Here is a 55,457-nt window from a genome sequence, read left to right as displayed (position 1 = left end):
TGGCGCGCCCGACGATGGTGATGTAGCCGTCGGTATCGCGGGTGGCCAGGTCGCCGGTCAGGAACCAGCCGTCGGGCGAAAGCTCCTCGGCGGTCTTTTCGGGCATCTGCCAGTAGCCCTGGAATACATTGGCGCCGCGCACCTGGATCGTGCCGATATCACCGTCCGGGACCTCGGCGCCGGTGTCGTCCACGATGCGCAGTTCGACCCCGGGCAGCGGCAGGCCGACAGTGCCGGGGCGGCGTTCGTGATCATAGGGGTTCGAGGTCGACATGTTGGTTTCGGTCATGCCATAGCGTTCCAGCACCGTGTGGCCCGTACGTTCCTGCCACTGGCGGTGGGTGTCGACCAGCATCGGGGCCGAGCCCGAGATGAACAGACGCATGTTGGCGGCAAGGTCCCGCGTCAGGTCGGGTTCGGCCAGCAGGCGGGTGTAGAAGGTCGGCACGCCCATCAGCGCGGTGGCGCGGGGCATCGCGCGAAGGATGGCGCGCGGATCGAAGCGCGGCAGGAACACGGTCGAGGCGCCCGACAGCAGCGCCACGTTGGTGGCGACGAACAGCCCGTGGGTGTGAAAGATCGGCAGCGCGTGAATCAGCACGTCCTCGCGGTCGAACCGCCAGTAATCGCGCAGCATTTCGGAGTTCGATGCAAGGTTGGCATGGCTGAGCATCGCGCCCTTGGATCGCCCCGTGGTGCCTGATGTATAGAGGATCGCCGCCAGGTCATCCGCGTCGCGCGGCACGGCGGCAAAATCGGCCTGTGCGGGCAGGGCGTCCATCAACGTGCCGCTGCCATCCTCGGCCAGGGTCAGTGTGGTGGTCTGCGTACCGGCGGGGGACAGGGGGGCGATCTCGTCCCGCCTTGCCGGGTCGCAGACGACGATACGCGGGGTGGCGTCATTCAGGAAATAGGCGACCTCGGGGCCGGTGTAGGCGGTGTTGAGCGGCAGGAAGATGCCCCCCGCCATCACCGTACCGAGGTAGAGGGCGATGGCCTCGGTGCTTTTTTCGACCTGTACGGCGACACGATCACCCGGGGTCAGGCCTGCGTCGGTCAGCGCGGTGGCGATGCGTTCGGCCAGGTCGAACAATCCGCCATAGCTGACACCGGCACGGCCGGGACGTTCGGCAAACAGGTGATCGGGGGTCAGGGCGGCATGGCGCGCCAGCCGTGTCAGCAGGTGGTTCTGATCGTACATGGTTCCTCCGGTCGCAGGGCGCGGCCCCGATGGGGCCAGCGGTGGGGCGATGTTTTCCCGCCTGTGGCCGGATTGCAAGCACGCCTGTGCAATTGACCTTCACGCCGGGCTGCCGGACTGTTACCCGGATTTGCGCGGCAGGCCCGGCCGGGCCTTGTCGTGGCGCACGTTCCACCAGGGAAAGAGACTTCATGCAGCCCGTCAAAGGTATCCTGATCAAGCTTGTCGCGGTCGTCTGTTTCATCTGCATGAACGCGCTGATCAAGGCGGCGTCGCCGCATGTGCCGCCGGGCGAGGCCGTGTTCTTTCGCGGTTTCTGCGCCTTGCCGATCATCATCGGCTGGCTGGCGATGCGGGGCGATCTGGCGACCGGGCTGAAGGTGAAGGCACCGATGGCGCATGTCTGGCGCGGTTTCATCGGCACCACCTCGATGGGGTGCCTGTTCGCCGGGCTGGCGTTCCTGCCGCTGCCCGAGGTGACGGTGCTGGGATACGCGATGCCGCTGCTGGTCGTGGTCTTTGCCGCGATGTTCCTGGACGAGCGGGTGGGGGTGTTCCGCCTGGGCGCGGTCGCGCTGGGGATGCTGGGCGTGCTGATCGTGCTGGCGCCGCGGGTGACGGCGCTGGATGGCGGCACCGTACAGGTCAGCGAGGCCGTGGGGGCGATGATCGTGCTGTTCGGGGCGACCTGCGGGGCGCTGGCGCAGGTGCATATCCGCAACATGGTGCGGGTCGAGCAGACCTCGGCCATCGTGTTCTGGTTCTCGATCACGTCGACCGTGCTGGCGTTGGCGACGATTCCGTTCGGCTGGGTGATCCCGACGGGGCGCGAGGTGGTGTACCTGGTGGTGGCGGGCCTTCTGGGGGGCACGGGGCAGATTTTCCTGACGTCGTGCTATCGCTATGCGGACGCCAGCGTGGTGGCGCCGTTCGACTATGCCTCGATCCTGTTCGCGCTGGTCATCGGCTATTTCGTCTTTGCCGAGGTGCCGACGGGGCAGATGCTGCTGGGGGCGCTGATCATCGTCACCGCCGGGGTGATCATCATCCTGCGCGAGCGCCACCTGGGGTTGGAGCGGGACAAGGCGCGGGCATCGCGGACGCCTGCCGGGTAGCGCGCTGCCGGCGCGGGCGAGAGGGGGCGCTGCCCCCGCCGCCCCTGCGGTGCGGCCCCCCGGGGTATTTTCGGCCAGATGACAGGGAGGCCCGGGAGAGAGGGTGGCGGGAGAGAGGCGTTGGGGATCGCGGTGTTGGGGCGGGAGGCGTCCGGGATCAGCGTTCCAGCAGGCGGGCCATGGTGTATTCGCTGGCGAGGATGGCGCGGCGAAAGCGCCCCAGCGGGAAGCGGGGCGGTGGTGCCGCAAAGGCCGTGGGCAGCAGGTAGCGCGAGGGCCGGTCCTGCGCGAGGTCGGCCAGGATCGTGCCGGTGTAGCTGGCCATGGCGACGCCGTTGCCGTGATAGCCGAAGCCCGCGTAGGCGCCCTCAAGTCCGGGGACGGGGCCGCAGTAGGGGGTGAGCGAGGCCGTCAGGCAGACCATGCCGGACCAGTGGAACGGCGTTTCGACGTGGCGCCAGGCGGGGAAGGCGGCGTCGAAATCGGCGCGGACCCCGGCGGTGACGCGGGCTTCGTTGCGCGGTGAGGACAGCAGGCCGCCGCGCTGGCCGAAGACCATGCGGCCATCGGGTGTCAGGTGGAAGTAGTGCAGCAGGCGGCGGTCCTCGTAGCTCATTTGCCGCGAGGTGAAGCCCTGGGCGGCGAGTTCATCGTCGCTCATCGGGCGGGTGGCGATGACCGAGCTTTGCGCGGGCAGGATACGCCCGCGGAGCCAGGGTATGAGGTTTTCCGCCGTGTAGCCGTTGGTGGCGAAGATCACGCGGTCGGCCTCGATCACCGCCGCGGGCGTGATGAGCGTGAAGGTTGCCCCGGTCTTTTGCACCGAGAGCACCGGGCTTTGCCCATGGATGCGCGCGCCCGCCGCCGTGGCGGCGCGCACCAGTCCGGCGAGGTACTTGCGCGGGTGCAGGGCGAAGCCGAGCGGGGTTTGCAGCGCGCCGTGCCAGTTCGGGCCGGAGAGGCCGTGGGCGGCGAGGTCGGATTTTTCGATCAGCGTCGCATCGGCGCCGAAGTCGCGGGCGAAATGGGGCGCCTTCCTGCGCAGGGCCTGCATCGCTTTTTCGGAATGGGCGAGGATGACTTCGCCGGTGGAATGGCGATCGACATCGATGTCGTGGGTGGTGAGCAGGGCGTCGACGTGGGCGATGGCGGCAGCTTCGGCGCGGCGCACCTGCGCCGGGGCATCGGGGCCGAAGCGGCGCAGCATCAGGTCGCTGGCGCGGTGGCTGCCCAGGCAGCAGAAGCCGCCGTTGCGGCCCGAGGCGCCGAAGCCGGGAAATTCGGCGTCGAGCAGGGTGACATCGACGCCCGCCTGCGCCAGTGCCAGCGTGGCGTTGAGGCCGGTGTAGCCAGCCCCGATGACCGCGACGCGGGTGCGTTGCGGACCGCTGACGGGGGGATGTTCAAGGGCCGCGGCAGGCACGGCATCGGCCCAGAAGCAGGACGCGATGACATCGCGGGAATAGGTGTAGTCGGGATAGAGGCGGCGGAGTTCCGGGGTATTCACGTCACAGGGCTTTCGTCACAACAGGGCTTTCGTCAAAATGACCGGCGCGCCCGCAAGGAGGGGCGCGCCGGTGAAACGTCTGGGGGGCGTCGTTCAGGTGCGCCCGTCGACCGCGTCGCGTTCCTCTTGCAGCTTGAGGGCGGTGTTGCGTTTGGACAGGATCGAGAAGATCACCACGCCAAAGGCGACCACGCCGATCATCAGGGTCGACAGCGCGTTGATTTCGGGGCTGACGCCGAGGCGGACCGCCGAGAAGATCTTCATCGGCAGGGTGGTCGAGGAGGGGCCGGCGGTGAAGGAGGCGATCACCAGGTCGTCCAGCGACAGGGTGAACGCCAGCAGCCAGCCCGAGATCACCGCGGGGGCGATGATCGGCAGGGTGACGAGGCGAAATGCGCTCCACGGGGTGCAGCCGAGGTCGAGGGCGGCTTCTTCCAGGGAGGTGTCGAAGCTGGACAGGCGCGACGAGACGACGACCGAGACATAACACATGGCGAAGGTGGTATGGGCCAGCACGATGGTGGTGACGCCGCGATCCATGTCGATGCCGATGAACAGCAGCAGAAGCGCCAGGCCGGTGATGACGTCGGGCATGACCAGCGGTGCGTAGATCATGCCGGAAAACAGCGTGCGCCCGGAAAACCGCCCCAGCCGCACCAGCAGGAAGGCGGCCATGGTGCCCAGCACCGTCGCCAGCGTCGAGGAAATCACGCCGACCTTGAGCGTGACGAGGGCGGCGTCGAGGAAGGCTTCGTTGCGCAGCAGTTCGCCGTACCACCTGGTCGAAAAGCCGGCCCAGACGGTCACCAGTTTCGAGGCGTTGAACGAATAGATCACCAGGATCAGCATCGGCAGGTAGAGGAAGGCCAGGCCGAATGTCAGCGAGACGATATTGAAGCCGGACATGCGTCTCATTATTGGCTGGCCTCGCGGTTTTTCTGTTCGTTGCGCTGGAACAGGATGATGGGCACGATCAGGATCACCAGCAGCACCACGGCGACGGCCGAGGCGACGGGCCAGTCGCGGTTGGAGAAGAACTCCTCGTACAGCACCTTGCCGATCATCAGGGTTTGCGAGCCCCCGAGCAGCGAGGGGATGACGAATTCACCGATGGCGGGGATGAAGACCAGGAAACAGCCCGCGATGATGCCGGATTTCGACAGCGGGATGGTCACCAGCCAGAAGGCGGAGGTGCGCGAGCAGCCGAGATCCTCGGCGGCCTCGATCAGCGCGCCGTCGAGTTTTTCCAGGTTGGCGTAGATCGGCAGGATCATGAAGGGCAGGTAGGTGTAGACGATGCCGATATAGACCGCGATTTCCGTGTTCAGGATCGTCAGCGGCTGGTCGATCACCCCGAGCCAGAGCAGGAATGTGTTGAGCAACCCGCCCTGGCTGAGGATGCCGATCCAGGAATAGACGCGGATCAGGAAGGAGGTCCAGAACGGCAGGATCACCAGCATCATCAGCGTGGCGCGCCATTCGGGACGGGCCGAGGCCATGCCATAGGCGATCGGGTAGCCGATCAGCAGGGTCAGTGCGGTCGAGATAGCGGCGATCTTGAGCGAGGAGAGGTAGGCCTTCCAGTAGAGGTCGTCGGTGGTGAGGAAGGTGAAATTCTCGAAATCCAGTTCGGAGAAGAAGGTGCGGATGCCTGCCCAGCCGGCCGTGAGGTCGAGTTGGGGGAAATAGGGGGGGCGGGCCAGCGCGACATCGGACAGCGAGATCTTGACGACGATCACGAAGGGGATGAGGAAAAGCGCGATCAGCCACAGGTAGGGCACGAGGATCAGGACGAGGCGGCGCATTCAGTGGCCTCCCTTTCCGGGGCGGGGAGAAGAGGGGGCGCTGCCCCCGTCGGCTGCGCCGACCCCCCGGGGGTATTTCGGGCCAGATGACAGGGAGCGGGGCGCGTCGGGGTGCGGATGCTGCATCCTAGCGCTCCAGCAGGATGGCGGCGGTGTCGGACCAGCTGAGCCAGACCTTGTCTTCCCAGGTGAAGGACCGGCGGGCGATGCGGCGGGTATTGGCGCTTTGGGCCTTGATGACGTGACCGCTGGGCAGCTTGACGTGGTAGGTCGAGATATTGCCGAGATAGCCGATATCGAGGATTTCGCCCTGGACGACATTGGCGGCGTCGGGTTGTTCGGCGGTGATGGCGATCTTTTCCGGGCGGATCGCGAGGTAGCAGGTCTGGTCCTTTTGCAGCACCGCCGCGGTGGTGGCGACGAGGGGAGAGTGGCCTTCGGCCCAGTTCACCAGCACCTTGTCGCCGGTCTGGTTGGCGCTGCCTTCGATGATGTTCACGTCACCGATGAAGTCGGCCACGTAGACGGAATTGGGGTTTTCGTAGATCCGGTCGGGGGTGGAGACCTGGACGAGGCGGCCTTCGTCCATGACCGCGACGCGGGAGGCGACGGTCATCGCCTCTTCCTGGTCGTGGGTGACGATGACGAAGGTGGTGCCGGTCTTTTCCTGGATGTCCATCAGTTCGAACTGGGTTTCCTCGCGCAGCTTGCGGTCGAGCGCGCCGAGCGGTTCGTCGAGCAGCAGCAGTTTCGGTGCCTTGGCGAGGGAGCGGGCGAGGGCGACCCGCTGGCGCTGGCCACCCGAGAGCTGGTGCGGCTTGCGGCGGGCGAATTTTTCCAGCCGGGTCAGGCGGATCATGTCCGAAACGCGGGTTTCGATCTCGGACTTGTCGCGCCCTTCGCGCTTGAGCCCGAAGGCGACATTGTCCCAGACGGAGAGGTGCGGAAACAGCGCATAGCTCTGGAACATCATGTTGACGGGGCGCTTGTTCGGCGGCACCGCGGCGATGTCTTCGCCGCCCAGCAGGATCTTGCCGGAGGTCGGCATCTCGAAGCCCGCGAGCATCCGCATCAGCGTGGTCTTGCCGCAGCCGGACGGGCCGAGGAGGGCAAAGAATTCCTGAGCGTAGATGTCGAGGTCGAGATTGGCGATGGCGGTGAAGTCACCGAATTTCTTGGTGACGTTCCTGAACTGGATCAGGGGCTTCTCGTCGGGGTTTTCCCACGGCGCGAAAACGGTTTGGGGCATCCGGCACTATCCGCAAATTCTGGGGGAGCGTTCCCTGCGCCACGGTCGCGGCGCAGGGTCTGGTGGGGCCGCAGGGGCGATGCGGGGCCGGTTCAGGCCCCGGTGCCCCCCGTATCGGTCAGGTGCCCGATTTGACCTTGGTCCACAGGCGGGTCAGCGTACGCTGTTCCTTGGGGCCGAAGGGCGTGACGGTGTAGAGTTTTTCCAGCGTTTCCTCGCTCGGATAGATCGCCGGATCGCCGATCACGTCCTCGGACAGGAACTCCTGGCTCGCCTTGTTGCCGTTGGCGTAATAGACGTAGTTCGACGCCGCCGCCATGTTTTCGGGGTCCATGATGAAGTTCAGGAAGGTATGCGCGGCCTCGGGGTTGGGCGCATCCACCGGGATCGCCATCATGTCGAACCACATCAGCGCGCCTTCCTTGGGCGCGTTATAGGCGATCTCGACACCATTTTCCGCCTCGGCCGCGCGGTCGCGCGCCTGAAGGATGTCACCGGACCAGCCGAAGGCGACGCAGATGTCGCCGTTGGCCAGGGCGTTGATGTATTCCGAGCTGTGGAATTTCTGGATGTAGGGACGCACGGCCATCAGCACTTCTTCGGCCTTGGCCAGCGCTTCTTCGTCCTTGCGATCAGGGTCGAGGCCGGCATAGGCCAGCGCCGCCGGGATCATCTCGGTCGGGGCATCGAGGAAATGCACCCCGCAGGATGCCAGTTTTTCCATGTTCGCGGGATCGAAGATCAGCGACAGGCTGTCGACGGGGGCATCCGCGCCCAGGGCGTCCTCGACCGCGGGCATGTTCACGCCGATGCCGGTGGTGCCCCACATGTAGTTGATCGAATACTCCCCACCCGGATCATAGGCGTCGGTGCGCTTTTCGATGACGTCCCACATGTTGTCGAGGTTCGGCAGCTTGGATTTGTCCAGCTTCTGGAAGGCGCCGGCCATGATCTGACGTTGCAGGAAGGTGCCCGTGGGGACCACCACGTCATAGCCCGATCCGCCCGCCAGCATCTTGGTTTCCAGCAGTTCGTTGGAATCGAACACGTCGTAGACCAGGTCGATGCCGGTCTCTTCCTCGAATTTGCTCAGCAGCGATTCGTCGATGTAGTCGGACCAGTTGTAGACGTGGACCTCTTCGGCCTGAACCGCGGCGGCGGTCAGGGCAAGGGTCGCAGTCAAGCTCAGCAGAGGTGTCTTCATCGTAATCTCCCGTTGAATGGCAGGGTCTCTTGTGCCCCTTGGTCCGGAATTTGATCAAACGCTGCCCGAAAAAGCAACAAGCAGATGTTTTCATGGGTGGCCGCGCCGTGCAAGATAAAGGCCTGAGCCGGATATCGGAGGGCGATGATGAATTTGCAGGCAGCACGTCAGGGGGGTGGCGGCGCGCGGCAGGGCGCAACGGGCGACGCGGGTGCCGCTGCGGGCCTGCCGGCGCACGAGGTCGTCTATCGTGATCTGCGCGCCCGCGTCCTGCACGGCGTGCTTGCGCCGGGGCAGGCGGTCACGATCCAGGGCCTGACGCAGGACCTGGGCGCGGGCATGACCCCGGTGAGAGAGGCGCTGCGTCGCCTGATGGCCGAAGGGGCGCTGGAATTTCGCGGAAATCGCCGCATTTCGGTGCCGGTTCTGACCGCGTCCGACGTCGAACAGCTGCGCCATGCCCGCCTGGCGCTGGAACCTGATCTGGCGCGCCGGGCCTGCCTGACCGCCCGCCCGCAGGACATCGCCGCGCTTCAGGCGATCGATGCCAAGCTGGACGAGGCCATCCGGCGCGGCAACGTGCATGGGTACCTGGTCGAGAATCACCACTTTCACGCGCATCTCAATGCGCTGGCCGGGGCGCCGATCCTCTGGGGTCTGGTCGAAGGGCTCTGGCTGCGCTTCGGCCCTTCGCTGCGCGTCGTCTGCGGCCAGTTCGGCACGCGCAACCTGCCGGACATGCACAAGGATCTGATAGATGCCATGAAAATGGGCAATGCCGAGGCTGCCGCGATGGCCATGGCGGGCGATGTCGAACAGGGAATGGAGATGATCGCCCAGGCCCTGTGATGCCCCTGTCCGGGGGGTGTGATTCGATTGACAGGGCATAATTTGATCATATTCTGCGCGCATCCGGTTTTCACCGTCCGTCAGAAAGGTTCCCTAATGCCCCAGATCAGCAACCACATGCCCACCGCCGAACTTCAATCGCTCGACAGTGCGCATCACATCCACCCTTTCTCCACCCAGGACGATTTGCTGAAGAAGGGCGCGCGCGTCATCACCAGCGCCAAGGGCGTCTGGCTCAAGGACAGTGAAGGCGAGGATGTGCTGGATGCCATGGCGGGGCTTTGGTGCGTCAACATCGGCTATGGCCGCGACGAACTGGCCGAAGCCGCCGCCCGCCAGATGAAGGAACTGCCCTATTACAACACCTTCTTCATGACGACCCACGTGCCGGTCATCGCGCTGGCCGCGAAACTGGCCGAACTGGCGCCCGGTGACCTGAACCACGTCTTCTTCGCCTCCTCCGGGTCCGAGGCGAACGACACCAATATCCGCCTGGTGCGCACCTACTGGCAGGAAAAGGGCAAGCCCGCGAAAAAGACCATCATCTCGCGCTGGAATGCCTACCACGGCTCCTCCGTCGCCTCCTCCTCGCTCGGCGGCATGAAGGGCATGCACGCCCAAAGCGGCTATATTCCCGACATGCACCACATCGACCAGCCCAACTGGTGGTCCGAAGGCGGCGAAAGCACCCCCGAAGACTTCGGATTGGAACGCGCGCAGCAACTCGAACAGGCGATCCTCGAAATTGGAGAGGAGAATGTCGCCGCCTTCATCGCCGAACCGGTCCAGGGCGCCGGCGGTGTCATCATCCCGCCTGCCACCTACTGGCCCGAAATCCAGCGCATCTGCGACAAGTACGAAATCCTGCTGATCGCGGACGAGGTGATCTGCGGCTTCGGGCGCACCGGCAACTGGTTCGGCTGCGAAACCATGGGCATCAGGCCCGACATCATGACGATCGCCAAGGGCCTGTCCTCCGGCTATCAGCCCATCGGCGGCTCGATCGTCAGCGACGAGGTGGCGGCGGTGATCGGCGCGACCGAATTCAACCACGGCTATACCTACTCGGGCCACCCGGTCGCCTGCGCCGTGGCGCTGGAAAACCTGCGCATCCTCGAAGAGGAAAAGATCGTCGACACCCTGCGCGACGACACCGGCCCCTACCTTCAGGAAAAATTCCGCAGCCTGGCCGAACACCCGATGGTGGGCGAGGCGCAGATCATCGGCGCCATGGGCTCCATCGCCCTGACGCCCAACAAGGCCACGCGCGCGCCCTTCAAGGCCGAGGCGGGCACCGTCGGCTACATGGTGCGCGAACGCTGCTTTGCCAACAACCTGGTGATGCGCCACGTCGGGGATCGCATGATCATCTCGCCACCGCTGGTGATCTCGAAGGCCGAAATCGACATCCTGATCGAGCGCGCCTGGACCTCTCTTGACGAGGCCATGGCCAATGTCCGGGCCGCCGGTCTCTTCGAATAACCCCGCCCCCACCACTGGCCCCTGACACTGGCCCCTGACACTGGCCCCTGTCACTGTGGCCCCCACCGCGCTGCCCCCGCTTGTTTCCCCCCCCCGGAGATGTTTCCCTGTTCGAAATATCCCGGGGGAGTCAGCGTCTCGCTGACGGGGGCAGCGCCCCCTTCCCGTTCACCGCTTGCGTCACACCCGTCCGGCAAATGCGGCGGACCCTCCCTCAGGGCAGCCGCTCCACCTCCAGCCCGATGGCGCGCACCCCGCCCTGTTGCGACCGGCTGACCGGCAGACGCGCACCGTCCACCATCTCGACCAGCAGCGCCCGATCCTGGCGCAATACCCGCCGGATCGCCTGCCGCGCCACCCAGTGCGACCGGTGAATGCGCAGTCCGCCGATGTCCTCCAGTTCCTCCAGCGCATCGGCGAACCGCATCAGCAACAGGGTGGTTCCGGCGCGCGTCTGCACCTCGACATAGTGATCCAGCGCCGACACCCGGATGATGTCGCGCCCCAGGTCCGGGGGCAGACGTTTCAGAAAGGCGTTGCCCGATATCGCGGGCGATCCGCCGGTCCCGGGCGTCGTCTGGTCCAGTGTCGCGGCCATTGCCTCGGGCGCGGGTTCCGGCGGGCGCCGGGCGATGAACACCCCGATGATCAGCGAAATCGACGGCACGGTCACGACCACGTTCAGCGTCACCGCCGTCAGGCTGGCCGCGTCCCAGTGGTCCTGCCCGCGCAACATCCCCAGGATCAGCACGATCCCCAGCACGGGCAGCGCCGCCGCAAGGCCCGACAACAGGTAACGCACCACAACCGGCAGCGCCGTGTCCCGCATCGCCCGGACACCCGTCAGGATCACCAGGCTCGCCGCCGCCGCAGTCAGCGCCGATGACGCCAGCTGCCAGGCAAACAGCGCCAGGATATCACCCGCCCCCGCATCTTCCGGCCCGAGGTAGATGGTGCACAGCAGGCTGACCACCGCCACGATGGTGACAAAGGGGGCCGAAACCAGCACCCCGTACCACTTGCGAAGCGTCAACTGTACCTCTGTGCCGTTCACGATCCGCCCGGTCCCATTTACGAATTCTTCGTTCTGCCACGCCCGCCGCTGCTGCAAAAGGCCGGCAGCGCCCCGCCGGGGCCTGTCCATTTGTTTCCAAAAACGGAGCCTTTCGCAATGCCCACGCCGTCTCTTCTCTCGCTTCCGATCGCCATCGTGCAACACACGCCGCTCTGGGTCTGGCCGCTGCTGGCCTTCGTGATCTTCATGGGATTGCGCGCGACCCGAGACCGGACCGTGCGCCTGTTTCAGCCGTTGATCGTGCCGCTGATATTCCTCGCGATCAGCCTCACCTCCGGGTCCATGCTGGGCGACGGGGTCTTTGCGCTGCTCTGGGTCATTGGGCTGGGCTGCGGTGCATTGGCGGGTCTGTGGCTGGCCAACAGGTTGGCGATGCAGGTGCTGCCCGACCGGCGCCTGCGTCTGGGGGGCCAATGGCTGTCGCTCTGCCTCAGCCTGACGATCTTCGTAAGCCATTTCGCGTTTTCGGTGCTTGCCGCCGTGGCACCGACCGTGCTCGACCTGCTTCAGGTCGGCGGCGCACTGTCGCTGCTGGTCGGCCTGTGCAGCGGTGTGTTCCTGGGTCGGGGGGTCGGCATCGTGCTGCGCGCTCTGCGCGCCGAGGGCCGATATGCACCCGAACTGCGCTGAGCGCGACGCGCGCTGAGGCGTTGCAGACCCGACCCGATGCGGACCTGCCGGAAAACCGTCAGGGTCCCGTCAAGATACCGACAGGATACCGACGTGCGAAATCGAAGGTTTTGCAGGCTCCGGGCACCTTCGCCGGGCATCTCGGGCGGGGCCGTTCCTGGCCCGGTCCTGCGCTGTTCCTGGCCCGGTCCGGGTGGCCCGGACCACCCCCTGATTACGGGAAAAGGGGCAGCGACCGACCGGCCCCTGCCCCCTCCCTGCGCAAGGCACTCGCCTCAGATCGTCGCGCCCTTGGGTTCCAGCGTGATCGACCAAAGCTCGGTATTGCCGCGATCCATCAGGCGCACCTTCATCTGCTGGGTCGCCCCGTCGATATCGACCAGACCAAAGAACTGCATCCCGTCCGAGGGCGGCAGGTTGACCTCGCCCGGTGCGGGCGCTTTGACAAAGCGTTCCTCGGGGCCAAAGGTCGGGTCCAGGTCGTTCGGGCCGAACGCCCCGGCGTGCAACGGGCCCGAGACGAACTCCCAGAACGGCTCAAACTCTTGAAATTGCGCCTTTTCCGGAGAGTAGTGGTGGGCGGCGGTATAATGCACATCAGCGGTCAGCCAGACGGTGTTCCTGACCTGCGCATCGCGGATAAAGCGCAGCAGGTCCGCGATTTCCAGCTCGCGTCCCTTCGGTGCCCCGCCATCGGCGTTGGCCACCGCCTCGAACTTTTCGCCGTCGCGCACCACCAGACCCAGCGGCATATCCGAGGCGATAACCTTCCACGTCGCTTTCGACGCGGCCAGCTCGGCCTGCAACCACTCGATCTGGTCGCGGCCCAGATAGGTCGAGGTCTCGTTGATTTCGCTCTCCAAATTCGCCCCGTTCGCCCCGCGATAGGACCGCATGTCCAGGAAGAAGATGTCCAGCATCGGACCATAGGCGATCTTGCGATAGACCCGGCCCGGCTCAGACGGGGTATAGCTGATCGGGGTCATCTCGTGAAACGCCCGCGCCGCCCGCGCCGCCAGCACATGGATCGACTTTTCCGAATAGCGGTCATCGGCGGTCAGATCCTTGGAGGCGGACCAGTTGTTGATCACCTCGTGGTCATCCCACTGAAAGAACGTCGGCACCTGCGCGTTCAGCGCCAACAGGTGTTCGTCCATCAGGTTGTATTTCCACTGGCCGCGATATTCATCCAGTGTTTCCGCGACCTTGGACTTTTCAGGTGTGACGATCAGGTTCTTCCACTGGGTGCCGTCGCCTGCGGTGATTTCGTCTGACAGCGCGCCATCGGCATAGATGGTGTCGCCCGAATGCAGAAAGAAATCCGGCTCATGCTGGGCCATCGTGGCGTAGGTGCGCATCCCGGCTTCGTCGATGCCATAGCCCTGACCAGCGGTATCGCCAGACCAGGCGAAACGCACCGACCGGCGCGACGCGGGCGCGGTGCGGAAGTGCCCGACAATCGGCTCGGACACGGCATTCACGTCGCTCAGGTCAGCAGCGGTGAAACGGTAGAAGATGTCCTGATCGGCCGGCAGCCCCTGGACCATGCGCTTGACGGTCAGATCGCTGGCGGGGTTGGTGTCGAGCGGGGCGAGGCGGCGCGCATCGTTAAAGCTTTCTGATGTCGCGACCTCCATCATCACCTTGGCGGGGCGATCCGTGCGCGTCCAGATCATGCCGGAGGAGGTCGTGACATCGCCCGACTGCACACCATGGGTGAACATCGGACGCGATGCCGCGCGGGAGATCGACGGCATGGCAAGGGTTGCGGTGGCAGCGGCGGTGCCGATCAACATGCTGCGGCGGGTCAGCCGGGGCTGGAAAAGCTTGGCCATAGGGCTTCCTTCAATGTCAGGGGTCAGACGATGGGCTGGACATGGAGGGAAAATGCAACAGCTCCCTGACGCTTGGGCGACAGAGCGGCGAAAGATTTGTAACTGAGTGGTAACTCGCTGAAATAAAATAAAAAACGGCGCGCCATCGGCACGCCGTCTTTCATCGTCTAATCAGGTTTGTCGCCTCAGGCGCGCACCATCTTTTCATAGCTTTCCGCGATATCGCGGGTCAGGGCGCCGACCTCGAAGGTATAGTCGCCGATCTGGCCAACGGGCGTCACCTCTGCCGCTGTCCCGGTCAGCCAGCATTGCTCAAAGCTCGCCAGTTCTTCGGGCATGATATGGCGCTCATGCACCGTGATGCCCTTTTCCTTCAGCATGGCGATGACCGTCTGGCGGGTGATCCCGTTCAGAAAGGCATCGGCCAGCGGCGTGTGCACTTCGCCGCCCTTGACGAAGAAGATGTTCGCGCCGGTGCATTCGGCCACGTAGCCCCGGTAGTCCATGAACAGCGCGTCCGAGCAACCCTTTGCTTCGGCAGCATGTTTCGACATGGTGCAGATCATGTAGAGGCCGGCGGCCTTTGCATGAACCGGAATCGTCTCGGGGCTGGGGCGCTTCCACTTGGAGATGTCCAGCTTGGCGCCCTTGAACTTGGCGTCGCCATAGTAGTTGCCCCATTCCCAGCCGGCCACGGCCAGACGGACGGGGTTGCGCGCTGCCGAAACGCCCATGTCTTCGCCCGCACCGCGCCAGGCAACGGCGCGCACATAGGCGTCGGTCCAGCCGTTCGCCTCAAGCATGGCGTATTTCGCCGCCTCGATTTCCTCGACCGAATAGGGGATCTCGAAATCCAGCATGCTGGCCGAGGCGCGCAGGCGCTTGGAATGCTCGATCCCCTTGAAGATCTTGCCGTTATAGCACCGCTCGCCTTCGAATACGGAGGAGGCATAGTGAAGCGCATGGGTCAGAAGGTGTACATTGGCATCGCGCCATTCCACCAGTTTGCCGTCCATCCAAATCTTGCCGTCGCGGTCATCATATGCGCTCATCGCGAACCTCCTGAAGTGCCGTGATTATTCCATAAGTTGCGTCAAAAGCCGGTCTCTCTGACATAAAGTTTCGCCGCAATGGGGTTTAGCTAGCGTTTGATTCTTGGAAAGTCAACAAGCCTGACGTATTCTTGGCCAAGCGGGAAATTCTTGGCTATGGTCACGTCAACGCGTAACGTCACAGCGAAATCCTGGCAGGAGGGCCAATGTCGGACACTCAACTCGGTGATAATCTTCTCTTCCTGACGGATGAACAGCTGCGTCAGGGCATCGAGGCGATGTTCTTCGCCTACCGCGGTTTCACCGCAGCGCCGGACCAGATCCTGGAAGGCATGGCCTACGGGCGCGCCCACCATCGTGCGCTGCATTTCATTTCCCGCAGCCAGGGGATGAAGGTGAATCGGCTGCTGACGATTCTGGGTGTCACGAAGCAAAGCCTGAACCGGGTGCTGCGCACCCTGATCGCAGACGGCCTTGTGGAAAGTCGCGTCGGGCGCGCGGACAAGCGTGAACGCCACCTTTATCTGACGGACAAGGGCGCGGCGCTGGAAACGCGATTGTCCGAGGGCCAGCGCAAATGGGTGCGCGACGCCTATCGCAAGGCGGGGCCGGACGCCGTGGCCGGCTTTCGGCAGGTGCTCGAGGCTATGATGGATGGCGAAATGCGCAAGAGCTACGCGTCGCTCAGGGATGGTGGTCAATGAGCGACCCTGATCCGCATCTGCTGATCGTGGATGACGATGAACGCATCCGCGACCTGCTGGCCAGGTTCCTGAAACGACACGGATTTCTGATCTCGACGGCGCGCGACGCGGCCCATGCCCGCCGGCTGCTGACCGGTCTGGAATTCGATCTGATTGTTCTCGATGTGATGATGCCCGGCGAAGACGGGATTTCCCTGACCGAAAGCCTGCGGGGCCAGCTCCTGACGCCGATCCTGCTGCTGACGGCGCGCGGGGAAATCGAAGACCGCATCCGCGGGCTTGAGGCCGGTGCCGACGATTACCTCGTCAAACCCTTCGAGCCCCGCGAATTGCTATTGCGGATCAATGCGATCCTCCGCCGCGTCCCTGAAACACCTGTTGCCAGCCTCATTCCCAAGGTGTTGCATTTGGGGGCCGTACGCTATGACATGGACCGCGCCGAATTGTGGCGGGGCGATGCCCCTGTCCGCCTGACCGCGACCGAAGTTCAGCTGATGCGGGTGTTTTCGGCGCATCCCGGCGAACCCCTGTCGCGCCTGCAACTGGTCGAGGAACTGGGCCGCGCCGGATCCCAGGAACAGCCCGGCGCCCAGGAACGCGCCGTCGATGTCCAGATCACCCGCCTGCGCCGCAAGATCGAAATCGACCCGAAACAACCCCGCTACCTGCAAACCGTGCGCGGAGCCGGCTATATGCTGGCCCCCGACTGATCGCTTGTCTTGTCGCTGGAGATCCCGCCGGACGCTGCCGCACCAGTCACAGACGCGTCAGCGGCAGCCGTTGCCACCTGTAGACCGCGATTTACGCAAAGCGGTGAGATGCCAGCGCGCAATTGAACCCGGCCCCTGCCGGGGATAAGGTGCCGGCAACCAGCCCTACGCCGAGGACCCCTGATGAGCGATACCCCCCTTTCCGAGATGTCCTTCGAGGCCGCAATGAAAGAGCTTGAGGCCGTCGTGACCCAGCTTGAACGCGGCGATGTCGAACTCGAAGCCTCGATCAAGTTGTATGAACGCGGCGCCGAGCTGAAGAAACATTGCGAAAAGAAACTGGCCGAGGCCGAGGAAAAGGTCGCGGCCATTACGCTGGACGGCGAGGGTAACCCCATTGGGACAAAGCCGGTCGAGGGTCTCTGACGTGTTCGATGCGGCGCTGGCCGACTCGGCACAGGCCGTTTCGGCCCACCTGGAACAGACGCTCGCCCCGTACGAGGGCGAGTTGGGGGCCGCGATGCGCTACGCCTGTAGCGGGGGCAAGCGGTTGCGCGCCTTTCTCGTGCTGGAGGGCGCGCGCCTGCACGACGTGCCGCTGGACCCCGCGCTCGACGCCGCTGCGGCCATCGAGGCTATCCACGCCTACAGCCTGGTGCATGACGACCTTCCCAGCATGGACGATGACGATCTGCGCCGGGGCCTGCCAACCGTGCACGTGAAATGGAACGAGGCAACCGGCATCCTGGTCGGGGATGCCTTGCAGAGCCATGCCTTCGCCCTGTTGGCCGGTGCCAATCTGGATGGCTCGCGCAGGCTGGCCCTGATTGCGGACCTGGCGCGCTGCGCCGGTGGTCAGGGTATGGTCTTGGGGCAAGCACTGGATATCGCAGCCGAAACGGCAGATGCGCCCTTATCGCTCGATCAGATCAAACGGCTTCAGGCGCACAAGACCGGGGCGCTTTTCGGATGGTCCGCGACCGCCGGGGCGGTGATGGCGGATGCAGATGCCGCGCCTCTTTCCGCTTACGCCAATGCGCTCGGGCTTGCCTTTCAGATCGCTGACGACATCCTGGATGTCGAAGGGGACGAGGCCCAGACAGGCAAGCGAGTGCAGAAGGACAGTCAAGCTGGCAAGGCGACCTTCGTCTCTCTCATGGGGCTGGAGGCGGCGCGGACTGCGGCCCAGCGTCTTGTCGAGGAGGCCTGCGACGCCTTGCGTCCTTATGGTACGGGCGCAGAGAACTTGCGGCAGGCCGCGCGCTTCGTTATCTCGCGGCAAGGCTGAGCCTGTCCGGCCTTTCGAGGCAGCAGGTCGACGGTGGATTTGGAGGCGGACATGACCCAGAAAACAGATACCCCGCTTCTCGACAAGGTGGTGACGCCTGCCGACATGAAGGGCCTGTCGGATCCACAGCTGCGCCAGCTTGCGAACGAGCTGCGCACCGAGACGATTGCCGCCGTGTCGGAAACCGGTGGGCATCTTGGTGCCGGGCTGGGCGTGGTCGAACTGACGGTCGCGCTGCATGCCGTCTTTGACGCCCCGCGCGACAAGATCATCTGGGACGTCAGCCACCAGAGCTATCCGCACAAGATCCTGACCGGGCGCCGCGACCGCATCCGCACCCTGCGTCAGAAAGGCGGCCTGTCAGGGTTCACCAAGCGCAGCGAAAGCCCGTTCGATCCTTTCGGTGCGGCCCACAGCTCTACCTCGATTTCCGCCGCGCTCGGGTTTTCCGTGGCGCGCGATCTGGGCGGCTCGGTTCCCGAGGGCCTTGGCGATGCGATTGCCGTGATCGGGGACGGCGCGATGAGCGCCGGCATGGCCTTTGAGGCGATGAACAATGCGGGCCACCTGAAAAAGCGCATGATCGTCATCCTGAACGACAACGAGATGTCGATCGCGCCCCCCGTCGGCGCGTTGTCGACCTATCTGACGCGGCTCTATACCGGCGATCCGTTCCACCAGTTCAAGGCCGCCGCCAAGGGGGCTGCCAGCTTTCTGCCGCCGCCCTTCAAGGAGGGGGCCAAGCGTGCCAAGGAGATCCTCAAGGGGATGGCCGTCGGCGGCACGCTGTTCGAAGAGCTGGGTTTTTCCTACATCGGTCCCCTGGATGGGCATGACATGGGCCAGTTGCTGCCGGTGTTGCGGACGGTCAAGGCCCGCGCGACAGGCCCGGTTCTGATCCATATCGTGACGAAAAAGGGCAAGGGTTATGCCCCGGCCGAACGGGCCAGCGACAAGGGACATGCGACAGCGAAATTCGATGTGCCGTCGGGCAAGCAGGTCAAGGCGCCGTCGAATGCACCCAGTTATACCAGCGTTTTCGGCAAGGAACTGGTGCGTCTGGCGGCAGAAGACAGCCGGATCTGCGCGGTAACGGCGGCGATGCCTGACGGTACAGGGCTGAACCTGATGGCAGAGCGGTTTCCGTCGCGCCTGTTCGATGTCGGGATCGCGGAGCAGCACGGCGTCACCTTCGCCGCGGCCCTAGCGGCGGGGGGGATGCGCCCCTTCTGCACGATGTATTCGACATTCCTGCAGCGCGGATACGATCAGGTTGTCCACGACGTGGCGATCCAGCGATTGCCGGTGCGCTTTGCCATCGACCGCGCCGGGCTGGTCGGCGCCGATGGCGCCACCCACGCGGGCAGCTACGACATTGCCTATATGGCGAACCTGCCCGGGATGGTCGTGATGGCGGCTGCCGATGAAGCCGAGCTGAAACACATGGTCGCCACCGCTGCCGCGCACGACGATGGCCCTATCGCCTTTCGCTACCCGCGGGGCGAGGGTGCTGGCGTCGAGATGCCGGAGGTTGGACAGCCGCTTGAAATCGGCAAGGGCCGCATGATCCGTGAGGGCGGCCGCATCGCCCTGTTGAGCTTTGGCACCCGCCTGTCCGAAGTCATGAAAGCCTGCGAGGCCCTGGAGGCGCGGGGCATCCACCCCACCGTCGCCGACGCGCGTTTTGCCAAGCCGCTGGACCGTGATCTGATCCTGAAGCTGGCGCGCGACCACGAGGCCTTGATCACCCTGGAAGAGGGCGCGATCGGGGGCTTTGGCAGCCACGTCGCGCAATTGCTGGCCGAAGAAGGTATGTTCGACACCGGTCTCAAGTACCGATCAATGGTTCTGCCGGACATCTTTATAGATCAGGCCAGCCCGGCCGACATGTACGCGGTAGCGGGGCTGAGCTGTCAGGACATCGAGGCAAAGGTTCTGGATGTGCTGGGTGTCGAACGGCTGGGCAAACGGGCCTGATCAGCCGCCGAACCCGCCAATTCCGCTGGAGATCATCCACCAGATGACGCCACAGCTGATCGCCGCCTGAATGTAACCCAGCAATGTGAACAGTCCGTCCCTTGCCAGCAGGCCAATCGCCAGAAACGATATTGCCGCTGCAAAGATCGACGTGACCATCGGCAGGATCTCAAGCGCCGGAATGATCAGGCATATTGCCAGGATCAGAAGCAGCGTGATGATGTTTGCCGGGCGGCTGACCAGTGCGGTCAGGCGTTTGTGGGTGCGTTGATCTATCCATCGGGTGGGTTTGCGCAGCCAGTCGACCGCCTTGTTCAACTTTTCTTCCTTGACGCGGCGCCGTTTCAGGATGCCGGGCATCCAGACCTGCGGACGCCCCAGCAATTTCTGGATGGTGATCAGAAAGATGAACGTCGCCCCGATGGTCGGCAAGCCGATGATGCCCGACAGGGGCGACACCAGGATCAGCGCAGGGACCAGAATGATGGGTGCAAAACTGCGCACCCCGACCTCGTCAAGCACATCGCCGACAGAGACGCTGCCATCGTGGCTGGAATTTTCCAGCGCATCGAGGATATCGCCGAGGCTGCGAAGTTCGTCGTGCTTGGCGGGTTTGGTGCGGGTTGCTGTCTGCATGAAGGAGGAACGCCCCAGCGTGCGCTTTGTTCAGTTGCCAGATGTGTTTTCCGCACCACGCTCTTGCGCCAGCAAGGCCGCAAGCCCCTGGCGATAGGTGGGGTAGATCAAGCGGATGCCGAGATCGTGTTTTATGCGGTCATTTCGCACGCGTTTGCTTTCGGCGTAAAAGCTGCGCGCCATGGGCGTCATCTCAGCCGCGGCGAAGTCTTCTTCGGGCGGTAGGGGAAGACCCAGAAGTTCGGCCGCGTGGCAGATGACGTCCTGTGGCGGGGCCGGATCGTCGTCGCACAGGTTGTAGATGGCACCCGGGTCTGGTCGCGCGACAGAGGCGGCGATCACCTGTGCGATGTCTTCGGCGTGAATGCGGCTGAAGACCTGGCCGGGTTTGATGATCCGCCGCGCAGTTCCCGCGCGAACCTTGCTGAACGGGCCGCGCCCGGGTCCGTAAATCCCTGCAAGGCGGAAAATATGCAGGGGCAGACCGGGAATGGCCTGCCAGGCGGCCTCGGCCTGGGCGCGCCACTGACCTCGTCGGGTGGACGGTGTCAGGGGGGTAGTCTCGTCTACCCATCCGCCATCGTGGTCGCCATAAACGCCAGTGGTTGAAAGATACCCGACCCACTGCAGGCGTTCGGCGTGCGTTGCTATGATATCGCCGAGTTCCCTCAGCACCGGGTCGCCATCGGCGTCGGGGGCCACGGAAATCAGCAGGTGCGATGCCTCTGCAATCAGTGGGCCAAAGGCATCGCCGGGAAAAAGATGCGGCGTCACGCCGCTGGCACGGATCTGCGCCAGACGTTCGGGTTTGCGCGTCGTTCCATGTATCTGCATGCCCGTCGGGCCCAGCAGGCGTGCCGCGGCGCGGGCCGAATATCCGTGTCCGAAAGAGATCATCACCTTGTTCATGGCGACAGTCTTGGAAGCAACCGCGCGACGTTTCAAGTGGCGCCTGTAATCCCGCAGCGAACAAGGCGGTGCAGGCGGGGCCCGACGGAACGGCACTTGTGCGCTTGCACAGCCTGCATCATCGCGACAGAAAGGGCGGAAAGGAGTTTTGAATGACCGAGAGCATCCTGAGCCCGGACGTTTGCGCCGCTGAATCCTTCGCCGACGCTGAACAGGCGGTCGACCGCCTGTGCGATCTTTACGAACAGGCGACCAGTTTTCTGCGGGCCCATTTCATTTCGGCGATGATGGATGGTCAACCCGAATGCCGCGTGCGCGCCTTTTATCCCGAAGTGCGTATCACCACGACGAGTTTCGCAAAGATCGACAGCCGTCTGAGCTTTGGTCACGTTTCCGCGCCCGGAACCCATGCGGCCACGATCACCCGACCCGCCCTGTTCCGGCACTATCTGGTTCAGCAAATCGGCCAACTGATCAAGAATTACGGTGTCGAGGTCGTCGTCGGTGCCTCCTCGACGCCGATGCCCGTCCATTTTGCCGTCGCTGCGGATGACAGTGTCACGGTACCCCACGAAGGCGCTGCCTCTTTCACGTTGCGCGACGTCTTCGATGTACCCGACCTGACAACGACCAATGATGATATCGTCAATGGTACCAATGTTGTCGGTGCTGATGGTGTAGAGCCGCTGGCACCCTTTACCGCCCAGCGTGTCGATTATTCGCTGGCCCGACTCACCCACTACACGGCCACGGACCCGGCGCATTTCCAGAATCACGTTCTGTTCACGAACTACCAGTTCTACGTCAGCGAATTCGAAGCCTTCGCGCGCAGGATGCTGGCCGATCCGGACAGTGGATACACCAGTTTCGTCAGCACCGGTAACGTGGAAATCACGGATGCGGATGGGATCATACCGGACACGACCAAGACCCCCCAGATGCCGACCTATCACCTCAAGCGCCCCGGTGGAGCAGGGATCACGCTGGTGAATATCGGTGTCGGTCCGTCCAATGCAAAGACAGCGACCGACCACATTGCGGTTCTGCGTCCGCATGCCTGGATCATGGTCGGCCATTGTGCCGGGCTGCGCAACAGCCAGACGCTGGGCGATTTTGTTCTGGCCCATGCCTACCTGCGCGAGGACAAGGTTCTGGATGATGACCTGCCGGTGTGGGTCCCGATCCCGGCGCTGGCCGAAATCCAGGTCGCGCTGGAGGAAGCCGTTGAAAAAGTTACGGAATTGGAAGGGTATGATCTGAAACGTATCATGCGCACCGGCACCGTCGCCAGCCTGGACAACCGGAACTGGGAGCTGCGGGATCAGCGTGGCCCGGTACAGCGGCTGTCGCAATCGCGCGCCGTTGCCCTGGATATGGAAAGTGCAACGATCGCCGCAAACGGGTTCCGGTTCCGCGTGCCCTACGGCACCTTGCTCTGCATTTCCGACAAGCCGCTGCACGGCGAGCTGAAACTGCCCGGAATGGCCAGTGATTTCTATAAAACACAGGTTGCACGCCATCTCATGATCGGTATTCGGGCCATGGAAAGCCTGCGGGACATGCCACTTGAACGGTTGCACAGCCGCAAGTTGAGAAGCTTCGACGAAACTGCCTTTTTATGACATGTGGCGGAGCATTGCCGGAATGACTGGCGACTGTCAAAAAAGCCAAGAAAATATACGCTATTTGTTGTGTCTGTCCTCTACATCCGGTTATATGCGGCGCACGAGGCCCAAGACATCGGGCAGTAAAAGGAGACCATCAAATGGCAAAGCCGATGACCAAGACCCAGCTTGTGGCCGCTCTGGCCGACGAAATGGGCGAAGATAAGAAAACCGCTTCTGCCGCTTTGGATGCTGTAGTTGCAATCATCACCAAAGAAGTGTCCGAAGGCGGCGCAGTGACCCTGCCCGGCGTTGGCAAGATCTATTGCCGGGAGCGCCCCGAGCGCATGGTCCGCAACCCCGCAACGGGCGAGCAGATCAAGAAAGAAGCTGACAAGGTGGTCAAGATGACCATTGCGAAAGCTCTCAAAGACAGCGTGAACGGCTAAGCTCTGCCTGATCCGCATATCGGATTTACGATACTGACATAAGAAAAGGCTGCCCTGGGGCGGCCTTTTCTATTTTTGTCGCGGTGCAATGACTTGATTTAACTTGGGAATATCGTTGCCGCCTAACCAGGTGACCGCCCTCCGCCTCGCACTGCTTGCATGTACAGATTGGCGGTGCCGACCCTTCCTTCCATCGCGCAATTCTGTTTACGTCGCGCCGGAATGTCCGGGCACCTGTTCCCGGTTCAGACAGGAGTTCGCATGGACATCAAAGCCATTTTCATGGGGCTCGCCTTTGCCTTCATGTGGTCGAGCGCATTTACGTCTGCGCGGATCATCGTGGCTCATGCGCCGCCAATGACCTCCCTTGCATTGCGGTTCCTGATCTCGGGGCTGATTGCCATCGCCCTTGCCAAGTCCATGGGCCAGAACCTGAAGTTATCCCGGTCGCAGTGGCGCGCGACGATAATCTTCGGCGTCTGTCAGAATGCGCTCTACCTCGGGCTTTTCTTTATCGCGATGCAGTGGATCGAAGCATCTCTTGCCTCGATCCTCGCTTCGACCATGCCGCTGATGGTGGGGCTGTTCGGCTGGCTGGTGCTGGGGGACAAGTTGAAACCTCTTGCCATACTGGGGCTTTTCCTGGGAATTATCGGCGCCGGTCTTATCATGGGCACGCGGATCGGTGCCGGTGCCGACCTGTTCGGGCTGTTCCTCTGCGTCATCGGCACGGCCGCGCTCAGCGTGGCGACGCTAAGTGCGCGCGGCGCCTCCGGCGGTGGCAATGTGATGATGGTCGTGGGGCTGCAAATGCTGGTCGGAGCAGCCTGTCTGGGCATAGCCGCCGTCGCATTCGAAGAGTGGCACGTGAATTGGAGCCCCGGATTGCTGGGCGCCTTTGCTTATACGGTGCTGGTCCCGGGTATCGGGGCGACCTGGGTCTGGTTTACCCTGGTGAACCGGATCGGAGCGGTTAAGGCCGCGACCTTTCACTTTTTGAATCCATTCTTTGGTGTTCTGGTCGCTGCGCTGGTGCTGGGCGAGGCGATCGGCCCGCTGGATCTGGTGGGCGTGGCAATCGTGGCAGCGGGCATTCTGGCGGTCCAGCTTTCCAAGCAACGACCGATAACCTGAGACAAGCCGGGCATTCGCCACAAGCCTGACTTTGCCGAAACCCCGGGGTGCGCGGCAAAACGGATGCATTGTCACCAGACTGACGATAGAATTCACAGTGCAACGTAAGGGGCGGGCTTGGACCGCCTGCTGCAATCTGGGTCTGTCTGAGTGGACGGTAACATGATGATCCGGCGCGACTTTCTTGCCATCAGCTCCGCTTTTGCGGCGGTGTCGCCCCTGCGGGGGAGAGCTGAAACTGGACGTGATGCCCTGACATTCAAACCGGGTGTCCTTGCCGAACACTTGCGAAAGGGGGCGACGGTCTTCCTGACGTTCAAGGCAAGTTGGTGCGCAACATGTGCCGCGCAGACCCGCGTGCTGGAAAAGCTTAAGGCTGAAAACGCGGCTGATGTGCGGCTTGTCACCTTCATCGACGCGGACTGGGATACTTATGGACGGGCGCAATTTGCTACTCGAATGCGTATACCCCGCCACGGAACTCTCGTCGTGCTGAAAGGCGACGAGGAGCTTGGCCGTATCGTCGCAGACACCGGCGAAGAAAAGATAAGGGGTCTTCTGTCAATTGCGACGGCAGCGGCCAGGGCCGGTTAGGACCTATGCGATGGCATAGGCTATCTTGCAGACGCGTCGCGCTGCAAAAGATGTGCTTCGAGTGCAATACCTTCCTCGAAAAGTCTGGCCTTTGACGATGCCATCGGCAGATGTGTCGACCGTTCCGTCAGTGCCGGTGGCGGTGCCCCGAACCAACCTGACGACAACCCAAACCCACCCGAAATCATCGCGACCAGCGCGAGGCTGAGGCCCAGCAGACCGATTTGCATCTCTGACTGGGGCAATATCCTGACTTGGGCGGCTCTTTTGCGCGCTGCCGGAACAAGCCGATCGTGCAGGACGCCAGAGTGGCGCTGGAAGGCGCCATGTTTCCCTGAATGTGCCAAAAGTTAACCTCCTGTACTGCCACCCATTCCCAGAGTTGGCGCAGGAGAGTTAACAAATCGCGAAGATCGGTTCCGCCGGGTAGGCGCAGCTACCCGGTCAGACGAGAAAGGACATCAAGGCAGTCAGGGTGAAAAATGCCGCCACGGTCGAGATCATGACAGAGAGCGCCGCTGCGCCTGAATGCTCGGTATTCTGGGTCAGCAGCGGAAATACACCGAAAATCGGCATGGCGGTCGACAGGATCAGGGCAATGGCCATGTCGCCTTTGGGTACAGGAAAGCCAAGGACGACAAAGGCCGACAGGATGCCGAATGCGACAAGCGGATGCACCAGAAGTTTGAACGCCGAAATCACGACCGCAAGCCTCAGGTTGCCCTGCATGGGTAATCCAACCAGCGAGCCACCGATAAAGAACAGCGCAATCGGCGACGCTGCATAGCTGAGCAATTCGAGGGCGCGATCCGCTGGATAGGGCAGGGGAATACCCAGGAGTGAGACGACTGCGCCAAGGATCAGACCGGAAATCATCGGACGGCGTATGACGGACCAGGCAATGATGGCGATGGTGTGCAATGGGGTGCTCCGCTCGCGCGGATTGGCGGCTTCGATCAGGGTCAGGCCGATGGGGTTTAGAAAGAAGTTTTCCACCAGCAGGCACATCGCGAGGATCGAGGGTGCGTAATCCGGATAGACCGATTGCATGATGGGAAAGGCGAGAAAGGCCGAATTCGGTGTCGCGGTGCCAAGTACACCGACCGCGCGGCGCGCAGGTCCAAGGCCGCGCAGGCGCAGCGTGATCCACATCAGCAGTTGCGTCCCCAACCCGGCGCAGAGCATGGCCAGAAAGAAACCTGGGTCGATCAGATCCTGAAACGGCTGCGTTGCGGTCGCCCGGAACAGCAACGACGGCAGCGCAAGATACATCACGAAATTGCCCAGGGCCGTCATGTCGCGCAGGTCAAAGACCTCGATCCGGGTCAGCACATACCCAAGTCCGACCAAGGCAAAGATCGGAAATGTAATGGCGAGGATCGACAGCATATCAGCCGATTTTACCGCCGGCATCCCCGACCTGGCCGCGATGCAACAGCAGATGATCGAGGATCACGCAGGCCATCATCGCCTCGCCTACCGGCACGGCGCGGATACCGACGCAGGGGTCATGCCGGCCCTTGGTGATGATCTCGGTCGCTTCGCCGGATTTGGTGATGGTCTGGCGGGTTTTCAGGATGGATGACGTCGGTTTGACCGCGAAACGCACCACGATGTCCTGACCCGAGGATATCCCCCCGAGGATCCCGCCCGCGTGGTTCGAGGAAAACATCGGCTTGCCGTCGTTGCCAAGGAAAATCTCGTCGGCGTTCTCCTCGCCGGTCAGGCAGGCGGCGTTCATGCCCTCGCCGATTTCCACGCCCTTGACCGCATTGATCGACATCATCGCGGCGGCAAGATCGGTGTCGAGCTTGCCATAGACCGGGGCACCAAGGCCGGCGGGCACCCCTTTGGCAACAACTTCGATCACCGCGCCAACCGAGTTGCCGGATTTGCGCAGACCGTCGAGGTAGTCGGCCCAGCTGTCTGCGGCGTCAGCATCGGGGCAAAAGAACGGATTTTCGCTGATCTGGGCGGCATCGAAGCGTTCGCGGTCAATGCCGTGCGGGCCAATCCGGGTCATGTAGCCACGGATCTGCACTTCGGGCGCCAGCGTTGCCAGCGCCGCGCGGGCCAGCCCGCCTGCGGCAACGCGCGCCGCCGTTTCGCGGGCCGAGGAGCGCCCGCCACCGCGATAGTCGCGGATGCCGTATTTCAGCCAGTACGTGATATCGGCATGACCGGGACGAAACTTTTCTGCGATATCACCGTAATCCTTGGACCGCTGATCGGTGTTGCGGATCATGAGTTGCACCGGGGTGCCGGTGGTCTTGCCCTCGAATACGCCTGACAGGATCTCGACCTCGTCAGCCTCGCGCCGCTGGGTGGTGTATTTCGATTGGCCGGGTTTGCGCTGATCCAGCCAGTATTGCAGCAGTTCCGGGTCGACGTCGATGCCCGGCGGGCAGCCATCGACCGTCGCCCCAAGGGAGGGCCCGTGGCTTTCGCCCCAGGTCGTGACACGGAACAGGTGACCGAAACTGTTGATCGACATGAGGCTCTCCGGGCGGCTTTGTCGCCGGGTTACCCCAATGCGCAAAGACACGCAATTCCGCGCAGGCTGGCATTTCACATGGTCGGACACGAAAGAGCCGATCTCGGGCAGTATCTGCGCCTCTTGCGCCTGTGCCGACTGCGCCCTAGTGTCGGGGCCACCTCGGGGTGCCTGCAAGGGCTGAGATGCAATGATGCGAACCCGTCGAACCTGATCCGGTTAAAACCGGCGGAGGGAAGGTCGGGCGGCTCAGCGTCGCCAATCTTTCTCCGCCCGTAACAGTAAGGATGGATGCCATGAAGCATCTTGGATTTGTTGCGGGTTGTCTGTTGGCCACGCAAGCGGCGGCGCAGACTCCCGTTCTGAACGTCTATACCTACGACAGTTTCGTTCCCGAATGGGGCCCCGGCCCGGCCATCGAAAAGGCGTTTGAGACCAAGTGCGGCTGCGATGTGGTCTTTACAGCGGCCGGCGATGGCGCTGCGTTGCTGTCGCGCATCCGGTTGGAGGGTGAGCGCACCGAGGCCGACGTGGTGTTGGGTCTGGACACCAGCCTGATCGCCCAGGCCAGGGCGACCGGCCTTTTTGCAGAGACCGATGTCGACGCGGCCTATGATTTGCCGGTCGCATGGAGCGACAAGACCTTCGTGCCCTACGACTGGGGGTATTTCGCCTTTGTCGGCAATGCCGGAGAGGATCACCCGACATCGTTCCGCGCGTTGGCCGACAGCGACACCACCATCGTGATCGAAGATCCCCGCAGCTCGACCCCCGGTCTGGGCCTGCTGATGTGGGTCAAGGCAGCCTATGGCGACGAAGCGCCGGAGATATGGGAGGCGCTGGCCGACAATATCGTGACCGTGACCCCCGGCTGGTCCGAGGCTTACGGCATGTTTCTGGATGGAGAGGCCGACATGGTGCTGAGCTATACCACGTCGCCCGCCTACCACGTCATTGCCGAGGACGATTCCTCGAAGCAGGCAGTGGCGTTCGACGAGGGCAATTATACGCAGATCGAAGTGGCGGCCAAAGTTGCCAGTTCCGACCAATCTGAGCTGGCAGACCGCTTTCTGGCCTTTCTGGTCGAGGAAACCGCACAAGGTATTCTGCCGACGACGAACTGGATGTACCCGGCGGTCATGCCGGCGGGTGGACTACCCGAGGCGTTCGAGCAGATCGTCGCGCCGGGCAAGGCCTTGCTGATGGCGCCGGATCAGGCCGAGGCCGCAAGGAGCGGGGCGCTGGAAGAGTGGCGCAACGCCCTGTCGCAATAGGACGCAGCCTGGGATATCTGGCGGCGGCGCTGCTCCTGACCTTGCTTGGGGTGCCGCTGTTGGCGATCTTTCTTCGGGCCGGGGGCGGTGTGCTGCCCGGCCCGTCCGATTGGGCTGCCCTGCGCTTCACGCTGACGCAGGCGTCGCTCTCTGCGCTGTTTTCCGTTTTTCTGGCGTTGCCGGTGGCGCGGGCCCTGGCGCGGCGGCGATTTCCGGGGCGGCGGATGATGGTGGCGCTGACGGGCGCACCGTTCATCCTGCCCGTGGTCGTCGCAGTTATGGGGTTGCTGGCGATCTTCGGCGCGCACGGCCTGCTGAATACGCTCGCCGCCCAGGTCGGCCTCGGTCCCTGGCGGATCTACGGGCTGCACGGTGTTGTCCTGGCCCATGTGTTTTTCAACATGCCGCTGGCGGTACGCATGATCCTGCAAGGCTGGCAGGGAATCCCGTCTGAGCGGTTCCGCCTCGCTGCGCAGCTGGATCTGTCCCCCGGCGGAGTGTTTCGCCTGTTGGAATGGCCGATGCTGCGGCAGGTCGTTCCGGGCGCGTTGGCAGCGATTTTCGCGATCTGCCTTGCCAGTTTCGCGGTGGCGCTGATTCTGGGCGGCGGTCCGCGCGCCACCACGGTGGAACTCGGGATCTACCAGGCGTTCATGTTCGATTTCGATCTGGGTCGCGCCGCGGTGCTGGCCTTGATGCAGACGGCCCTTGTCGCGGCTGCCGCCATCTTGGCACTGCTTGTCACGCGGATGGATGGCAGCGGCACCGGGCTGGATCGCGCCTTGCCGCGATGGGACAGCCCCGGTGGTTGGCGGCGGCTGGCCGACGTTCTGGGGCTGATCGCAGCCGGTGCGTTTCTGGTCGGTCCGCTGGTGGCTGTGGCGCTGGCCGGTCTGTCTGGGTTTGGTGATCTGCCTCCGGGGCTTTGGCCCGCGATCGCCAATTCTCTGATTGTATCTCTGTTGTCGGCGCTGACCACGGTGATCGTCGCGCTTGCACTGTCGGCGGCGCAAAGCCGCGTCGTGCAGGGTATCGGCCTGTTGCCGCTTGCCTTGTCACCGCTGGTTCTGGGAACAGGCTATTTTCTGATCCTGAACCCGGTGATCGTGCCGGGGCGGCTTGCCCTGCCGGTGACGGTTTTGGTGAATACTCTGATGGCGTTGCCCTTTTCGCTGCGCGTTCTGGCACCTGCATATGTCCGGGTCGAGGCCGATTTCGGGCGCCTTGCCGATACATTGGCGCTGCGGGGTCTGGCGCGGTTGCGTTGGCTGCTGCTGCCGCGCCTGCGCGCGCCGATCGGGTTTGCCGCCGGGCTGGCCGCAGCGCTGTCCATGGGGGATCTGGGCGTCATCACGCTGTTCGGCAGCGCGGATCGGCAGACGCTGCCGCTGTTGATGTTTCGCCTGATGGGGGCATACCGCACCGAGGCGGCAGCAAGTTGCGGGTTAATCCTGATGGCGCTGAGTTTCGGCATCTTCTGGCTGTTCGATCAGGGTGGAGGCAAATCGAATGCTTGAGTTGAGGGCCGTGGACATCCGGCAGGATGATTTCCGTCTCCGGGCTGATCTTGCCGTCGCGACGGGCCGAAAGGTGGCGGTGATCGGCCCGTCAGGTGCGGGCAAGTCGACATTGTTGTCGACCATCGCGGGGTTCTTCAGGCAGACCTCTGGCCAGGTGGTGTGGCAGGGACGCCCGCTGGACGGTGTCGCGCCGGGCAAACGCCCCATCTCGATGCTGTTTCAGGACGGAAACCTGTTTCCTCACCTTGATATCGCGCGCAATATTGGCCTTGGGATCGCGCCATCGCTGCGCCTGTCCGAGCAGGATCGGGCGCGGGTCGAGGATGCCTTGCAGCGTGTCGGGCTTGGCGGCATGGGCGGGCGCACGCCGGCTGCACTGTCGGGCGGGCAGCAAAGCCGGGCGGCGTTGGCGAGGATTTTGGTACAGAACCGCCCGCTGCTGCTGCTGGACGAACCCTTTGCCGCGCTTGGCCCCGCATTGCGGGCGGAAATGCTGGATCTGGTGTCCGATCTCGTGGATGAAACCGGTGTCACCCTGTTGATGGTCAGCCACGATCCGGCGGATGCGCGCCGCATCGCGCAAGACATCATGCTGGTCGATGACGGTCACGCATATCCTCCGGCCGAGGCGGGTCAGATGCTGGCTGATCCGCCAGAGGCACTGCGCCGGTACCTTGGTTAGGTCGAACCTCGCCTCATGTCGCCGGGATCATTTCCGGTGCGGCCCGGTGATTGACCGCGGCGGCGGGCGGGCCTATCCCGTTGGGTATGGAATGGCTTGGCATCGAAATCGACGAAAATCGGCACTGGGGCCCTGAGGGGGAATGCGCTCCGCAGGGCGTGGCAACGGAGCACCGGCTGATCGTCGGCGCAACTGGCCTGCCCGCCCACAAGATACCCGGCAAGCTGTGCCCGGAGGACTTGCATCGCGGAGCTGACGGGCTGTGCCTGCCCGGGCTGGGGCAGATGACCTCGGGCGAGCGGCTTCGGCTGCTGGGGTTCCAGACGCTCAACCCCTATTGGGACGGGGTTGCCCTGATCGTGCAATCCGAACGAACGTTGTGGGTGACGCTGAGCGCGGGCGAGGCCATTCACGTGCAGGCCAGCGCCACGGGGCAATTGGCCATCGCGCTCGGGTGCGAGGCGGCGGTGCCGGAGGGGCTGGATGAAGCAATGTCGCTGGCCGAACGTCTGCCCTTTCAGTTGGCCGAGGCCACCGGGCCGGGGGCGCGGTTGGCGGCGCTGCTGGGGGCCGAAATGGCCGCGGCGAAACGGCTGTGGCTGGGCCAGCAGGCGGTGTTGATCGGGCAGGGGCCGCTGGCACATGCCTACCTCGCAGCGCTTCGCGGGTTGTACGTGCCGGTGACGGAAACGATGGACGCGGCGTTGGTGCGCGAGGGATTTCGCGCCCTGGCCCGGACCTTTGTCGCAAGCGACTGACGCAACGCCAGCCAGGTGTCGGTTGCCTTGCACGATCCTGCGCGCCGTGTGAAAGTCTGCCCTGACAATGGCGAGGCCCAGTGAACAAAGGCCAGTGAACAAAGGCCAGTGAACCAAGGGTCTTTCGGGGCGACGCGACGGTTGTGCCCTGATACGCGGCCGGACGACGGATGGAGGATTCATGCAGACCGAACAGGCGGACAGAATGGTGGTGTCCTCGCAGCTTCCGCAGGCGATAGAGCCGCGCAACCCTGGCATGCCGCTGGATATGGACTGGGTCCGGAGTGCGCAGGCGAACCGATCTGCCATCGAGCGCCGCGCGGCCAGCCTGCCGGGTCGGCGCAGCGTCAAGAAAGACTATCAGGCCGCTTGGTTGTGCCGGGCGATTTCGTGTATCGACCTGACCACACTGGCCGGAGACGACACCGAGGGCCGCGTGCGCCGTCTGTGTGCCAAGGCCAGGCAACCGGTGCGGCGCGATCTGCTGGACGCCTTGGGCATGCAGGGGCTGACGACCGGCGCCGTCTGCGTCTATCACGACATGGTCCCGGCTGCGGTAAAGGCCCTGAAGCGGTCGGGCATCCCCGTGGCGGCCGTGTCGACAGGCTTTCCTGCCGGGTTGTCGCCGTTTCATCTGCGGCTGGCGGAAATCGGCGAAAGCGTGAGCGAGGGCGCCGCCGAGATCGATATCGTGATTTCACGGCGGCATGTGCTGAGCGGTAACTGGCAGGCGCTGTATGACGAGATGAAGGCCTTTCGTGCAGCTTGCGGCGAGGCGCATGTCAAGGCGATCCTGGCCACGGGCGAACTGGGATCGCTGCGCAATGTCGCGCGTGCCAGCCTTGTTTGCATGATGGCGGGGGCCGATTTCATCAAGACGTCGACGGGCAAGGAAAGCGTCAATGCAACCTTGCCGGTGTCTCTGGTCATGATCCGGGCGATCCGGGAATATTACGAGCGGACGGGTATCCGTGTCGGCTACAAGCCCGCTGGAGGGATCTCCAAGGCGAAGGATTCGCTGGTTTATCTGAGCCTGATCAAGGAAGAGCTTGGCGACCGCTGGCTGCGCCCGGACCTGTTCCGATTTGGCGCGTCATCCTTGCTGGGCGATATCGAGCGGCAGCTGGAGCATCATGTGACCGGCGCCTATTCGGCCAGCTGGCGGCATGCTGCCGGATAGGCCGGGATTTGGATATTTATGACAGGGAAACCTGGGCAGGGCGGAGCTAGGGGCATGGGTGTGAGCGAGATTTTCGAGACGATGGACTATGGACCCGCGCCGGAATCGGCGGCCGAGGCGATGGCGTGGATCGCAGCGCACGACGGGCGTTTCGGCCATTTCATCGACGGTCGGTTTACCAAGCCGGCGGCCCTGTTTGCCACGCGCAACCCGGCGAGCGGAGACGCCCTGGCGGAGATTTCGCAAGCGTCCCAAGGGGATGTGGATGAGGCTGTGGCGGCGGCGCAGGCGGCACAGGGCAAGTGGGCCAAGCTGGGCGGGCATGGTCGGGCGCGCGTGATGTATGCGCTGGCGCGCCTGGTCCAGAAGAATGCGCGGTTGTTTGCTGTGCTGGAGACGCTGGACAACGGCAAGCCCATTCGCGAGAGCCGCGACATTGATATCCCTCTGGTTCATCGGCATTTCTACTATCATGCCGGGATGGCGCAGCTGATGCAGGCCGAGCTGCCGGGGCGTGAGGCGGTTGGGGTCTGTGGTCAGGTGATCCCGTGGAACTTTCCCTTGCTGATGCTGGCGTGGAAGGTTGCGCCGGCGCTGGCGATGGGAAACGCGGTGGTGTTGAAGCCGGCCGAGTATACATCGCTGACCGCCTTGCTGTTTGCCGAGATCTGCGTGCAGGCCGGAGTGCCGAAGGGTGTCGTGAACATCGTGACCGGCGATGGGGCCGTGGGCGAAATGGTGGTGTCTCATGCCGGCGTGGACAAGGTGGCGTTTACCGGCTCGACCGAGGTCGGTCGGAAAATCCGTGTCGCGACAGCGGGTTCGGGGAAATCGCTGACGCTGGAGCTGGGCGGCAAGAGCCCCTATATCGTGTTCGAGGATGCGGATCTGGACAGCGCGGTCGAGGGGCTGGTCGATGCGATCTGGTTCAATGGCGGGCAGGTGTGCTGTGCCGGATCGCGCCTGCTGGTGCAGGAAGGAATTGCCGAGACCTTTTATGCCAAGGTGCGGGCGCGCATGGATAAATTGCGCGTCGGCGATCCGATGGACAAGTGCATCGATGTCGGGGCCATTGTCGATCCCGTGCAGCATGAGCGTATTCGCGGAATGGTTGCGAGTAGCGATGGCGAGATCTATCAGCCAGCCTGCGACATGCCGGCGGGCTGCTATTATCCGCCGACCCTGATCACCGGGTTGGAGAGCGCCAACCCCTTGATGCAGGAAGAGATTTTCGGGCCGGTTCTGGTTGCGACGACCTTTCGGACGCCGGAGGAGGCGGTCGCTGTGGCCAATGACACGCGGTATGGCCTGGCCGCGACGCTGTGGAGCGAGAACATCAACCTGGCACTGGATGTTGCGCCGAAGCTGGTGGCGGGGGTCGTCTGGATCAACGGGACCAACATGTTCGATGCCGCGGTCGGCTTTGGCGGAGTGCGCGAGAGCGGCTTTGGCCGGGAAGGCGGATGGGAAGGGCTGAGCGCTTATACGCGACCGATCCTGAAGTCGAAGCCTCTGAAAAAGCTCGACAAGTTTTCCGGAGAGGGGGCTGCGACCGAGGGTCTGGATCGTACCGCGAAGCTGTATGTCGGAGGCAAGCAGGCGCGGCCGGACGGAGGCTATGTCCGCCCCGTTTTCGGCAAGGGCGGCAAGGTTCTGGGGCAGGTCGGGATCGCCAATCGCAAGGATCTGCGCAATGCGGTCGAGGCGGCGCGCGGGGCCAGGGGCTGGTCGGCGGCCACGGGGCATCTGCGGGCGCAGATCCTGTACTACATCGCCGAGAACCTTGAGGCGCGTGGGGCAGAATTTTCGAGCCGGATCAATGATTTGAATGGTGGAAAAACGGGCGCTGACGAGGTGGCGGCAGCGGTGTCGCGGTTGTTCACCTATGCTGCCTGGGCGGACAAGTTCGGCGGCGACGTGCGCGCCGTTCCCATGCGGGGCACCGCGCTGGCGATGCGCGAACCCGTGGGCGTGATCGGTGCGCTTTGCCCGGACGAGGCCCCGTTGCTGGGGTTGATCTCGGTGATGGCGCCGGCGATCGCCATGGGCAACCGGGTGGTTCTGGTGGCCAGCGAACATGGGCCGCTGAGCGCGACTGACTTTTACCAAGTGCTTGATACATCTGATCTTCCGGGCGGTGTGGTCAATATCCTGACGGGCAGTCACGCCGAACTGGCCCCGGTCATGGCGTCACATATGGACGTCGATGCCGTCTGGTCGTTTTCGTCATCCGATGTCAGCGGTGTCATCGAGGCGGAGAGTGCGACGAACCTGAAGCGGACCTGGGTGAACGACGGGCGCGCACGTGATTGGTTCGCGGCGGAGGGCGAGGGACGTGCCTTTTTGGACGCGGCGACCGAGGTGAAATCGGTGTGGATCCCCTACGGCGAGTAAGCCTTTGAAATCACGTATTTCCGACGTCGGTATCTTGACGGTATCCGAACGGTAACCGAGCGGTGCAGCGACAGCCGCCGCCAAGGCAAAAAGCCCCGGTTCGATGCCGGGGCTTTTTCTGTTCTGCTGGCAGGGATCGCGAGGTCAGGCCGATTTCGGATCGTCCAGAACGTCGCGCCAGGAATGACGGGGCTGAAAGCCGACGAGCTGCTTGGCGCGCGCGTTGGAATAGAAGGTCTGCGTCTCGCCGAGCGTGCCTCTGACGGGGACATCGTCGTAGAAGCGGGCAATCAGCTCGGAAGAGGTTTCGGCCACGGAGTGATCGTCGTTCGAGACGTTGAAGACCTGGTAGCCCAGGCCGTCGGTCCTGAGGCAGCACTCGACCATCTGCCCGAGGTCGCGGGCGTCGATATAGGCAAAGATGTTGCGCAGCCGCAGGGCGGGGTCGGCGAAATAGGCGGGGAAATTGGTCTTGTATTCGTCCGGCTCGATCACGTTGTTGATGCGCAGGCCGTAGATGTCGAAGCCGCTGCGCTGCTGAAAGGCACGGGCCGTCGCCTCGTTCACGACCTTGGACATGGCGTAGCTGTCTTCGGGCTCGGTCGGGTGGTCCTCGTCTATCGGGAGGTAGGCGGGGCGGCGTTCGCCATCGGTGAAGCAGATGCCATAGGTGGTTTCGGAGGAGGCGAAGATGACCTTGCGGATGCCGAACTTGAGCGCGGCATCGATGATGTTGTAGGTGCCCAGCGTATTGATGCGGAAGCATTCGTTGTCGGAGGTGATCATGACGCGGGGGATGGCGGCGAAATGCACCACGGCGTCGAACCTGGGCATGCCGTCGCCGGATTCGAGTTCGTCCGGGGCGGCATAGCTCATCATCACGTCATAGACCTGGCCGGCGTCGGTGACGTCGATGATCCGGTTGTCGACACCGGGCATGTCCAGCGGCGTGCGATCGACGTTGAGGACCCGGTGGCCCTGCGCGACGAGGTATGCGACGGCATGGCGACCGGCCTTGCCCGCGCCGCCCGTGAAAAGAATCCTCATCTCGGCTCCTCCAGTAACTTCAATTGCAAGGCCGGGGCCGGCACCACGGCGAGATCAGGCACGGGGGTCGGAGCGGCAATTGCGGTCTTTGGGTATTTAGAGGATTCGCCGTCGGGGTCTAGGGGGAGGCGGGGCGGTGAGCGGGATCACTCCACCCTGAGCGCATATCCGAAGGATGCGGTCTTGCCCGGCGCAAGGATGGTGGTGTGCGGGCGGTCGGCAATTTCGGGGCCGTCGCCGGTACGCGCGGCCATGCCATGCCAGGGTTCGATGCACACGAAGGGCGCGCCGGGTTTTGACCAGATGCCCAGGTTGGGGGTGTTGGAAAAGGTGAAGTGCAGGGCCGGCGCGGCGCTGTCCGGGGCGCGATAGCTCAGCGCGTCGCCGGCGCCGCCTGGAAAGATCAGCGCATCGGCATCGAACAGGTCGGGGTGCAGGGGCAGGACCCCGGCGTCAAACGGCGAGGCGCTGCGTTCGGGGGCCAGGTGACCGTCGACCAGCCGGGCCAGGGCGGGTTCGGCGCCGTTGGCCAGGGTGATGCGATGCGCGGCCTTGCCCGCACCGGGCAGCGGCCAGGCAAAGGCGGGGTGAAAGCCGAGGCCGAAGGGCATGGCGGTTTCGCTGGCATTCGTCACCTCGGCCGTCACCGAAAGGGTCGGGCCGATGAGGTGGTAGGTCAGCGTCAGCCGGAAGGCAAAGGGGTAGACGGCCCGGCTTTCTGCACTGTCGTTCAACGCGTAGACGCAGCGGTCGGGCGTGACCTCGACCAGCTGGAAGGTGCTGTGTCGGGCGAATCCGTGCTGGCGCATCGCGGCCTCTTGCCCGTTGACGGCAATCCGGTCGTTCGGTCCGCGCCCGACGATGGGGAACAGGATCGGGGCACGCCCGCCCCAGAACGCCGGATCGCCATGCCACAGCAGCGCATCCCCGGCCGCGGTCGTGATGCTTTGCAGTTCCGCGCCGAGGTCGCTGAGGGTGACGGAGAGGTCGGGGCTGGTGATCGTGGTTTCGGTCGGCATCAGCGCGGTCCTTCGCAGCGGTCGGTTCGGGTGTCAGGGTTACGCGGCGCAGGGTCGTGCCGCAATCCTGACCGGGGCATTTCGGTGTGCAGGCGGCCGGGAGCGAGGGGTTTTCGGGCAGCCGGGGCTGCCCGAAGCCTCCGGCGGGGATATTTGGAACAGGGAAACGGGCAGGGTGGTGGCAGGCACGGGCCGCGCGGTGCGCATCAGCCGGCGAAGTCGGCCCTGGCGTAGCCCTGGAGGTAGAGCAGCGCAGTCAGGTCGCCGAAGTTGATGCGCAGGTCGCATTCGGCAGCAACCGAGGGTTTGGCATGCAGAGCGACGCCCGCACCGGCACGGGTCAGCATGCCGAGGTCGTTGGCGCCGTCACCGACCGCGAGCACGTCGGCATCGGTGAGGCCGAGGCGGGCCGTGATCTCGTCGAGCGCCTGGACCTTTGCCTGGCGTCCGAGGATCGGGCGGGCGACCTGACCCGAGAGGCGGTCGCCTTCGGTCAGCAGCGTATTGGCGCGGTTTTCGTCGAAGCCGAGGGTGGCGGCGATGCGGGCGGTAAAGGCCGTGAAGCCACCGGAGACGAGAGCGCAGTAGGCGCCGTTCGCCTTCATCGTGGCCAGCAGGGCGGGTCCGCCGGGCATCAGGGTGATGCGGGTGTCGAGAACGCGGTCGATGACGGAGACGGGCAGGCCCCTGAGCAGGCCGACACGTTCGGTGAGGGCGCCGTCGAAATCCAGCTCTCCGTTCATCGCGCGGGCGGTGATATCCTTGACGCGTGCCCCGACGCCTGCCTCGTCTGCCAGCTCGTCTATGCATTCCTGCTGGATCATCGTCGAATCCATGTCGGCGAGCAGCATCTTCTTGCGGCGTCCCTCGGTGGGTTGGAGGCAGAGGTCAACGCGCCGGGCCTGCAGGTCGGCCCAGACGGCCTGGAAATTGTCCGGGAAATTGACGAGGGGGAATTCGACCGCCTCGGCATCTGCGAGGACGGTGATCTCGCCGCCGCCCCAGGCATTTCTCAGGGAGGTGATCAGCGCGGTGTCGAGCGTGCGCGCCTCTGGGCTGGTAAGCAGGGTGGCGGTGAACATCGGGTCTCTCTCTCCTTGCGGGGCTTGGGGGCTTTTCTCATGCGGCAGGGCGAAGAGCCAGAGGCGAAAGCGCTGAGAGGGACTGGTCAAGGGGGATGTGGGCGTATTAGGTGAGCGCAAACATTTATGGCCAGGATACCCCCCATGCTGCGATCTGATATCAACGAGCTCATTCGCGAAGGCGACGCCTTCTTTCGCCAGCACGGCTTTGTCATGCCACCCTTCGCCTATTGGAGCCCGGCGGAAATGCGGGATCGCAAGGCCGACGCAGCCCTGATCCTGGATGCGGGTCTGGGGTGGGATGTCACCGATTACGGCAATGGCGACTACGATGCCCTGGGGCTGTTCCTGTTCACCCTGCGCAACGGCGACGCGTCGGACCTGGGAAAAGCCGGTGGTGGTCGCGTCTATGCTGAAAAGCTGCTCATTTCAGCGCAAGACCAGATCTCGCCCATGCACCGCCATATCGTGAAGACCGAGGATATCATCAACCGCGGTGGCGGGGTGCTGGTGCTTGAGCTGTTCAAGGCGGCCCCTGATGGCAGTATCGACCGCGAGGCGGAGTTCGATGTGATGACCGACGGTCTATGGCGCAGGATGTCGGCCGGCGGGTTGCTGGCCTTGCATCCTGGTGAAAGCGTGACGCTGACGCCGGATGTCTGGCATGCTTTCTGGGGGGATGGTGGACGAGTCTGCATCGGCGAGGTTTCGACCGTGAATGACGATCGCACCGACAATATCTTCGAAGCGCCTATCGGCCGGTTTTCAAGCGTCGATGAAGACGAGGAGGCGCTGCACCTGCTTGTCTCGGATTACGATACCCTGGTGTGAAGAAAGGGGGCTCTGCCCCCCGTCGGCCATGCCGACTCCCCCCGGGGTATTTTCCCGCCAGATGACAGGGAGACCAGGGTCAGTGTTATCCTGAATCGCGTTGGCAGGCTCGTCCTCATCTGGCGGGAAAATACCCCGGGGGAGCCGCAGGCGGGGGCAGAGCCCCCCTTATGAGCGCAGCTGCCAAAGTTTCCGATAGGCGTCGGGCCAGAGTGCGTTTTATTCAAAAGCGACCTTGGTTGGTCTGAACGCGTCATAAGCTCGCTTGCGCGGGTCCCGAATCGTCCGTATATGCGTCGGCGGGACACCCTTCCCCAACGAAGGGCGCTTATCTGGAAGGATAGCTAGCAATGGCTACGACGAAACCGGCAACGCGGCCGGAAAATCCGCGTTTCTCCTCTGGCCCCTGTGCCAAGATCCCCACATTCACGCTCGACAAGCTGTCCGATGCCGCATTGGGCCGCAGCCACCGTGCTGCCGTCGGCAAGGACAAGCTGAAAGCCGCGATCGAAGAGACGCGTGCCATTCTGGGCGTGCCCGCCGATTACAAGATCGGTATCGTTCCCGCCTCGGACACCGGTGCCGTCGAGATGGCCATGTGGTCGATGCTGGGGGCGCGCCCCGCGACGATGATCGCATGGGAGAGCTTTGGTGCGGGCTGGGTGACGGATGTCGTCAAGCAGCTGAAGATCGAGGCCGAGGTCAAGACGGCCGACTATGGCCAGATCGTCGATTTCGACGAGGTCGATTTCAACACCGACGTCGTGTTCACCTGGAATGGCACCACATCTGGTGTGCGTCTGCCGAACGGCGACAAGATCCCTGCCGATCGCGAAGGTCTGACGATCTGCGACGCGACCAGTGCCGCATTCGCTCAGGACCTGCCCTGGGACAAGCTGGATGTGACGACCTTCTCCTGGCAGAAGGTCATGGGCGGTGAAGCGGCGCATGGCATGCTGATCCTTAGCCCTCGTGCCGTCGAGCGGCTGGAGACGTACACCCCAGCATGGCCGCTGCCGAAGATCTTTCGCATGACCAAGGGCGGCAAGCTGATCGAGGGTATCTTCAAGGGCGAGACGATCAACACGCCGTCCATGCTGGCGGTCGAGGATTACCTGGTCGCGCTAGAGTGGGGCAAATCCATCGGGGGTCTGCCCAAGCTGATGGCGCGGGCCGATACCAATGCCAAGGTTCTGTGGGATTTCTGCGACCGCAACGACTGGATCGCCAATCTGGCCGAAGATCCTGCGACGCGATCGAACACCAGCGTCTGCCTGAAGTTCACCGACGATCGCATCAAGGACGGTGCGGCCTTTGCCAAGGCTGTCGCCAAGAAGCTGGAAGCCTATAACGCGGCCTATGACGTGGGTGCCTATCGCGATGCCCCGGCCGGTCTGCGGATCTGGTGTGGCGCGACGGTTGAAGCGTCGGATGTCGAAGCGCTGACGCTCTGGCTGAAATGGGCGTTTGAGGCCTGCCTGCAAGAGCAGACCGAAGCGGCATGAAGGCTGGTGTCGCGCGGCGGGTGTGATCCCCGCGCCGCGCGACACGGCCCAAGGGCAGGGCGGGGAAATCCCCGCCTGCCTTCCCCCCTGACAGATATATTCAAGGAGCCCGCCGATGGCCCCCCGCGTACTCATTTCCGACAGCCTTTCCGACGCCGCCGTTCAGATCTTCAAGGATCGCGGCATCGAGGTTGATTTCGAACCGACCCTTGGCAAGGACAAGGACAAGCTGGCCGAGGTCATTGGCCAGTATGATGGTCTTGCCATCCGCTCGGCCACGAAGGTGACCGAGAAGATCCTGGAGAATGCCACCAACCTGAAGGTGATTGGCCGTGCCGGGATCGGCACTGACAATATCGACAAGGAAGCGGCCTCCAAGAAGGGCGTGATCGTCATGAACACGCCGTTCGGCAACATGATCACGACGGCGGAACACGCCATCGCGATGATGTTTGCCGTGGCGCGCCAGATCCCGGAGGCCAGCGCCTCGACCCACGCCGGCAAATGGGAGAAATCCAAGTTCATGGGCGTCGAGCTGACCGGCAAGACCCTGGGCGTGATCGGCGCAGGCAACATCGGTGGCATCGTGTGCAACCGGGCACTGGGCCTGAAGATGAAGGTTGTCGCCTATGACCCCTTCCTTGGCGCTGAAAAAGCCAAGCAGATGGGTGTCGAGAAGGTCGAGCTGGACGAGCTGCTGAAGCGTGCCGATTTCATCACGCTGCACGTGCCGCTGACCGACACGACAAAGAACATCCTGGGCCGTGAAAACCTGGCCAAGACCAAGAAGGGCGTGCGCATCATCAACTGCGCCCGTGGCGGTCTGGTGGACGAGGTTGCCCTGGCCGAACTGCTGAAGGACGGCCATGTCGCGGGCGCGGCCTTTGACGTCTTTGCCGAGGAGCCTGCCAAGGAAAACCCGCTGTTCAACCTGCCCAATGTCGTCTGCACGCCGCACCTTGGCGCCGCGACCACGGAGGCGCAGGAAAACGTCGCCCTTCAGGTGGCCGAGCAGATGGCGAACTATCTGCTGGACGGCGCGGTGGAAAACGCGCTGAACATGCCGTCGATGACCGCCGAAGAGGCCAAGGTCATGGGCCCCTGGGTTGCCCTGTCGGGGCACCTCGGCAGCTTTATCGGCCAGCTGACGGACGAGCCGATCACGGCGATCAACATCCTGTATGATGGTGTCGTGGCCGAGATGAACCTGCCCGCGCTGAACTGTTCGGTCGTGGCGGGGATCATGAAAAAGGCCAACCCGGACGTGAACCTGGTGTCCGCACCGGTTGTCGCCAAGGAGCGTGGCATCAAGATCAGCACCACCAATCAGGCGAAATCGGGCACCTTCGATGGCTACGTCAAGGTGACGATCAAGACCCCGACGCGGGAACGGTCGATCGCGGGCACGGTGTTCAGCGATGGCAAGCCGCGCTTTATCCAGATCAAGGGCATCAACATCGATGCCGAGGTCGGGCCGCACATGCTCTATACCACCAACATCGACACCCCCGGTACCATCGGGACGCTGGGGTCTGTGCTGGGCGAAAAGGGTCAGAACATCGCCAACTTTACGCTGGGGCGCGCTGCGGCCAACGGTCAGGCGATTGCGGTTCTGTATCTTGACGAGAAGGCCAAGCCGGACGCGGTCGAGGCGCTGAAGGCCACGGGTCTGTTCGAGCAGGTGCGCCCGCTGGAATTCACCATGGCCTGATCGGCTGATCGAGCGACATTGACGACAGGGCCGTCCCGGTTGGGGCGGCCCTTTTCGTATGTTGACAGGTCAGGTGCTGGTGTCGCGGCCCTTGGTCAGCACGATGACCAGGAAGAGGATCATCGACAGGATGGTCAGTACCGAGCCGATCTTGGCCAGCGCCTCTCCGGTCGCGTTGATTGCCATGACGATGCCGGGAACGATGGTGATGACGCCGAGGATGGCGAGGCCGAGGTGGAGTTTCGGCAGCATGCCAAGCGCGGCCTTGGGCGTGACGTGGTAGTAGATGCCGAAGATCGCCATGCTGACCCAGCCGATCAGGTTCAGGTGCGCATGGGCCGGGCTGAGCATATGGTCGCCGCTGGCAGACATCTGGATGCCCCAGCCCATGCCGACGACGGCGCAGATCGTGGCAGCAACGAAAAAGAGGTAGGAAATGCCTTTCATGGGTGTCCTCCCGTTGGGGTGCATCCTTCGGTTGGTCTTGAGGATGCTGCGCTTTTCTACTGCCGGGACCTGCGGCGACAAAGCACGAAATATTGCGCCGCAGAACGCGGTCACTTTCGGGCGCGCGCCTCTGGCCATCGGGGGCGAAAGCTGCTTCCTTCGCGGCGCAGCAGCAGGAGCGGTGTCATGAGCATCTATGCCATTGGAGACATTCACGGACAGATCGAGATGCTGGAGGCGGCACTGGCCAGGATCGAGGCCGATGGCGGGCAGACCGGGCCGGGCGGCGCGGATGAGCTGATCTTTCTGGGGGACCTGGTCGACCGGGGGCCGCACAGCCGCGAGGTGATCGAGCGGGTGCGCGCAGGCATTGCCGAGGGGCGCAACTGGACGGCGATTCGGGGCAATCACGACGATATGTTCCGCAAGTTCCTGACCGGCGGCGTGGTCTGGCACGCGGAGATCAAGAGCGATCTGGCCTGGACGCATCGCCGCCTGGGCGGATTGGCGACGATGCAGAGCTATGGCGTGGACGTGGCCGAAGGGCGCGCCCTGTCCGAGATCTGGGCCGAGGCGCGGGCGCTGGTGCCGGCGGCGCATCGTGACTTTCTGAACGAGACACCGTTCTGGGCCGAGCGTGGCGAGTTGCTGTTCGTACACGCGGGCATCCGCCCCGAGGTGCCGCTGGTGGAACAGACGATTTCCGATCTGACGTGGATCCGGGGGCCGGGGTTCGAGGATTATGTCCGCCCGCATCCCTGGCTGGTGGTGCATGGGCACACGATCATGGAACGGCCAATGCATTTCGGCAATCGCATCAACCTGGATACCGGGGCAGGGGCCAATGGCGGGCCGCGATTCCTGACGGCGGCGGTCTTTGAAGGGCGGGAGTGTTTCGTGCTGGAGGACAGTGGCCGGGTGCCGCTGCGGCCCGCCACGTAACGTCATTCGGCGGATCTGTTGCGTGGCGGTGATGGGCCGGGCAAGACAGGCAAGCAAGGTTTGCAAGACAGGCAAGCGAGGTTTGAGGGAGGAAAGATCATGGACGATATCGTCATCCTGAGCGGTGCCCGCACCGCCATCGGCACCTTTGGCGGCAGCCTGTCGGCTGTGCCGCCGGTGGAGCTGGGCACCATCGTGGCCCGCGCGGCGCTGGAACGTGCGGGGGTCGAGGGCGGCCAGATCGGCCATGTGGCCTATGGCCAGGTCATCAACACGGAGCCGCAGGACATGTACCTGGGCCGTGTCGCCGCGATGCAGGCTGGCATTCCCGACACCACCCCGGCGATGAACGTCAACCGGCTGTGCGGATCGGGGGCGCAGGCCATCGTGTCGATGGTGCAGGCGCTGGCCCTGGGCGACGCGGATTTCGCGCTGGCCGGGGGGGCCGAGAGCATGAGTCGCGCGCCCTATATCGTGCCCGACCAACGCTGGGGGGCCAAGATGGGCGACGTGCGCACCCTGGACATGCTGCTGGGCACGTTGAACTGCCCGTTCGGCACCGGCCACATGGGCGTGACGGCGGAAAACGTCGCCGCCGAGCATGGTGTGAGCCGCGCGGCACAGGATGCCTTTGCGCTGGAGAGCCAGCGGCGCGCGGCGGCGGCCATCGAGGCGGGGTATTTCGCAGAGCAGATCGTGCCGGTCGAGACCCGTGTGAAGCGGCAGAGCGTGCATTTCGAGGTCGACGAACATGTGAAGCCCAAGACCACCGCCGAGGCGCTGGCGGGGCTGCAGCCAGCGTTCCAGAAGGATGGCTCGGTCACGGCGGGCAATGCCTCGGGGTTGAACGACGGGGCGGCGGCGCTGGTGCTGGCGCGCGCCGATGCGGCGGAGCGCGCCGGTCTGGTGGCGCGCGCACGGGTGCTGGGCTATGCCCATGCCGGGGTGCGCCCCGAGGTCATGGGCGTCGGGCCGATCCCGGCGGTGCAGGCGCTGTTGAAGCGCACCGGGCTGAGCGTGGCGGATTTCGATGTCGTTGAGTCCAACGAGGCCTTTGCGGCGCAGGCGCTGGCGGTGAACGCCGGGCTGGGGCTGGACGCGGCCCGCGTGAACCCGAATGGCGGCGCGATTGCATTGGGGCACCCGGTGGGTGCGACCGGCGCGATCATCACCGTCAAGGCACTGTACGAGCTGGAGCGCACGGGTGGCGGGCGCGCCTTGATCACCATGTGCATCGGCGGCGGGCAGGGGATTGCGCTGGCCATCGAACGGATCTGAGGGGGCTGGAGACGTGAAAAGGGCGCGCCTTGCGGCGCGCCCTTGCCTCCGGCGGGGGGTATTTCCGGCCAGATGAGAGAGCCGGGGGCGCTCAGTCCATGTGGTCCGGCAGGAGCAGGTTGAGGATGATCGAGAGGGCCGCGGCGGGCAGCAGGCCCGAGGTCAGCAGGATTTGCAGCGTGCGCGGCAGGTGTTGCAGGGCAGTCGGTTCGAGTTGCAGGCCGAAGCCGACCGAGAGCGAGACCGCGAAGATGACCATGTTGCGGCGGTTCCAGGCGACGTCCGACAGCATGTTGATGCCTGCGGCGGCGACCATGCCGAACATCACCACGACACCGCCGCCGAGGACGTTGATCGGCACGGTGGAGACGACGGCGCCGAATTTCGGGATCACGCCGCAGAGGATCAGGAAGACCGCGCCGATGGTGACGACATGGCGGCTCATCACCCCTGTCATCGAGATCAGGCCGACGTTCTGGCTGAACGACGTGTTGGGCAGGCCGCCGAAGACACCGGCGATGGCGGAGCCGAGGCCGTCGGCGTAGGTGGCGCCGGAGATCTCGGTGTCCGTTGCCTCACGCCCGGCGCCGCCCTTGGTGATGCCGGAGACGTCGCCGACCGTTTCGATTGCCGAGATCACCGCCATGAAGCACATGCCGACGATGATCGCGGGGTCGAAGCCGACGCCCCACATGAGCGGGTTGGGCAGGTCGAAAACCGGGGCGCGGGAGACGCCCGAGAAGGTGACCTGGCCCATCAGCAGGGCAACGACGTAGCCTGCCAGCAGGCCGACGAGGACGGCGGAGACCGAGAGCAGGCCGCGTGCGAAGAAGCTGAGGGCGAGGGACACCACGATCACCACGAGGGCCGGAATCCACATTGCGGCCGAGCCGAATTCGGGTGTGCCGACAAGGGGGACGCCGCCTGCCGCATATTGGATGCCGGTTTTCAGCAGCGCGAGGCCGATCATCAGCACGATCAGGCCGGTGACCAGTGGCGGCAGGGCAAAGCGGATGCGGCCGATCACGCTGCCGAGGCAGAAGTGGAACAGCCCGCCGATCATGATGCCGGTCATCAGCGCGCCCATGCCAGCTGTGCCTTGCCCTGCGACCGCCGGGATCATCACCGGCAGGAAGGCGAAGGAGGTGCCCTGAACGATGGGCAGGCGCGCGCCCACGGGGCCGAAGCCGATGGTCTGGAACAGCGTGGCGACGCCTGCGAACAGCATCGACATCTGGATCATGTAGGCCATGTCGGGAAAGCCGAGGGCGCCCTGATCCGAGCCGAAGCCGAAGCCTGCCGCGCCTGCGATGATGATCGCGGGTGTGACGTTGGAGGCGAACATCGCCAGGACGTGCTGGATTCCGAGGGGTATCGCCTTGGCAAGCGGTGGTGTGTAGTTCGGGTCACGCCGTTGGTCCGGCGTGCCCATGGATGTGTCGACCATATCTTCTGTCCCTTCGATCTTATCGATGCGCCCCTGTTGCCGGGGCACTGGGTCAGGAGGTTACAGTAAATGGCCGGTCTAGGAAGTGCTCTTGTAGGTTGGTCGTGTCTCCGATGCGGTCGATGACCGCGAAGAGACCGGGTTCTGCCAGCGGCGTCAGCACTCCGTGCCAGATGCCGCGCAGGAAGTTCACGCCCTGACCGGGGGCGGGAAGGAAGGCGCGCGGGGCGCCGGGGGTGCCGCCCGCGTCGGGGGCGACGATCACCATCCAGGGTGCCTGCGACATCGGGATGAAGGCCTGGGAGCCGTCGGGGTGACGCTCCAGCAGATCGCAGGTGTAGGGCAGGCTGCGGGCCTGCGCCTTGAAGATCGAGATGCCGGCGCGGCCCCGATCCCCGAAATCGAGGCGGGCGCGGTCGTGGTAGCGGTCGCACATGCCGGCATTGATCACCTTGTCCACCGGGCCGCTGATGGCAAGGACATCCCCGAAGGGGGCGAAGGCCTGTTCGGTCAGCGGTTCGGCCCTGATCTGGAGCAGGGTCACAGCGTCAGCTCCGGGTGGCGGTTCACGTCTTTGTAGAGCAGGTAGCGGAAGGGCGCGTCACCGATCTGTTCGCAGGCCTGCGGGCAGAAGGCGCGCAGCCACATGAAATCGCCGGGGCCCACCTCGACCCAGTCGGTGTTGAGCAGGTAGCGCGCACGCCCCTCAAGCACGTAGAGGCCGTGTTCCATGATGTGGGTTTCGGCAAAGGGGATGCGGCCACCGGGCAGGAAGGTCACGATATTGACGTGCATGTCGTGGCGCAGGTCGCTCGGCTCGACAAAGCGGGTCGTGGCCCAGGTGCCGTTGGTGCCGGGCATCGGGATGGGGTCATGGGCATCGTCGTGGCTGGTGAAGGCGGTCGGCGTCGCGATCCCCGGCGCGGCGACATAGCGCTTGCGGACCCAGTGAAAGCTGGTGGTGGCCTCCGTGTCGTTGGTGACCTGCCAGTCGGCGCCGGGGGGCAGATAGGCATAGCCGCCGGGGGTCAGCCGATGCACCGCGCCGTCGAGTGTCAGGGTCAGGGTGCCGTCGGTGACGAAGATAACGCCCTGCGCGCCCGCGTCGGGTTCGGGGGTGGTGCTGCCGCCGCCGGGCGCCAGTTCGACGATCAGCTGCGCGAAGGTTTCCGCGAACCCCGACAGGGGCCGCGCGATGATCCAGGCGCGGCAACCGGTCCAGCCGGGCAGGAACGAGGTGACGATATCGCTCATGCAGGCGGCGGGGATGATCGCGTAGGCGGTGGTAAAGCGGGCGGGATCGTAGTGGCGTTCGCCTTGTCCGGGCAGGCCGCCGCGGGGGGTGTAATAGCTGCGGGTCACAGCAGATCCTTCAATCGGTGATAGGCAATGCGTTCAACCTGAGCGCAGGCCGTGGTAAATTCGGTCTCGGCGTCATTTGCAAGGCGCGCGGTGAAGGCGGCGATGATGCCCGCCTTGTCGGTGTCCTTGACGGCGATGATGAAGGGAAAGCCGAATTTTTCCTGATAGGCGGTGTTCTTTTCCTGAAAGAACACGCGCTCCTCATCGGTCAGGGAGTCGAGGCCGGCGCTGGCCTGTTCCGAGGTGCTTTCGGCCGTCAGGCGTTTGGCGGCGGCCAGTTTTCCGGCAAGGTCGGGGTGCGCCTGCAATACACCAAGGCGTTCGGCGTGGCTGGCAGAGCGGAAGGCGCGGGCCAGAACGCTCCAGACGCCGATGGGGGTATCGTGGGCGGGGCCAAGCTCCAGCGCGAACGCGCGCTCGGCAATCCAGGGCGAATGTTCGTAGATCCCGCCGAAGCTGGCGACAAAGTCGTCGCAATCCATCTGGCTGGGGATCAGGGCAGGGATCACGGGGGGATGCACGGCGGCCCAGTGATTTGCGATGTCGATGCGGCGGGGGAACCAGACGTCGCCTTTCGCCTGCGCGTACTCGACGAATTTCTGAAGCGCGGCGATGCGACCGGGACGCCCCAGCAGGCGGCAGTGCATCCCGATCGACATCATCTTGGGGCTGCCTGCCTCGCCCTCTTCATACAGCACGTCGAAGGTGTTTTTCAGGTGTTCGTAGAATTGATCCGGGCCGCCGAACCCTGCGGGCACGGCAAAGCGCATGTCATTGGCGTCCATCGTGTAGGGGATCACCAGCGTCTGGTGGCCGTCCGTGGTCAGCCAGTAGGGCAGGTCGTCATCAATGGTATCGGAGACCCATTTCATGCCCAATTCAGCGGCGAGTTTCACCGTGTTCATCGAGCAGCGCCCGGTGTACCAGCCCTGCGGGGCCTCGCCCGTAAGCTCCTTGTGCAGGCGGATCGCCTCGATCATGTCGGCGCGTTCGACCTCCTCCGGGGCGTCCTTGTACTCGATCCATTTCAGGCCGTGGCTCGCGACCTCCCAGCCTGCTTCCTGCATCGCCCAGACCTGTTCGGGGCTGCGGGCAAGGGCCGTGGTGACACCGTAGACGGTGAGCGGAATATCGGCCCCGGTGAACAGGCGGTGCAGCCGCCAGAAGCCTGCGCGGGCGCCGTATTCATAGACGGATTCCATGTTCCAGTGACGTTTGCCTTCCCATGGCACCGCGCCGATGACCTCGGACAGGAACGCCTCGGAGGCAGCATCGCCGTGCAGGATATTGTTTTCGCCGCCCTCTTCGTAGTTCAGCACGAAGGAGACCGCGACCTTGGCGCCGCCGGGCCATTGCGCATCAGGAGGGGTGGGGCCGTGTCCGATCAGGTTGCGCGGATAGCGGTTCATGTGCTTTGTCTCCGTCTGTACGTTGGGGCGGGCCCCGGGGGCCGGCGCATATTCGTCACGGCTGCCACGGGGTTTCAAGCGAATTTTGGGGAAAGGGACAGGAATGGCGACAGGCTACCTGACAACGCATGTTCTTGATACGGCGCGGGGCGTTCCGGCCGCAGACATGCAGATCGTTCTGTTCCGCCTTGTCGGCGGCGCACGCGATGAACTGGCGCGAATGACGACCAATGCGGATGGGCGCACCGACAGCCCGATCCTGCCCGCGGCGCATTTCATGGCCGGTCAATATGAGCTGGAGTTCCACGCCGGCGCGTATCTGGATGCCTGTGGCGTACCGCCGGAGGAGCCGCGGTTCCTCGACGTGGTGCCGATCCGATTTGGCATTTCCGACGAGGACAGCCATTATCACGTGCCGCTGTTGATTTCGCCCTTCGGCTTTTCGACCTATCGGGGCAGCTGAGCGCGCAAAGGAAAACGCCCCGTCCTTTCGGGCGGGGCGTTTCAGATTCGGCAGGGCGTCGAAGGATCAGGCGCTCGGCAGGATCACGATATCGACGCGACGGTTCTGCTGGCGACCTTCCGGCGACAGGTTCGACGCGCGCGGCTGATCTTCGCCACGGCCATAGGCCTGAACGCGGGCGCCCGAGACGCCATAGTTGATCAGCGTGCTGGCCACCGATGCGGCGCGGCGCTGCGACAGGTCCTGGTTGTAGGCGGCGGTACCGGTGTTGTCGGTGTGGCCGATCACCTGAACGGTCGTGTTCGGATATTGGTTCAGCGACTGTGCGACGGTGCGCAGGTCCGACGTCAGGTCGGGGCGCAGGCTGGCGCTGTCTGTTGCGAACAGGATGTCCTGCGGCATGGTCACGACCAGGCGGTCGCCCGTGTTGACGATCTGGACGTTGTTGCCCAGCTGGTTGCGCAGTTCCGCTTCCTGCTTGTCCAGCATGGAGCCGTAGGCACCACCTGCCAGGCCACCGGCAACGGCACCGATCGCGGCACCCTTGCCCTTGTCTTCGCTGACGACGGCACCGAGGGCCGCGCCCAGAAGCGCGCCCGTGCCCGCGCCGGTGCGGGTGTTCTGATAGCCGTCATTGGGGTTGGCACAGGCCGACAGCAGGATCATTGCAGAGCCGGCAAAGGCAAAGGTCGTCGTTTTCATAAGGTGCATAGCTGCCTCTTCAAAATTTTTCGACCGCCTCCCGCGGCCCAAACGTGCGCATGGCATATCGCATTGCCACGTCGCTCCCAATCACTAACGCATGAAAGCTCGGCAGGTTTCCGCTTTTGTGAAATGAATCTCCGACCGGCGTTTACCTGCCGGTCGCGGGGGCTGACCCGGCGTCGTCGCGGGCGCTTTCCCAGGCCAGCATGGCGCGTTTCACCGGCAGGCCCCAGTGATACCCGCCAAGGCCGCCGGACTTGCGGATGGCGCGGTGGCAGGGGATCAGGAAACTGACCGGGTTGCGACCCACGGCGGTGCCGACGGCGCGCACGGCACGGGGGGTGCCGACGGCCTGCGCGAGGTCGGAATAGGTGCTGACATGGCCGCTGGGAATCGCCAGCAGGGCCTCCCATACCTTGATCTGAAACGGCGCGCCGAGCATGTGAAGCCGGGTTTCGCCGCGGCGGGCAAAGGCGGGTTCGGCCAGTTGTGCGACATGCGCTGCATCCTGGACGTACTGTGCCGCAGGCCAGCGCGCTGTCATATCGGCCCAGGCGGCGTCGCGCCCGGTCTCGGCGGTGAAGGCGATACCGCACAGGCCCTTTTCGGTGGCCATGACCAGTGCCGCGCCAAAGGGGGTCGCCATGTCGGCCCAGCGGATCGTCAGGCCCGCGCCCCCAAGGGCATATTCGCCAGGGCTCATCGCTTCCCATCGCAGGAACAGGTCATGCAGGCGGCCCGACCCTGACAGCCCGGTTTCCAGCGCCGTTTGCAGGGTGGAATGGCGGCGTGTCAGCAGATCGCGGGCGTGGTTCAGGGCGAGGTACTGTTGGTAGCGCTTGGGCGAGACCCCGACCCAGGCCGAGAACAGGCGTTGGAAATGTGCCGTGCTCATTCCCATTTGCGATGCGAGGTCGGACAGGTTTAGCGGGGTTTCCGCGCTGTCGATCAGATTCATCGCGCGGCGCATCAGGGCATAGTGATAGCCATGCTGCGGACTGGCATCTGCGCCGGACTCCGAGGCGGCCTCCGGGGCGGCATCGGGGGCAAGATCTGGGCCAGCATCTGGCGCGACAGCGGGTCTCGGCCCGGTGGTGGAGGCGCGCGACGGGTTGGGGGCCCCGTTCGGTGGCGGGGCGGCTGTTGGGGTGCGGGCGGGGTCGGGCATGGCGGGCCTTTCTGGATCGGACAGGTCCAGAATAGGCCCGGCGCCGCCATCGCGCGACCCGGTTCTTGCGGGAAAGATGCAGGGAAGCGCGGGCGGGGCCGCTCAGGCCGCCAGAAGGTCCAGCAGCGTCAGCTGCGGCGGGCATTTCTGGCGGATCAGCTGTGCCTCCGACCGGGACAGGCAGTGCCGTGCGGTGGGGGCATCCGGTTCCAGCAACGCCGTGGCCCGCCGCACGGCAGGGGGCAGATCCAGGCGCGCGGCCATCGCCGGGTCGGTCGTTTCCACCCAGAGAGAGCCGACATTGATGATCTCGTGATGCTCCATCACGATGAGGTGGTAGGTCAGGCCGCCCATGCTGGGGTCAGGGCGGCTGCGGTTGCGCCGCGACACCTCCTCAAATCGGGCAAGAGCCTCTTGCGAGCCGAGGCTGAGCGCGACCTCGGGGCGGCGGATCAGGCCGCGGTGGCCGGGGGCGACGCGGACCTTTTCGCTGAGCGCGCCCTGCGGGCCGATTTCGCCGCGCAGAAAGGTCATCGGGGTCGGCAAGGGGCGATCTTCGGGCGTGCGATGCAGGCGCGCAATGTGCAGGATCGGCTGCGATCCCCGATCGCGCGTCAGGATGCGATCCCCCGCCGCCAGCCATTCAACCGGCATCTCTCCGTCCAGGGTCAGGACCATGGTGCCCGGCCCCAGGCCCGAAATCGGGGGGAACTGCCGGGACTGCGCCGGGGCGTTGCGGGCCTTTCTGGGAAAGAACTGCGGTAAAATCGGGTGTGAATCGTGCATGTCGCGACCTCCGCCACCACAATGGGGGGCTGCGGTTGCTGCCGGGTTAAATGGACTTGTTGTAATCGCGCTTTCAGGGCAGAAAACGCGGATGGCCCGACAACTTCCCTATCAGACCCTGCGGGAGATCTTTTCCCGGTTCCAGGCCGCCGAGGCAGCGCCCAAGGGCGAACTGGATCACGTGAACGCCTATACCCTGCTGGTGGCGGTCGCGCTGTCGGCGCAGGCCACCGATGCCGGGGTCAACAAGGCGACACGGGCCCTGTTTCCGATTGCCGACACGCCGGAAAAGATGCTGGCGCTTGGCGAAGAGGGTCTGATCGAGCATATCAAGACGATCGGGCTGTTTCGGAACAAGGCCAGGAACGTGATCCGAATGGCGCAGATCCTGGTTGACGACTATGGCGGCGAGGTGCCCAATTCGCGCGCCGCGCTGGAGAGCCTGCCCGGTGTCGGGCGCAAGACGGCCAACGTCGTGCTGAACATGTGGTGGCACTATCCGGCGCAAGCGGTCGACACCCATATCTTTCGCCTTGGCAACCGGTCGGGCATCGCACCGGGCAAGGACGTGGTGGCGGTGGAACGGGCAATTGAAGACAATATCCCCGTCGACTTTCAACGCCATGCTCATCACTGGATGATATTGCACGGGCGCTATATCTGCGTCGCCCGCAAACCCAAATGCGCGGCCTGCCTGATCCGCGATCTGTGTGAATACGAGGACAAGAACCTATGACCAAATATGATGTGATCGGAATCGGCAATGCCGTGATGGACGTGATCAGCCAGAACGACGATGCCTTTCTGTCCAGCATGGGGATCGAAAAGGGTATCATGCAGCTGATCGAGCAGGAGCGGGCCGAGGTTCTGTATGGCGCGATGCAGAGCCGGCGGCAGATCCCCGGCGGATCGGTGGCCAATTCCGTGGCCGGGGTGGCCAACCTGGGTCTGAAGACCGCCTTTATCGGCAAGGTCAGCGACGACGATGTCGGCATGAGCTATGCTGCCGAGACCCGCGCGGGGGGCACGGATTTTCCCAATGAACCGGTGGCCGGTGGCACGTTGCCCAGCTCGCGCTCGATGATCTTCGTCAGCCCGGATGGCGAGCGGTCGATGAACACCTACCTCGGCATTTCGTCCGAGGTCGGCCCTGATGACGTGCCCGAGGAAATCTGCAATTCGGCGCGGATCCTGTTTCTGGAGGGGTACCTGTACGACAAGGACAAAGGCAAGGAAGCGTTCAAGACCGCCGCGCGGCTGGTGCGTTCCGCCGGAGGCATGGCCGGGATCGCGCTGTCGGATCCGTTTTGCGTCGACCGGCATCGGGCCGATTTCCGTCGCCTGGTGAAGGAGCTGGATTATGTCATCGGCAACGAGCACGAGTGGAAGTCGCTGTACGAAACCGACGACCTGGGTGCCGCGCTGGAAACGGCTGCGAGCGAGAGCGGCCTGGTGGTCTGCACCCGTTCGGGCCATGACGTGGTGATCGTGCGCGGCGATCAAAGCGTGACGGTGCCCGTGCGGGCGATCACGCCGGTCGACGCGACCGGCGCGGGCGATCTGTTCGCGTCCGGGTTCCTCTACGGGTTGGCGACCGGCGCGGATATCGAGACATCGGGGCGGATGGGCTGTGTCGCGGCCGCCGAGGTGATCAGCCATTACGGCGCACGCCCGGAAGCGGATCTGAAGGCCCTGTTCGCCGCAGAAGGTCTGATGTAGCACCCGCTGCTCGCGATGCGCAGGCTGGATATTTGGAACAGGGAAACATCAGGGGCGTTCGCGCCCCTTTTGCCATTCCGGGTCATGTCGGGTGAGGGAGTGGCCACATCTGTCGGCCGGTGAGACCGGGGATCGGGCGCAAAGTCTAGGCGGGGAAGAGGCGGTCCAGCGCGGCGTCGAGGGGCGCGGCGTCGTCGATCGCCAGGCGCACCGGCACTGTCAGCACCTTTTGGCGAAATCCTTGCGGCAGGCGGACCGCGTCCTTTTCCGTGGTGACCAGCTGGGCCCCGAGGGCGGCGGCATCGCGTTCCAGGCGGGCCAGAAGGGCATTGGTCAGCGGCTGATGGTCGGCGAGGGGTTCGGCGTGGCGGATATTGGCGCCGAGCTGACGCAGGGTGGCAAAGATCTTTTCCGGGTGGGCGATGCCGGCGAAGGCCAGCACGTCCAGGCCCTGCCAGTCCATCCCTGTCTGCAGCGGGGCAAGGCGGCCCGTCAGATGCGGCAGCGTGATGGTGTGCTGCCAGGCGGCCGCGAAGGTATCCTGGGCCTGGGTGTCGCCGATCGAGAGCAGCAGGTCGGCGCGGGCGAGGCCGGGGGCGACGGGTTCGCGCAGGGGGCCCGCGGGCAGGCAGCGGCCATTGCCGAAGCCGCGGGCGGCATCGACCACCACGAGTGAGAGGGTCTTGAGCAGCGAGGGGTCCTGAAAGCCGTCGTCAAGCACGAGGACGTCAGCCCCCGCCGCAGTCGCTGCTCGGGCGCCTGCGATGCGATCACGGGCGATCCAGCCGGGGGCGAAGGCGGCCAGCAGCAGGGGTTCGTCGCCGGTTTGTCCGGCACTGTGGCGGGTCGGGTCGACGCGGGTGGGGCCGGTCAGGGTGCCGCCATATCCGCGCGAGATGAAGTGAGGTGACAGGCCACGCGCGGTCAGGCGCATCAGCAGGTCGATCGCGGTTGGAGTCTTGCCTGTGCCGCCCGCGTTCAGGTTTCCGACGCAGATCACCGGCACGCCAGGGTCGTATCCCGTGGTCCCGGCAAGGCGTCTGGCGGTGGCGCGGCCATAGAGGTGGCCGAGCGGCGCGAGGACGCGGGCGCGCAGGGCGGGGCGCGCGGGCGGGGTGAACCAGAACCCGGGGGTCTGCATCAGCGGGTACCTGCCATGTCGAGTTCGGCGCGCGCCCAGTCGATCACGCGATCCGTCGCCTCGGCTCCGTCGGTCGCGACCTGC

At 64.3% G+C, this 55,457-nt stretch carries 54 protein-coding genes and 1 riboswitch (2 of these 55 cut by a window edge); of the genes, 27 read left to right on the top strand and 27 right to left on the bottom strand.

What is annotated here, in order from left to right:
* On the bottom strand, positions 1–1,201 hold the 5' portion of the coding sequence (locus DL237_RS12930) for a malonate--CoA ligase (protein ID WP_119399476.1). 323 nt of this gene lie to the left of the window's left edge; only the first 1,201 of its 1,524 coding nucleotides appear in the window; it begins with the start codon at positions 1,199–1,201; its stop codon lies beyond the left edge, outside the window.
* Positions 1,202–1,392: 191 nt separating this feature from the next.
* On the opposite strand from DL237_RS12930, the gene DL237_RS12925 reads away from it, so the two are divergent.
* A complete protein-coding gene (locus DL237_RS12925) occupies positions 1,393–2,316 on the top strand; it encodes a DMT family transporter (RefSeq protein WP_119399475.1) in 924 nt (307 codons plus the stop codon).
* Positions 2,317–2,473: 157 nt separating this feature from the next.
* Here DL237_RS12925 and DL237_RS12920 read toward each other — a convergent pair whose 3' ends face one another.
* The 5 genes from DL237_RS12920 to DL237_RS12900 all read right to left on the bottom strand — a co-directional run bounded on the left by DL237_RS12920 (position 2,474) and on the right by DL237_RS12900 (position 8,081).
* Positions 2,474–3,823, bottom strand: a complete 1,350-nt coding sequence (locus DL237_RS12920; protein WP_119399474.1) for an NAD(P)/FAD-dependent oxidoreductase — start codon at positions 3,821–3,823, stop codon at positions 2,474–2,476.
* 93 nt (positions 3,824–3,916) lie between these two features.
* Complete coding sequence (locus DL237_RS12915) at positions 3,917–4,738, bottom strand: ABC transporter permease (protein WP_119399473.1); 822 nt, start codon at positions 4,736–4,738, stop codon at positions 3,917–3,919.
* Positions 4,738–5,628 carry an ABC transporter permease subunit gene (locus DL237_RS12910; RefSeq protein ID WP_119399472.1) on the bottom strand — a complete coding sequence of 297 codons (891 nt, stop codon included), beginning with the start codon at positions 5,626–5,628 and terminating at the stop codon, positions 4,738–4,740. Before DL237_RS12910 ends, DL237_RS12915 begins: the two co-directional genes overlap by 1 nt.
* Positions 5,629–5,755: 127 nt before the next feature.
* Positions 5,756–6,877, bottom strand: coding sequence for an ABC transporter ATP-binding protein (locus DL237_RS12905; RefSeq protein ID WP_119399471.1), 1,122 nt, complete (start codon positions 6,875–6,877; stop codon positions 5,756–5,758).
* A gap of 118 nt (positions 6,878–6,995) precedes the next feature.
* Positions 6,996–8,081, bottom strand: a complete 1,086-nt coding sequence (locus DL237_RS12900; RefSeq protein ID WP_119399470.1) for a polyamine ABC transporter substrate-binding protein — start codon at positions 8,079–8,081, stop codon at positions 6,996–6,998.
* A gap of 147 nt (positions 8,082–8,228) precedes the next feature.
* On the opposite strand from DL237_RS12900, the gene DL237_RS12895 reads away from it, so the two are divergent.
* Entirely contained in the window at positions 8,229–8,930 is a 702-nt protein-coding gene (locus DL237_RS12895) for a GntR family transcriptional regulator (RefSeq protein WP_119399515.1), read from the top strand.
* Between the two features lie 96 nt (positions 8,931–9,026).
* Positions 9,027–10,412: an aspartate aminotransferase family protein gene (locus DL237_RS12890; RefSeq protein WP_119399469.1), complete on the top strand. Its 1,386-nt coding sequence runs from the start codon at positions 9,027–9,029 to the stop codon at positions 10,410–10,412.
* A gap of 214 nt (positions 10,413–10,626) precedes the next feature.
* Here DL237_RS12890 and DL237_RS20605 read toward each other — a convergent pair whose 3' ends face one another.
* On the bottom strand, positions 10,627–11,445 hold the full coding sequence (locus tag DL237_RS20605; RefSeq protein WP_158585640.1) for a LytTR family DNA-binding domain-containing protein: 819 nt from the start codon (positions 11,443–11,445) through the stop codon (positions 10,627–10,629).
* A gap of 138 nt (positions 11,446–11,583) precedes the next feature.
* On the opposite strand from DL237_RS20605, the gene DL237_RS20600 reads away from it, so the two are divergent.
* Positions 11,584–12,117, top strand: coding sequence for a DUF6622 family protein (locus DL237_RS20600; RefSeq protein ID WP_158585639.1), 534 nt, complete (start codon positions 11,584–11,586; stop codon positions 12,115–12,117).
* A 275-nt stretch (positions 12,118–12,392) separates the two neighbouring features.
* Here the strand turns inward: DL237_RS20600 and DL237_RS12880 are convergent, their stop codons facing one another.
* Genes DL237_RS12880 through DL237_RS12875 form a run of 3 tightly spaced genes read right to left on the bottom strand, consistent with a single transcriptional unit; the run spans position 12,393 to position 15,004 of the window.
* Positions 12,393–13,952 carry an alkaline phosphatase D family protein gene (locus DL237_RS12880; protein WP_119399467.1) on the bottom strand — a complete coding sequence of 520 codons (1,560 nt, stop codon included), beginning with the start codon at positions 13,950–13,952 and terminating at the stop codon, positions 12,393–12,395.
* Positions 13,953–13,975: 23 nt separating this feature from the next.
* Positions 13,976–14,116 (bottom strand): hypothetical protein, encoded by a 141-nt coding sequence (locus DL237_RS20595; RefSeq protein WP_158585638.1) that lies wholly within the window; start codon positions 14,114–14,116, stop codon positions 13,976–13,978.
* A gap of 21 nt (positions 14,117–14,137) precedes the next feature.
* Positions 14,138–15,004: a branched-chain amino acid aminotransferase gene (locus DL237_RS12875; protein ID WP_119399466.1), complete on the bottom strand. Its 867-nt coding sequence runs from the start codon at positions 15,002–15,004 to the stop codon at positions 14,138–14,140.
* A gap of 206 nt (positions 15,005–15,210) precedes the next feature.
* Here DL237_RS12875 and DL237_RS12870 point away from each other — a divergent pair, with 206 nt between their 5' ends.
* The 5 genes from DL237_RS12870 to dxs all read left to right on the top strand — a co-directional run bounded on the left by DL237_RS12870 (position 15,211) and on the right by dxs (position 19,683).
* Positions 15,211–15,708, top strand: a complete 498-nt coding sequence (locus tag DL237_RS12870; RefSeq protein ID WP_119399465.1) for a MarR family winged helix-turn-helix transcriptional regulator — start codon at positions 15,211–15,213, stop codon at positions 15,706–15,708.
* Complete coding sequence (locus tag DL237_RS12865) at positions 15,705–16,418, top strand: response regulator (RefSeq protein ID WP_119399464.1); 714 nt, start codon at positions 15,705–15,707, stop codon at positions 16,416–16,418. Before DL237_RS12870 ends, DL237_RS12865 begins: the two co-directional genes overlap by 4 nt.
* A 183-nt stretch (positions 16,419–16,601) precedes the next feature.
* Positions 16,602–16,844: an exodeoxyribonuclease VII small subunit gene (locus tag DL237_RS12860; protein ID WP_119399463.1), complete on the top strand. Its 243-nt coding sequence runs from the start codon at positions 16,602–16,604 to the stop codon at positions 16,842–16,844.
* 1 nt (position 16,845) lies between these two features.
* The gene (locus DL237_RS12855; RefSeq protein ID WP_321186044.1) at positions 16,846–17,706 is read left to right on the top strand and encodes a polyprenyl synthetase family protein; all 861 of its coding nucleotides are present in this window, start codon (positions 16,846–16,848) and stop codon (positions 17,704–17,706) included.
* A 51-nt stretch (positions 17,707–17,757) separates the two neighbouring features.
* Positions 17,758–19,683, top strand: coding sequence for a 1-deoxy-D-xylulose-5-phosphate synthase (dxs, locus tag DL237_RS12850; protein ID WP_119399513.1), 1,926 nt, complete (start codon positions 17,758–17,760; stop codon positions 19,681–19,683).
* Here dxs and DL237_RS12845 read toward each other — a convergent pair whose 3' ends face one another.
* Positions 19,684–20,319 carry an exopolysaccharide biosynthesis protein gene (locus DL237_RS12845; RefSeq protein WP_119399462.1) on the bottom strand — a complete coding sequence of 212 codons (636 nt, stop codon included), beginning with the start codon at positions 20,317–20,319 and terminating at the stop codon, positions 19,684–19,686.
* A gap of 30 nt (positions 20,320–20,349) precedes the next feature.
* Complete coding sequence (locus DL237_RS12840; RefSeq protein WP_119399461.1) at positions 20,350–21,228, bottom strand: SDR family oxidoreductase; 879 nt, start codon at positions 21,226–21,228, stop codon at positions 20,350–20,352.
* A 152-nt stretch (positions 21,229–21,380) separates the two neighbouring features.
* Between DL237_RS12840 and DL237_RS12835 the strand changes: the two genes are divergently transcribed.
* From DL237_RS12835 to DL237_RS12820, 4 genes are all read left to right on the top strand, one after another.
* Positions 21,381–22,850, top strand: coding sequence for an AMP nucleosidase (locus DL237_RS12835; RefSeq protein WP_119399460.1), 1,470 nt, complete (start codon positions 21,381–21,383; stop codon positions 22,848–22,850).
* Between the two features lie 143 nt (positions 22,851–22,993).
* Positions 22,994–23,281 carry an HU family DNA-binding protein gene (locus DL237_RS12830; RefSeq protein WP_119399459.1) on the top strand — a complete coding sequence of 96 codons (288 nt, stop codon included), beginning with the start codon at positions 22,994–22,996 and terminating at the stop codon, positions 23,279–23,281.
* A gap of 261 nt (positions 23,282–23,542) precedes the next feature.
* Positions 23,543–24,415: a DMT family transporter gene (locus DL237_RS12825; RefSeq protein WP_119399458.1), complete on the top strand. Its 873-nt coding sequence runs from the start codon at positions 23,543–23,545 to the stop codon at positions 24,413–24,415.
* Between the two features lie 162 nt (positions 24,416–24,577).
* Complete coding sequence (locus DL237_RS12820; RefSeq protein ID WP_321186045.1) at positions 24,578–25,009, top strand: thioredoxin family protein; 432 nt, start codon at positions 24,578–24,580, stop codon at positions 25,007–25,009.
* A gap of 444 nt (positions 25,010–25,453) precedes the next feature.
* On the opposite strand, the gene DL237_RS12810 is transcribed toward DL237_RS12820, so the two are convergent.
* On the bottom strand, positions 25,454–26,398 hold the full coding sequence (locus tag DL237_RS12810; RefSeq protein ID WP_158585637.1) for an AEC family transporter: 945 nt from the start codon (positions 26,396–26,398) through the stop codon (positions 25,454–25,456).
* 1 nt (position 26,399) lies between these two features.
* The gene (aroC, locus tag DL237_RS12805; protein WP_119399455.1) at positions 26,400–27,503 is read right to left on the bottom strand and encodes a chorismate synthase; all 1,104 of its coding nucleotides are present in this window, start codon (positions 27,501–27,503) and stop codon (positions 26,400–26,402) included.
* Between the two features lie 153 nt (positions 27,504–27,656).
* Positions 27,657–27,757: riboswitch (TPP riboswitch) on the top strand.
* A 42-nt stretch (positions 27,758–27,799) separates the two neighbouring features.
* Between aroC and thiB the strand changes: the two genes are divergently transcribed.
* The 6 genes from thiB (at position 27,800) to DL237_RS12775 (ending at position 35,311) form a co-directional block, all read left to right on the top strand.
* On the top strand, positions 27,800–28,777 hold the full coding sequence (gene thiB, locus DL237_RS12800; RefSeq protein WP_119399454.1) for a thiamine ABC transporter substrate binding subunit: 978 nt from the start codon (positions 27,800–27,802) through the stop codon (positions 28,775–28,777).
* Entirely contained in the window at positions 28,753–30,294 is a 1,542-nt protein-coding gene (locus DL237_RS12795; RefSeq protein WP_233544983.1) for a thiamine/thiamine pyrophosphate ABC transporter permease ThiP, read from the top strand. The genes thiB and DL237_RS12795 overlap by 25 nt, the downstream gene beginning before the upstream one ends.
* Complete coding sequence (locus tag DL237_RS12790) at positions 30,287–30,979, top strand: thiamine ABC transporter ATP-binding protein (RefSeq protein WP_119399453.1); 693 nt, start codon at positions 30,287–30,289, stop codon at positions 30,977–30,979. The genes DL237_RS12795 and DL237_RS12790 overlap by 8 nt, the downstream gene beginning before the upstream one ends.
* A 158-nt stretch (positions 30,980–31,137) precedes the next feature.
* Positions 31,138–31,737: a 2-dehydro-3-deoxygalactonokinase gene (locus DL237_RS12785; protein WP_147405345.1), complete on the top strand. Its 600-nt coding sequence runs from the start codon at positions 31,138–31,140 to the stop codon at positions 31,735–31,737.
* Positions 31,738–31,918: 181 nt separating this feature from the next.
* A complete protein-coding gene (gene deoC, locus DL237_RS12780; RefSeq protein ID WP_119399451.1) occupies positions 31,919–32,917 on the top strand; it encodes a deoxyribose-phosphate aldolase in 999 nt (332 codons plus the stop codon).
* Between the two features lie 54 nt (positions 32,918–32,971).
* Complete coding sequence (locus DL237_RS12775; RefSeq protein WP_119399450.1) at positions 32,972–35,311, top strand: aldehyde dehydrogenase family protein; 2,340 nt, start codon at positions 32,972–32,974, stop codon at positions 35,309–35,311.
* A gap of 144 nt (positions 35,312–35,455) precedes the next feature.
* On the opposite strand, the gene DL237_RS12770 is transcribed toward DL237_RS12775, so the two are convergent.
* The 3 genes from DL237_RS12770 to serB all read right to left on the bottom strand — a co-directional run bounded on the left by DL237_RS12770 (position 35,456) and on the right by serB (position 38,459).
* The gene (locus DL237_RS12770) at positions 35,456–36,358 is read right to left on the bottom strand and encodes an NAD-dependent epimerase/dehydratase family protein (RefSeq protein WP_119399449.1); all 903 of its coding nucleotides are present in this window, start codon (positions 36,356–36,358) and stop codon (positions 35,456–35,458) included.
* A gap of 146 nt (positions 36,359–36,504) precedes the next feature.
* A complete protein-coding gene (locus DL237_RS12765; RefSeq protein WP_119399448.1) occupies positions 36,505–37,377 on the bottom strand; it encodes an aldose 1-epimerase family protein in 873 nt (290 codons plus the stop codon).
* A 206-nt stretch (positions 37,378–37,583) separates the two neighbouring features.
* On the bottom strand, positions 37,584–38,459 hold the full coding sequence (gene serB, locus DL237_RS12760; protein ID WP_119399447.1) for a phosphoserine phosphatase SerB: 876 nt from the start codon (positions 38,457–38,459) through the stop codon (positions 37,584–37,586).
* Positions 38,460–38,603: 144 nt separating this feature from the next.
* On the opposite strand from serB, the gene DL237_RS12755 reads away from it, so the two are divergent.
* The 3 genes from DL237_RS12755 to serA all read left to right on the top strand — a co-directional run bounded on the left by DL237_RS12755 (position 38,604) and on the right by serA (position 42,506).
* Complete coding sequence (locus DL237_RS12755) at positions 38,604–39,290, top strand: D-lyxose/D-mannose family sugar isomerase (RefSeq protein WP_119399446.1); 687 nt, start codon at positions 38,604–38,606, stop codon at positions 39,288–39,290.
* Positions 39,291–39,640: 350 nt separating this feature from the next.
* A complete protein-coding gene (locus DL237_RS12750) occupies positions 39,641–40,795 on the top strand; it encodes a phosphoserine transaminase (RefSeq protein ID WP_119399445.1) in 1,155 nt (384 codons plus the stop codon).
* A gap of 115 nt (positions 40,796–40,910) precedes the next feature.
* Positions 40,911–42,506: a phosphoglycerate dehydrogenase gene (serA, locus tag DL237_RS12745; protein WP_119399444.1), complete on the top strand. Its 1,596-nt coding sequence runs from the start codon at positions 40,911–40,913 to the stop codon at positions 42,504–42,506.
* A 69-nt stretch (positions 42,507–42,575) separates the two neighbouring features.
* Here serA and DL237_RS12740 read toward each other — a convergent pair whose 3' ends face one another.
* Complete coding sequence (locus tag DL237_RS12740; RefSeq protein WP_119399443.1) at positions 42,576–42,953, bottom strand: hypothetical protein; 378 nt, start codon at positions 42,951–42,953, stop codon at positions 42,576–42,578.
* Positions 42,954–43,139: 186 nt separating this feature from the next.
* Here DL237_RS12740 and DL237_RS12730 point away from each other — a divergent pair, with 186 nt between their 5' ends.
* Together DL237_RS12730 and DL237_RS12725 are read left to right on the top strand one after the other, a co-directional pair.
* Positions 43,140–43,895, top strand: coding sequence for a metallophosphoesterase family protein (locus DL237_RS12730; RefSeq protein ID WP_119399441.1), 756 nt, complete (start codon positions 43,140–43,142; stop codon positions 43,893–43,895).
* 99 nt (positions 43,896–43,994) lie between these two features.
* A complete protein-coding gene (locus DL237_RS12725) occupies positions 43,995–45,173 on the top strand; it encodes an acetyl-CoA C-acyltransferase family protein (protein ID WP_119399440.1) in 1,179 nt (392 codons plus the stop codon).
* Positions 45,174–45,264: 91 nt separating this feature from the next.
* On the opposite strand, the gene DL237_RS12720 is transcribed toward DL237_RS12725, so the two are convergent.
* Genes DL237_RS12720 through puuE form a run of 4 tightly spaced genes read right to left on the bottom strand, consistent with a single transcriptional unit; the run spans position 45,265 to position 49,391 of the window.
* A complete protein-coding gene (locus DL237_RS12720) occupies positions 45,265–46,620 on the bottom strand; it encodes a uracil-xanthine permease family protein (protein WP_119399439.1) in 1,356 nt (451 codons plus the stop codon).
* 52 nt (positions 46,621–46,672) lie between these two features.
* Entirely contained in the window at positions 46,673–47,164 is a 492-nt protein-coding gene (locus tag DL237_RS12715) for an ureidoglycolate lyase (RefSeq protein WP_119399438.1), read from the bottom strand.
* The gene (locus tag DL237_RS12710) at positions 47,161–47,982 is read right to left on the bottom strand and encodes a bifunctional allantoicase/(S)-ureidoglycine aminohydrolase (protein WP_119399437.1); all 822 of its coding nucleotides are present in this window, start codon (positions 47,980–47,982) and stop codon (positions 47,161–47,163) included. Before DL237_RS12710 ends, DL237_RS12715 begins: the two co-directional genes overlap by 4 nt.
* Entirely contained in the window at positions 47,979–49,391 is a 1,413-nt protein-coding gene (gene puuE / locus DL237_RS12705; RefSeq protein ID WP_119399436.1) for an allantoinase PuuE, read from the bottom strand. Before puuE ends, DL237_RS12710 begins: the two co-directional genes overlap by 4 nt.
* A 103-nt stretch (positions 49,392–49,494) precedes the next feature.
* Here puuE and uraH point away from each other — a divergent pair, with 103 nt between their 5' ends.
* Entirely contained in the window at positions 49,495–49,854 is a 360-nt protein-coding gene (gene uraH, locus DL237_RS12700) for a hydroxyisourate hydrolase (protein ID WP_119399435.1), read from the top strand.
* A gap of 66 nt (positions 49,855–49,920) precedes the next feature.
* On the opposite strand, the gene DL237_RS12695 is transcribed toward uraH, so the two are convergent.
* The 3 genes from DL237_RS12695 to DL237_RS12685 all read right to left on the bottom strand — a co-directional run bounded on the left by DL237_RS12695 (position 49,921) and on the right by DL237_RS12685 (position 52,513).
* Entirely contained in the window at positions 49,921–50,565 is a 645-nt protein-coding gene (locus DL237_RS12695; protein WP_119399434.1) for an OmpA family protein, read from the bottom strand.
* A 142-nt stretch (positions 50,566–50,707) separates the two neighbouring features.
* Positions 50,708–51,529, bottom strand: a complete 822-nt coding sequence (locus tag DL237_RS12690) for a methylated-DNA--[protein]-cysteine S-methyltransferase (RefSeq protein ID WP_119399510.1) — start codon at positions 51,527–51,529, stop codon at positions 50,708–50,710.
* 300 nt (positions 51,530–51,829) lie between these two features.
* On the bottom strand, positions 51,830–52,513 hold the full coding sequence (locus DL237_RS12685) for a Hint domain-containing protein (protein WP_119399433.1): 684 nt from the start codon (positions 52,511–52,513) through the stop codon (positions 51,830–51,832).
* 91 nt (positions 52,514–52,604) lie between these two features.
* Here DL237_RS12685 and nth point away from each other — a divergent pair, with 91 nt between their 5' ends.
* Entirely contained in the window at positions 52,605–53,249 is a 645-nt protein-coding gene (nth, locus tag DL237_RS12680; protein ID WP_119399432.1) for an endonuclease III, read from the top strand.
* The gene (locus DL237_RS12675; RefSeq protein WP_119399431.1) at positions 53,246–54,232 is read left to right on the top strand and encodes an adenosine kinase; all 987 of its coding nucleotides are present in this window, start codon (positions 53,246–53,248) and stop codon (positions 54,230–54,232) included. The genes nth and DL237_RS12675 overlap by 4 nt, the downstream gene beginning before the upstream one ends.
* A gap of 145 nt (positions 54,233–54,377) precedes the next feature.
* Here DL237_RS12675 and lpxK read toward each other — a convergent pair whose 3' ends face one another.
* Both lpxK and DL237_RS12665 read right to left on the bottom strand, forming a co-directional pair.
* Entirely contained in the window at positions 54,378–55,373 is a 996-nt protein-coding gene (gene lpxK, locus DL237_RS12670; RefSeq protein WP_119399430.1) for a tetraacyldisaccharide 4'-kinase, read from the bottom strand.
* Positions 55,373–55,457 carry the 3' portion of a 3-deoxy-D-manno-octulosonic acid transferase gene (locus DL237_RS12665; RefSeq protein WP_119399429.1) on the bottom strand. The gene runs 1,136 nt beyond the window's last position, so the window shows 85 of its 1,221 coding nt (coding positions 1,137–1,221); its start codon lies beyond the right edge, outside the window; it ends in the stop codon at positions 55,373–55,375. Before DL237_RS12665 ends, lpxK begins: the two co-directional genes overlap by 1 nt.

This window comes from Pseudooceanicola sediminis, assembly GCF_003575965.1.
GTDB lineage: Bacteria > Pseudomonadota > Alphaproteobacteria > Rhodobacterales > Rhodobacteraceae > Pseudooceanicola > Pseudooceanicola sediminis.
This window is presented reverse-complemented; position numbering and strand designations above follow the sequence as displayed.

What these genes read in the sequence shown, in the direction of transcription:
- aroC (WP_119399455.1), bottom strand. Translation starts at nt 27,503, where the DNA reads ATGTCGATCAACAGTTTCGGTCACCTGTTCCGTGTCACGACCTGGGGC.
- lpxK (WP_119399430.1), bottom strand. Translation starts at nt 55,373, where the DNA reads ATGCAGACCCCCGGGTTCTGGTTCACCCCGCCCGCGCGCCCCGCCCTG.
- DL237_RS12770 (WP_119399449.1), bottom strand. Translation starts at nt 36,358, where the DNA reads ATGAGGATTCTTTTCACGGGCGGCGCGGGCAAGGCCGGTCGCCATGCC.
- DL237_RS12830 (WP_119399459.1), top strand. Translation starts at nt 22,994, where the DNA reads ATGGCAAAGCCGATGACCAAGACCCAGCTTGTGGCCGCTCTGGCCGAC.
- DL237_RS12755 (WP_119399446.1), top strand. Translation starts at nt 38,604, where the DNA reads ATGCTGCGATCTGATATCAACGAGCTCATTCGCGAAGGCGACGCCTTC.
- DL237_RS12690 (WP_119399510.1), bottom strand. Translation starts at nt 51,529, where the DNA reads ATGCGCCGCGCGATGAATCTGATCGACAGCGCGGAAACCCCGCTAAAC.
- deoC (WP_119399451.1), top strand. Translation starts at nt 31,919, where the DNA reads ATGCAGACCGAACAGGCGGACAGAATGGTGGTGTCCTCGCAGCTTCCG.
- DL237_RS12895 (WP_119399515.1), top strand. Translation starts at nt 8,229, where the DNA reads ATGAATTTGCAGGCAGCACGTCAGGGGGGTGGCGGCGCGCGGCAGGGC.
- DL237_RS12835 (WP_119399460.1), top strand. Translation starts at nt 21,381, where the DNA reads ATGACCGAGAGCATCCTGAGCCCGGACGTTTGCGCCGCTGAATCCTTC.
- DL237_RS12750 (WP_119399445.1), top strand. Translation starts at nt 39,641, where the DNA reads ATGGCTACGACGAAACCGGCAACGCGGCCGGAAAATCCGCGTTTCTCC.
- DL237_RS12875 (WP_119399466.1), bottom strand. Translation starts at nt 15,004, where the DNA reads ATGAGCGCATATGATGACCGCGACGGCAAGATTTGGATGGACGGCAAA.
- DL237_RS12845 (WP_119399462.1), bottom strand. Translation starts at nt 20,319, where the DNA reads ATGCAGACAGCAACCCGCACCAAACCCGCCAAGCACGACGAACTTCGC.
- DL237_RS12685 (WP_119399433.1), bottom strand. Translation starts at nt 52,513, where the DNA reads ATGCACGATTCACACCCGATTTTACCGCAGTTCTTTCCCAGAAAGGCC.
- DL237_RS12870 (WP_119399465.1), top strand. Translation starts at nt 15,211, where the DNA reads ATGTCGGACACTCAACTCGGTGATAATCTTCTCTTCCTGACGGATGAA.
- DL237_RS12675 (WP_119399431.1), top strand. Translation starts at nt 53,246, where the DNA reads ATGACCAAATATGATGTGATCGGAATCGGCAATGCCGTGATGGACGTG.
- DL237_RS12925 (WP_119399475.1), top strand. Translation starts at nt 1,393, where the DNA reads ATGCAGCCCGTCAAAGGTATCCTGATCAAGCTTGTCGCGGTCGTCTGT.
- DL237_RS12765 (WP_119399448.1), bottom strand. Translation starts at nt 37,377, where the DNA reads ATGCCGACCGAAACCACGATCACCAGCCCCGACCTCTCCGTCACCCTC.
- nth (WP_119399432.1), top strand. Translation starts at nt 52,605, where the DNA reads ATGGCCCGACAACTTCCCTATCAGACCCTGCGGGAGATCTTTTCCCGG.
- serB (WP_119399447.1), bottom strand. Translation starts at nt 38,459, where the DNA reads ATGTTCACCGCCACCCTGCTTACCAGCCCAGAGGCGCGCACGCTCGAC.
- DL237_RS12915 (WP_119399473.1), bottom strand. Translation starts at nt 4,738, where the DNA reads ATGAGACGCATGTCCGGCTTCAATATCGTCTCGCTGACATTCGGCCTG.
- puuE (WP_119399436.1), bottom strand. Translation starts at nt 49,391, where the DNA reads ATGAACCGCTATCCGCGCAACCTGATCGGACACGGCCCCACCCCTCCT.
- DL237_RS12790 (WP_119399453.1), top strand. Translation starts at nt 30,287, where the DNA reads ATGCTTGAGTTGAGGGCCGTGGACATCCGGCAGGATGATTTCCGTCTC.
- uraH (WP_119399435.1), top strand. Translation starts at nt 49,495, where the DNA reads ATGGCGACAGGCTACCTGACAACGCATGTTCTTGATACGGCGCGGGGC.
- DL237_RS12825 (WP_119399458.1), top strand. Translation starts at nt 23,543, where the DNA reads ATGGACATCAAAGCCATTTTCATGGGGCTCGCCTTTGCCTTCATGTGG.
- DL237_RS12720 (WP_119399439.1), bottom strand. Translation starts at nt 46,620, where the DNA reads ATGGTCGACACATCCATGGGCACGCCGGACCAACGGCGTGACCCGAAC.
- DL237_RS12880 (WP_119399467.1), bottom strand. Translation starts at nt 13,952, where the DNA reads ATGGCCAAGCTTTTCCAGCCCCGGCTGACCCGCCGCAGCATGTTGATC.
- thiB (WP_119399454.1), top strand. Translation starts at nt 27,800, where the DNA reads ATGAAGCATCTTGGATTTGTTGCGGGTTGTCTGTTGGCCACGCAAGCG.
- DL237_RS12810 (WP_158585637.1), bottom strand. Translation starts at nt 26,398, where the DNA reads ATGCTGTCGATCCTCGCCATTACATTTCCGATCTTTGCCTTGGTCGGA.
- DL237_RS12860 (WP_119399463.1), top strand. Translation starts at nt 16,602, where the DNA reads ATGAGCGATACCCCCCTTTCCGAGATGTCCTTCGAGGCCGCAATGAAA.
- DL237_RS12820 (WP_321186045.1), top strand. Translation starts at nt 24,578, where the DNA reads ATGATGATCCGGCGCGACTTTCTTGCCATCAGCTCCGCTTTTGCGGCG.
- DL237_RS12730 (WP_119399441.1), top strand. Translation starts at nt 43,140, where the DNA reads ATGAGCATCTATGCCATTGGAGACATTCACGGACAGATCGAGATGCTG.
- DL237_RS12900 (WP_119399470.1), bottom strand. Translation starts at nt 8,081, where the DNA reads ATGAAGACACCTCTGCTGAGCTTGACTGCGACCCTTGCCCTGACCGCC.
- DL237_RS12740 (WP_119399443.1), bottom strand. Translation starts at nt 42,953, where the DNA reads ATGAAAGGCATTTCCTACCTCTTTTTCGTTGCTGCCACGATCTGCGCC.
- DL237_RS12865 (WP_119399464.1), top strand. Translation starts at nt 15,705, where the DNA reads ATGAGCGACCCTGATCCGCATCTGCTGATCGTGGATGACGATGAACGC.
- DL237_RS12840 (WP_119399461.1), bottom strand. Translation starts at nt 21,228, where the DNA reads ATGAACAAGGTGATGATCTCTTTCGGACACGGATATTCGGCCCGCGCC.
- serA (WP_119399444.1), top strand. Translation starts at nt 40,911, where the DNA reads ATGGCCCCCCGCGTACTCATTTCCGACAGCCTTTCCGACGCCGCCGTT.
- DL237_RS12695 (WP_119399434.1), bottom strand. Translation starts at nt 50,565, where the DNA reads ATGCACCTTATGAAAACGACGACCTTTGCCTTTGCCGGCTCTGCAATG.
- DL237_RS12905 (WP_119399471.1), bottom strand. Translation starts at nt 6,877, where the DNA reads ATGCCCCAAACCGTTTTCGCGCCGTGGGAAAACCCCGACGAGAAGCCC.
- DL237_RS20595 (WP_158585638.1), bottom strand. Translation starts at nt 14,116, where the DNA reads ATGAAAGACGGCGTGCCGATGGCGCGCCGTTTTTTATTTTATTTCAGC.
- dxs (WP_119399513.1), top strand. Translation starts at nt 17,758, where the DNA reads ATGACCCAGAAAACAGATACCCCGCTTCTCGACAAGGTGGTGACGCCT.
- DL237_RS12890 (WP_119399469.1), top strand. Translation starts at nt 9,027, where the DNA reads ATGCCCCAGATCAGCAACCACATGCCCACCGCCGAACTTCAATCGCTC.
- DL237_RS20600 (WP_158585639.1), top strand. Translation starts at nt 11,584, where the DNA reads ATGCCCACGCCGTCTCTTCTCTCGCTTCCGATCGCCATCGTGCAACAC.
- DL237_RS12910 (WP_119399472.1), bottom strand. Translation starts at nt 5,628, where the DNA reads ATGCGCCGCCTCGTCCTGATCCTCGTGCCCTACCTGTGGCTGATCGCG.
- DL237_RS12775 (WP_119399450.1), top strand. Translation starts at nt 32,972, where the DNA reads ATGGGTGTGAGCGAGATTTTCGAGACGATGGACTATGGACCCGCGCCG.
- DL237_RS12725 (WP_119399440.1), top strand. Translation starts at nt 43,995, where the DNA reads ATGGACGATATCGTCATCCTGAGCGGTGCCCGCACCGCCATCGGCACC.